The following is a 57,671-nucleotide window of genomic DNA, read 5'->3' as shown; positions in this document are numbered from 1 at the left end:
CCTCTTGCCTATCCGGTTCGGCGGCGAACGTTTTAAATATGGATTGCGTACAGTGTACCGCACCACTAACCTATCGATGAAATGGGATATTCCCATAACCTTATTCGGGTACGTCGATTTAGAGCGTTTTGTTATGAAGTACAGTTTCAGGCAACTCGAAGTTTTTTTAGCCGCCGCGCACTTCCAGAACATTACCCGTGCTGCAGAATCGCTTGCCATGTCTCAATCTGCCGCAAGCAGCGCACTTAAGGAACTGGAAAACCAATTCGATATCCAGTTATTCGATCGTGTTGGCAAACGCCTGCAACTGAATGAGCTTGGGCGGCTCTATCGCCCCAAGGTGGAAGCCGTGCTCGCACAAGCAACAGAGCTGGAACAAGCCTTTAGCAAACATACCGAAGTAGGTGCCTTAAAAGTTGGAGCCACCTTAACTATAGGTAACTATCTAGCTGTTGGCGTAATGGCCCAATACATGAATACCCCTACCCAGCCCAGAGTGTCACTAGAAGTGGCCAATACCAGCACCATCGCACGCAGGGTCAAAGATTTCGAACTCGATATCGGCCTTATTGAAGGTGAACTGCAGTCTTCGGAGCTGGACGTTTTGCCTTGGCGCGGCGACCAACTGGTGGTCTTCTGCTCACCCACACATCCGCTGGCAGCAAAGAAAGAGCTCTCGGATGCAGATCTCCGAGACGCCACCTGGGTCATGAGAGAGCAAGGTTCCGGAACTCGGCAAAGCTTCGAGCGCGGCATGCACGGCCTGCTCCCAAGCCTGAACGTACTGCTGGAACTGGAGCACACCGAAGCCATCAAGCGAGCCGTGGAAGCTGATTTGGGCATAGGCTGCTTGTCAGAAGTCGTTCTTGAGGATGCCTTCAAACGCGGCAGCCTGGTGCCACTGAAAACCCCGGAAAACCGGAATTTCAAACGGCAGTTCTACTTCATTCTGCACAAACAGAAGTACCGGAGCGCGGGTATCGACGCCTGGATTGGCCTGTGCCGCGCGCTAACCTAACACTCAGGCAATTGGCCCACTGTGGAACCTGAACTCTTTATCCGGCTCCAGAATAAGCTGTTTTTCAATCGCCAGAAACTCCGCAACTCTCTCGTCCACGGGCCCGCCGTTGGCCTTCTCGGCCAGCGCCAAGTAATCCCGATAATGGCGCGCTTCAGATTTAAGTAGGCTGCTGTAGAAATCTGCCAATTCATCATCCAGAAACGGAACCAGCGCGGCGAACCGTTCGCATGAACGGGCTTCGATGATGGCACCCACCACCATTACATCCACCAAGCGGCCCGGGTCTTCCGTGCGTACGTCTTTGCGCAGCCCTGCCGCGTAGCGCGCGGGTGTCAGGTGGCAGTAGGTCACGCCGCGCTTGTTAATGATGGCCAGAACCTGCTCAAAGTGCCGCAACTCCTCCCGGGCCAAGCGAGACATTTTGTTAAGCAGATCGGTATTCTCTACATAGCGGTACATCAGGCTGAGCGCCGTCGACGCTGCCTTTTTCTCGCAATGGGCATGATCAATAAGCATCAGATCTTGATTGGCCAGTGCGTTATCAATCCACTGCTGCGGCGTAGCACAGGGCAGAAAATCGTGGATCTCTTGCAGGGCCTGGGTCATAGAGTCTGTTTTGTGATTCATGGTGAGTAGCAACGTTAATTCAATGGACCGGCGATTATAACGCAGCTATCAGGTTTCTCCGACCACCGTCCAACTTAACTTTATAAGTGCTTTCCTATAGAATACAGCGCCAACTTAACGTCTTTCCGCCATAAAGCTCCCGCCAGGCATGCTGCCTAAGGTGCGGGACATACCAACTGATGAGGATCCAAACCGTGTTAGAAGCGTACCGTGAACACGTTGCAGAACGTGCGGCTCAGGGCATCCCCCCCAAGCCGCTGAGCGCCGAACAAACCTCTGCTTTGGTAGAATTACTGAAGAATCCGCCTGCAGGTGAAGAACGCACCTTAGTTGATTTGCTTGAGAATCGCGTTCCGCCAGGCGTTGACGAAGCCGCTTATGTAAAAGCCGCTTTTCTGACCGCCATCGTTAAAGATGAAGCAAGCTCGCCTCTGATCGACAAGCCCAAAGCGATCCAGTTGTTTGGCATGATGCAGGGTGGTTATAACATCACCACTCTGGTCGAGTTATTGGATAATGCAGAGCTGGCCGAACTGGCCGGTACCGAACTGAAGCACACTTTGCTGATGTTTGACGCGTTTAACGACGTGAAAGTGAAAATGGACGCCGGGAATGCGGTTGCCAAATCTGTCATTGAGTCTTGGGCCAACGCTGAGTGGTTTACCAAGCGTGACAAGGTTGCTGACAGCATCAAGATGACTGTCTTCAAAGTAACCGGTGAAACCAACACCGATGACTTGTCTCCTGCACCGGATGCCTGGTCACGCCCAGACATTCCACTGCACTCCCTCGCTGCCTACAAAATGGAACGCGATGGCCTGAAGCCTGAAGAGCCCGGCGTTAAGGGCCCGATGAGTCAGATCGACGAAATCAAAGCCAAGGGCCTGCCCGTTGCCTTTGTCGGTGACGTAGTCGGTACCGGTTCTTCACGTAAGTCAGCCACCAACTCTGTACTTTGGTTTTTCGGCGATGATCTTCCCGGCGTACCGAACAAGCGCGGTGGTGGTGTGTGTATCGGTAACAAGGTTGCGCCTATTTTCTTCAACACCATGGAAGATGCCGGCGCCCTCGTATTCGAAGCACCGGTAGACGACATGAACATGGGCGATGTTATCGATATCCGCCCGTATGAAGGCAAAGTTCTGAACGAAAATGGCGATGTCATCTCCGAGTTCGGCTTCAAGTCTGATGTCATTCTTGACGAAGTACAGGCCGGCGGCCGTATTCCGTTGATTATCGGTCGTGGCCTGACCACCAAGGCCCGTGAAACACTGGGGCTGGGCGTAACGGACACTTTCCGTCTACCAGCTGACCCGGAAGCGGGCACCAAGGGCTTTACTCTGGGCCAGAAAATGGTTGGTAAAGCCTGTGGTCTGGAAGAAGGCCAAGGCGTTCGTCCCGGCACCTACTGTGAGCCGAAGATGACAACCGTTGGTTCTCAGGATACTACGGGACCGATGACTCGTGATGAGCTGAAAGATCTGGCATGCCTGGGCTTCCAGGCAGACCTGGTGATGCAGTCATTCTGTCACACTGCGGCTTACCCAAAGCCGATTGACGTTGAAATGCAACACACCATGCCCGACTTCATCAAAACCCGTGGCGGTGTTTCGCTGCGTCCCGGCGACGGCATCATCCACTCTTGGCTGAACCGTATGTTGCTGCCAGATACCGTGGGTACCGGTGGTGACTCTCACACCCGTTTCCCGATGGGCATCTCGTTCCCTGCAGGTTCTGGCCTGGTTGCGTTCGCAGCTGCCACCGGCGTTATGCCGCTGGACATGCCAGAATCGGTTCTGGTGCGCTTCAAAGGCGAAATGCAGCCCGGCATCACCCTGCGTGATCTGGTTCATGCCATTCCGCTGTACGGCATCAAGAACGGCATATTGAACGTCGAGAAGAAAGGCAAGATCAACGAATTCTCCGGTCGCGTACTGGAAATTGAAGGTCTGGAACAGCTGACTGTCGAGCAAGCGTTTGAACTGTCTGATGCTTCTGCTGAGCGCTCCGCAGCGGGCTGTACCATTAACCTGTCTGAAGAGTCTGTTGCAGAGTACCTGCAATCCAACATCACCATGCTGCGCTGGATGATTGCAGAAGGTTACGGCGACCCACGCACCCTTGAGCGTCGCGCTCAGGGTATGGAAGAGTGGCTGGCAAATCCAAGCCTGATGCGTGCTGACAAAGACGCAGAGTACTCACACGTGATCGAGATCGATCTGGCTGACATCAAAGAGCCAATCGTATGCTGCCCGAACGATCCTGACGATGCCCGCTTCCTTTCTGAAGTGGCTGGCGACAAGGTAGACGAAGTATTCATCGGCTCCTGCATGACCAACATCGGTCACTTCCGCGCGGCTGGCAAGCTGCTAGAGCAGAACAAAGCACCTCTGAAAACCCGTCTATGGATGGCGCCGCCAACCAAAATGGACGAGTCGCAGCTGATGGAAGAAGGCTATTACAATATTTACGGTACCGCGGGTGTACGCACCGAAATGCCAGGCTGCTCACTTTGTATGGGGAACCAGGCACGGGTAGCTGCCAAGAGCACCGTGCTGTCCACGTCTACCCGTAACTTCCCGAACCGCCTGGGCGATGGTGCCAACGTGTATCTAACCTCTGCGGAACTGGCGTCTGTGGGCGCGATACTGGGTAGAATCCCGACGCCACAGGAGTACTTGGAGCACACCAAGAACCTGAACAGCATGTCAAAAGAGATCTACAAGTATCTCAACTTTGACCAGATGGACAACTACACCAGCAAGGCAGCTGCAGCGAATATCGCTTAAGCCCTGACCTTATCGGTTTAGCCCCATAAAAACGCCAGCCTTCGGGCAAGCCATTTACCTTAAGTGTGGCTGACTAGGTTTTGGGAAAGAAAAAACACCTAAGCTTCATGGAATTACAAGGTTTAGGTGTTTTATATTTCGGGAAAGAAATCTTTCCTGATTCACATGGAAAAATATAAATGTCATTTTTTATACGAAAAGTAATTAAAAATACTGCCTCTATTAACTTGCATTTACTGAAATTTACGTAAAAAGACAGTGAACCACTCGACTCTAAAGAACAGGGATTTTTAAAATACTTCTAAATAGAGATTAATTTCCAACTTAGATTAATTATCATAACATTTCTCCTTTTATGAGTTTATTACTGTTCACACAGATCGGATTGCTGTGGGGAGGCGTTATCAAACTCATAGAACTGTGTGGTGGACCCCTGAGTCAAGACATCAATTGACTCGGTTTAAGTTGTGCACTCGACTTCACTTGCAGCTGGACGGCGCTGCCCCGTGTTTGCCTTTGCTTTGGCTGTTGCCGTTGTGTCTGATCTGGCTTCTGCGGTGGATACATCCCCTGTGGAGCGTAGCGGAACAGGGGATGTATCCACCGCGCGCGGAAATTTATCCACGATCATTGCCCCGCCACCGATAGCGGTTCTATGCACGATGTCGGGTGTCGTTTGCCCCAAGGACTGGTGCGGGCGCTCACCGTTATAGAAGACAAAGTACTTCGTCAGTCCGACCAGTAACTCGCCCATCGTAGCGTAGCCATTGAGATACACATCCTCATGCTTGACGCTGCGCCAGAGGCGTTCGACGAAGATGTTGTCGAATGCCCGCCCACGCCCATCCATGCTGATGACAATGCCTTCACGGGTCAGCACGTCAGTGAAGACGGCGCTGGTGAACTGTGCGCCTTGATCGCTGTTGAAGATTTCCGGCCGACCGTGGTTGCGCAATGCATCTTCTAGGCAATCGACGCAGAACACCGCTTCCATGCTGTTGCTGATCCGCCAGCTGAGCACCCGGCGCGAGTACCAGTCGATAATGGCGACCAGATAAGCGAAACCATGCGCCAGGCGGATGTAGGTGATGTCCGTGCTCCAGACCTGGTTGGGTCTGACAATCGGAACGCCGCGCAGCAGGTAAGGATAGATCTTGTGTTCAGGGTGTGGACGGCTGGTATTCGGCCCCGGCGCCATGCCGGCCAAGCCCATCTCCCGCATCAGGCGTTGTACCCGCTTGCGATTGACGGTGTGACCCGCCACCTTGAGGAATACGACCATCTTGCGGCTGCCGTAGAATGGGTGTCTGGTATACTCCTCGTCAATCAGGCGACCGAATAGCAGGTCGCTTTCATCGACCGGCTTGGGCCTTTGCTGCGCATAGGCTGTGGCGCGGGATACGCCGGCCAGAATACATTGCTGGACGACGCTGACCGCAGCGCCTTGGCTGATCCAGGCTTGCCGCGTCATGACTGGCTGATCCCAGACTTTTTTTTGAGCCAATCCAATTCCACCTTCAGCTTGCCGATCTCGCTGTAGAGCCGTTCTGGCTCCCGGTGGTCAGCCAGCGGCTTGGGGCCGCGCTTGCCTTCAAACAGGGTCTTGGCTTGCTCCTGTATCGCTTTCTTCCACTGACCAACCTGGACTGGATGTACGCCGTATTCCTGGCCAATCTCGTTGATCGTCTTTACGCCTCGTACGGCTTCCAAGCCAACCTTCCCCTTGAACTCCGAGGTGTGTACCTTCCGCTTCTTCGCTTCACTCATCGCTGCTAATCCCCTTATGACAAAGTACAGCTTAAACCTTTGTCTTGAAAACGGGGTCCACTATACTGGTCTGAATGGCAGAGCCATGCGCTGGCAGGAATTTTTACCAGTCCAGGTGTCTCTGCAACTGACCAGCCGACCTTGAGAGCACCACCAAGACTTTCAATACCCGCAAGACCTGATGTGTCCACCAAAGGATTGCCTTTAAGATTCAAATCACAATTAAACTCACTAATTGAACCAATGCCTACACTTTTTAGGTTAAGTAAGCTGTTTACGTTGGTAAGACCGCCCCCATTTCCTTCGCAACTTCTGCTACGACTGGCGCCGCACCGGTACCCGTTCCGCCGCCCATGCCGGCCGTAATGAAAACCATATCTGTGTTTTTTAGTATCTCGGCAATTTTTTGACGATCCTCCATGGCTGCCTGGCGGCCAACTTCTGGGTTAGCTCCTGCGCCAAGCGGTGATTTGCAACCCAGTTGTCCACATAGCTGCGTTTAAGCAGCCTGTTTATTCCTCTCAATTTCCTGCAACTTTCCAGGGTTGAGCGATACGGCTCCGGCAGCTTCCCAGTTTCGAATGTCACCAGACCAGCGTCGGGGATTCAGTCGCTTTGCTCGCTCATAAACGGCTTCACGTTTGGCCAAAAGCTCTGTATCAACACCCCGGTGCCGTTGTGCGGGCGTAACGAAGTTGATGCCACTGTGCAGGTGCTGCTCGTTGTACGCATACTCGAACGACAACATCCATTCACGCACCGCTGACAACGACACAAAGCCCTTTACTGGCCATTTGGGACAGTACTTCACCGTCCGGAACAGCGACTCTGAGTACGGGTTATCGTTGCTGACTCTTGGACGGCTGTGAGACATCAACATCCCCAGCTCTGCCAGCCTGGCCTTGAGTGTGTAAGACGTCATTGGTGCGCCATTATCGGAGTGTAATACCGGCGGATTGTGCCAGCAGCTCTCTCGCAACAGAGCGCGTTCAACCAGTCTTCGGGCCAGTTCACCGGATTCTGCATTATGGATTTCCCAGGCCACGATCTTGCGGCTGTAGATGTCCAGTATCAGGTACAGATACCAGTGTTGACCACGTACCGCTGAAGGGCAGTAGCTAATGTCCCAGGTCCACACCTGGTCCGGGCCTGTGGCGGTGAAGCTGGTCGGCTCAGGAACGTTGCGGGCCGGTTTCATGCGGCCCCGATGATTCAGTTGTTGATGCTTTTTCAGTACTCGGTAAAACGAGGACTCCGACGCCAGATAAAGCCCTTTGTCGGCCAACCGCGGCACAATCTGGGACGGTGGCAAGCTCTGGTACTCCGGTTCATTGCAGGTGTCCAGGATAGCTGACTCTTCAGCGTGAGTGAGCTGGTGTGACTGCCACAACGCGCTCCGCTTGCGGACGTTGATCCTCCGCCACAGCGCCATTCTCTTGCCTCCAGCGTTTCAAGGTACGCTGGTTCAGTCCCATCAGGCTGGCCGCCTTGTAGCGGGCAGCGCCGCGGGCTACGGCTTCGTCGTAATCATTCAAGAGCCTTGTACGCTCGTTCAGCGGGGTCAGTTGTCCTCGCTGTCCGGATCCTCGCCGTACAAGGCTTCGAGCTTTTTTGACAGTACCAACAACGAGGTCGTTTCTGCCAAAACCCGATCTTTACGACGAACTTCCGCTTTCAGCTTCTTGATGGTTTTGCGAGAGTCTCTTTGTTGCTTTTGGGCCGCTTTTTCCAGACCCTCCTGCGTGCCAGCGCCCTGAAGGCAGGCTTCTTTCCAACGCTGCACCTGTTCTGGATACAGGCCTTTCTGGCGACAATAAGCGCTCAGTTCGGCTTCGGACATAGAAGCCGTTTCGATCACAACGGCCAGCTTGGCTTCTGGAGACCAATCGTCCCCGATACTACGGTTACCCGGCACAGGCATTCCTTGTCGTCGACACTGTTTTAGCCAACTATACAGAGTCATATTCGATATGCCTTCCTCTGTGGCGACCGACACCACACTGCTGTTCTGCGGAGGCAATAATTTTTTCAACACGGCCGCTTTACGTTCCTCGGAATAACGTGGCATAACAACTCTCATACCGCCCAATCTGATATGAATTCAGGCGAAATCGCCAACTGGGGTGAGTCAGCCGAAGGAACTGCCCCCTCAGCTGCTCTCAGAACCCGGCGTGAACCTCTCAGCTCACCGGGCTCCCATTGCTCCAACCGAAAATGCCCCACGCCCGCACCAATGTGCGAACATGCTTGGCTGTTTTCGCTTCATGCCTGCAAGCCATGAGATCGCTCTCATCTTGCGGCCACGTAAGCGTTTGTGTTTCCGCATAGCCCATCGGATGATGGCGCGATCAAGATGATCTGCTACAGGCTGAAACTCAGAACCTCTGAACCGACAATAATAATTGATCCACCCTCGTACACGTGGCGCTAGCACCTGGGCTAGCTGATCCAGTGATAGCTCACTTCGGTGGGTCAAATGCCATCGTCGTATCGACTGGCGCATGGCGGTCATCGCTTGCCGGCTGACTGCCGGAGTAAACCCCAGCAAGGGTCTGCCGTTTCGACTAACCGTGCGTCTTGGCCGGAATGTGTAGCCAAGAAAATCGAATTGAATTTGCTCATGAGTTTCTGTTCGCCTGCTGTCCTTGCAGTACACCACCCGTGTTTTCGTCGGGTGCATCTCCAAACCGCAGTCACGAAGTCGTAACGCCAACCGCTTTCGCAGATAGTGTGCTTCGTCTTCGCTGCGGCAGTGCAAGATGCCGTCGTCAGCATAACGACAGAAGGGAATGTCTTTGTGATTAACCGTTAACCAACGATCCAAGGCATAGTGCAGAAACAGGTTTGCAAGAACTGGAGACAGTGGGCCACCTTATGTATATCTACTCGTTATGCAAAGTATTGCGCTGGAGAGCAGCAGGTAGCTGTATTCTCGTCTGATTGACTTTGCATAAAACCTGACTGCTGTGGTGAGAATGGAGACTCCCATTAACGCAGGAGTCAGTAACCATGTCCGTGCTTACATTTGATGAGTTGACTCATCGTCTAGACAAAGAACTGCACCGATTGCATTACACCGAGGGTTCGATTGCCGGGTATCGCAGAGCCTGGAAGCACATAGCAAGCTTCCTCGATAACGAGTGCTTATCCGGTTTTAGCGAAGAAGCTGGGATGCGCTTCCTTGACGCTAAGTACGGTTTTTCAGAGTTGGAAAGAACGGGCGCATTGACTCAGTCACTGATCAACCAACTACGAATCGTCAGAATGCTGGGTGATTTCCAGCAACACGGCAGTATATTACGTCGTTATTTCAAGCAGAAAATACGGCTGAACGGCAAGCCTTTCCAGCAATGGTTGAAGCGCTTCGAGACTCATTGTCAGGAACGGGCGTATTCAGGTGTCACGTGCAATCATTACAGAAAAGCGACAGATAGATTTCTTGCCTTCGTTGAGTCACAACGCGTGTGGCAGGTTGAAGATATCGTTGCTAGACACGTTCCTGACTACGTCAAAACCTTACTGGGCTATAGCTACAAGAGCGTCGAGCTACAGCTGTGTGGCCTGCGCTGTTTTCTGCGTTTTCTAATTCTGCAGGATGTGCCTGCACAGCCCTTGCTTGATGCGGTACCAACGGTAAAGGCGCGGAAACAAAACAGGATCCCATCAGTCTGGACCAAAGAAAACGTCGAGAAACTGATTCAGGCCATTGATCGGGGCAACCCCGCTGGCAAGCGAGACTACGCCATCATTCTGTTAGCAGCTCGCCTGGGTATTCGCACACTTGACATCAAGCGCTTGAAACTCACGGATCTCAATTGGGCAGATAGCCGGATTGAACTGCGAGTATCAAAAACAGGGGCCTTGGTTCATTTGCCACTACTGCCAGATATTGGTTGGGCCATCATTGAGTATCTGAAAAATGGACGCCCAAAAGTCGACTCCCCTTACGTTTTTCTGCGACATCTAGCACCTCTGGAACCGTTCTCAGATGAACATCGCCTGCATCAAATCATCATTAAGTACATGAGGATTGCCAGAATCCCCATTTCGCCAAACAAGAAAAAGGGCATGCACTCCTTGCGCCATACACTGGCGAGCCGTCTGTTGGCAGAGAACACACCACTGCCAATCATCTCTGACATTCTTGGTCATGCCAGTACGGAATCCACGGCTGTTTACTTGAAGGTGGATATCCAACAGCTACGTCAGTGTGCGCTGGATTCTGCCGGGGAGATGGAATGATGAGAAAACTTCCCTTTCAGAGTTCGTTGCATGAGTTCATCAGTGGCTGCATCCTTGAGAAACGCGCTGTGGGGTACAAATACACCACCAGCGCTTGGTCTCTCTACAAATTTGATCAGTTCTGTATCAGCCAGAGTTATACAGAAACCGTGATTACTCGGGATCTGGCCCATGCCTGGATCCAGCGCAAACCCAATGAAGCGCTCGCCACCCAGCAAAACAGAGCTGGGGTCCTGAGGCAGCTAGCCCTGTATATGACACGACTCGGCCTTCCATCCTATGTGTTACCGCCAAAAATACTGCCGCGCAAGGAGCACTACCAACCCTATATATTCAGCGACGCAGAAGTCACTGCGATCTTGAGCAAAGTCGACGCCTGCCATTACTGCTCGCAAGTGCCATTGCGGCACCTCATCATGCCGCTGCTGTTCCGTCTGCTGTACGGCTGTGGTTTACGCCTTTCTGAGGCACTGAATTTGCACCGGAGTGACGTTGACCTCGACGAAGGTGTTCTGACCATCATCGATGGCAAGTTCAACAAAGACCGGTTGGTCCCCATGTCGATGAATAACCTGGATCGTTGCCGCCGCTACGCCCAGGCAGCGCACACCCTGTCGGATGATCAAGCCTACTTCTTCCCTTCGCCAACTGGCAATCCGATGACCATCGGGAACGTCTACAAGAATTACAGGCGTTTTCTTTGGCAAGCAGGTATATCGCACGGGGGCTGGGGAAAGGGTCCTCGGCTGCATGATCTCAGGCATACACACTGCGTTCACTGCCTGAGGCGATGGGTTCTCGAAGGTGCAGACCTTGCCGCGTACTTGCCGATTCTAAAGACTTACATGGGTCACTATTCGTTCCAGGATACAGCGCATTACCTACGCCTGACCGCAGAACTCTTCCCAGATATTACAGCCAAATCCGAGCGGGCTTTTGGTGACATTGTTCCAACACTGGGAGGAGATGGCAATGAAACCAACTGATTTTGCCAAGGCGCTGTCGCACTATCTGGGGATCTATCTACCTGGACAGCGAAACGTAAGCACGAATACTATCAAGTCCTATCGTGACACGTTCAAGTTGTTGTTGATCTATTGCCAGCAATCGCACCACCGATCTGCGGATAAACTGTGCTTAAAGGACATCGACAAGTCATTGGTGCTGGGCTTTCTGGACTGGCTTGAACAACAACGGCACAACGGTATCTCGACTCGTAATCAGCGACTCGCCTGCATCCATGGGTTCTATCGGTACATGCATATTGAGGATCCAGCAGGGTTACTTCAATATCAGCAGATCTTGTCAATTCCCAGCAAAAAAGCACCTGCGGCAGCGGTGTCGCACCTGTCGCCTGAGGCATTAACACTGATACTGGCTCAACCAGATCTGTCAACGTCTTCTGGACGGCGGGATCTGGCGTTACTCAGCGTTCTCTATGATACAGGAGCGCGTGTGCAAGAGCTGGTTGATATCAGGGTCCGTGATGTCAGGTTTGATCCGCCAGCCATTATTACTTTGACAGGAAAAGGGCGGAAAACACGGCAGGTGCCGTTAATGCTCAACACCGAATCTCTGCTGAAGCAGTATTTTAGCGAGGCTTTTAGCGAACTTGCGGGTGTGGCTGATCAGCCTCTATTTTCCAATCGCATGCGTACCAAGATGACACGTGCTGGAATCTCGTACATCCTCGGCAAATATGCATGCCAAGCTCGTTCAACGTCACCACTCATTCCCGAAAAGGTAACGCCGCATATTTTAAGACACACCAAGGCGATGTTGTTACTTCAATCGGGAGTGAACCTTATCTATATACGCGATCTGTTGGGACACGTTGATATCGCGACCACAGAGGTCTATGCCAGGGCTGATACCGAGATGAAGCGCAAAGCGCTTGAGGGCGCGTATCCAGACATCGTCACCAGCACTTTACCCCATTGGACAAAGGACCGTAATCTTCTCTCGTGGTTGAGCACGTTGTAGCATACGCATCACCTCGTTATGCAAAGTGTTCTCTCCAAGTCAGTACGCACTACGCGGATACAGCGATCCACTTTGCATAACGAGTAGCTATACATAAGGTGGGATATGAAAAGCTTTTCATATCCCACCTTGTGGTGTGCCAACGCTCCTTGATTCTTGCGTCCCGTCTCGACTTTGCATTGGTGCTGTAAGCCAACGTTCTACGCACAGCAACACCCACCGATCCTGACAATGATGACGAAGGGCTTTCATCAGCAAGGTATGGTCAATGTGATCAAACAGGCCACGAATATCGTACTCCAGCACCCAATCGCGCTCCCAGCAACGCTTGCGCGTCACTGCCAGTGCATCATGTGCGGACTTGCCTCGGCGGTAACCATAAGAGTCGTCATGAAAGACCGGCTCCAGAATCGGTTCGAGCGTCATTGTGACGACGGTCTGTGCAATTCGGTCACTAACCGTTGGCACGCCAAGTATTCGTTCTCCACCGGATTTCTTTGGGATCGGCACCGCTTTGACGGCGGGCGGAAAATAGCAGCCCGACGACATCCGATTCCAAATTTGGTAAAGATTCCTGCTTAAATTCCGATCGAAGTCGGAGATTGATTGCCCATCAACACCTGCTGCACCTCGGTTCGCTTTAACACGCTGATACGCATCCCATATCAGTCGTTTTGGAACTACAAACGGTTTTGCGGATGTCACGGGTTCATCCTTCCAAAGAAGTTGACCCATGGATCCGCTGAAGCAACTCGCCTCCTTCGCTCCGCATCCATTACAGATGCATCAACACTATTACGAGGCAATCCGTCCTCAACCCGTGCATCGGTACTCTGCATCTCGCTTTTCTTCACTTGACGCCCTCCCTTAACATCACGGTATTGAGTTCCCACAGTTCCGTTGAAGTGCCTGAACCGAGCTCGCGCCATCTCTATGCCGGATACCGCCCACCCAGTAAACAGGTTTCCGATGGGCTTATCCCGGGGATAGTTGTGGCCCCCGGTTTTGATATCGTCTGTCAATTTCGACACCTTAACGATGGTTCGCTTGTACTCGCCTTCTCGGCCCTTACCTGACACACCACATGGGTGAGCCTTTTCCCTCGATGCTTACGACAACGGTCTTCAGCCAATGCCGCTCGGGGTGGTTTGGAGCCAGCCCCTGCAGGCGGACTCCGGGGGTTCGGTTCCCCCATCACTTCAACAGCTTCTCATGTAGCTCGGTAAACTCCTGTAAAACCGAGCCGCATTGCTGTGGCACACACAACTAGGCTGGCAGAGGGCGCAAGCCCCTTTGTAATACTAACGCCCAGTTGAATCGTGTGATTGGCGCCCATCTGAGAAAGTGCCTGAGCATCGGTGTTTGCTCCGATAAACTCAACTCCCTCAATTTCTGATTCAACCATGTGCCTAACGGCATTTCCGCCGCCACCGCCGACGCCAATTACTTTAATGACGGCATTTTGGTGGCTATCTTCAACGATTTCGAACATTTACATTGGTTTTGGTCCCTAGGTTTAAATATTTTTGGCTATGTTAAATAACGAGCCTATAGTAATAATGTATTTGAAAAATCTTATTTCGCAACATTTCAAACAAAATAATATTGCTAATTAACAAAATATTTACTATTCTAACTTTTTTTGCATTTTAATCAGGATGGATTTTTCTATTTTATGTTTGAATTAAATATAGGTTGAGCTATAATCCACGGATCAAAAATTGAAACAATATTCGTAATATTGGAGAAGACTAATGGATGCCGGATTACATGAGTCCATGACAGATATGTCTGCAAGATTCACCATGTGCGCCATTGGGGCTGGAATTCTAGCGTTAATCTCACTTTGGATGTGGGATTCTAATATTGCAAAGGCAACATTTTGGATTAGCCTTCCTATTCTTCCGTTTTTTGATCAGAAACTCAGAAAACCTTGGGCAATTATGGTTTTTTGTGGCGCCATCGTTTTCGCTCTCGCTCTATACATGGCAGATTATAAATTTTAACGTGATCTCTGTGGGGAAATGTTTATGCGTAAAAACAACATAAATTAACATCTTGGGATAGATGGGAAAAATATAGCCCAAGAGCAAGCAACTTACCTTAAGTGTGGTTTGGTCTGCTGACAAAACCATGGGAAGCGTTTATAATACTGACTATCCAGAGTCGGCTTCGCCGCATACTCTTTGCTTTCAGATCAAATAATATAATCTGTCATATCGCCATCACTAGCTCAAAACGCAAAAAGGCGGATAGCATTTATCAGCCCACCGGTTATAAATTATTACTATTAATGACAATTTCCCCAGCTTGGTTTTGGATCAGTCCATGCAATTGCACTAGCATCAAAACTGTTTGGTTTTGACCCAATCTTACTAACACACCAGTCCGAAAGATCTTGATTGAAATTGTTTGCCTCATAAAACATTCTCCTCATATTGCTTACATTCGACGTATTCCAGTTACTGATATCCTGATTAAAATTAATCGCATTATGAAACATTGCTAACATACTGGTAACATTTTAAGTATCCCAGCTACCAATATCTTTATTAAAATTGTATGCATTCAAAAACATTTCCGTCATATCTTCTACACTTGAGGTATCCCAGTTAGAAATATCCCGGTTGAAAGAAGAAGCATTTAAAAAAATACCAGACATATCTTTTACATTCGACGTGTCCCATAACCCAATATCCTGGTTAAATGAATCTGCGATCGAGAACATACTTGAAATTGTAGTTACTGACGACGTATCCCAATGAGAAATATCTTCATTAAAAGAAGCGTAAAATAAGAATGTTTCCGATAAATCAATAACATTTGAAGTACAAGCCGTAGCCGCATAGGCTTTAGCGTCTGATTTGTTATCGACAACGATATATTCCAAACCATTTTCTTGAAGGGGTAAAAGTTTCCAGATTACTCATGCCCAAGCAAGTTACTGTCACGCCGTTTGGGTGCAGAGCGCCTTCCCCAACTGGAGCTTACCAGGGCTGTGGCGATGATTTAACGCTATTAGTCGGAACGACAAAATAGTAACCCTGGGCACTGGCTAGCGAAGTCCCTAAAATAAATAAAAGCGCTAAATAGATTAAGTTTTTCATAATTTGTCCTCGTCCTTAAATAAAATCATTATTATATCAATAACAAGATTTCTTAAAAACGCTCAGACAGGAGTGCAGAGAGAAGTATTGCTGTAAATTGGAAAACCAGCTATTTTTGGTCGCTGGTTTTTCGTTTTAACTCGGCTTGCTCAAGCTCGGCCACACTTAAGGTAAATGGCTTGGCCTCCGGGCTGGCGTTTTTTATGGGCTTTTTATAAATGGTTAATCGACTGTAGTTAATAAGCCATAAGCCGGATCAATATTGCGCCAGCCATAACAAGGGTAATCCACTTCACCCACTGGGCGCCCTTCTCGCTCAGATTCACTCTCACGGCAAAAAAAGCGCCCGTGATATTACCGAGGGCAAGAATCAACCCCATACTCCAGCGAACCTGCCCGTTAAGGGCAAAAATCAGCAACGCGGGTACTGTGTACAATAGAATAATAGACACCTTGAATACATTAACCTGGCGCAAATCGATGCGCAGCATGCGGTACAAAACCACTATAAACAGCGCGCCTACACCTACCTGAATAAAACCGCCGTATACGCCAATCAGAAACATGGCAACATATATGACCGGGCCAAGCCGTTCCGGAGTAAGCGGATTGGTATCCAGCTTAGGCTGAGGCAGCAGCATGAACACGGAAGCTCCCATCATGGCAACGATCAGCACCCACTCAAATATCGCGTCTGCCACCCAGGTTGCCATCCAGGCGCCCAGCAACGACCCTAGAACCGCCGGCATCGCAAGGTGCAGACTGACCCGAAGGTCGCCGTGACCCAGTCGTCTGAAGCCAGCAACAGCGGTTGTGCTCTGCAGAATTATCGCAACCCGGTTAGTACCGTTCGCAACCTGTGGCGGCAGCCCCAGGAACATCAGAAGAGGCAGAGTCAGCATCGACCCACCTGCAGAAAGCACATTAATGAACCCGGCAATGCCGCCCAGCGCAAGCAGAGCTAAAACCTCAATTGGAGTCATGCAGCGCCCGCAACCCCCTCTTTCTTGCCAAGCCCACCCGCTGCCAACAGCCCCGAGGCGCATTTCAGAATTCTGTCCTTACCCAAAAAGCGGCTCCTTTTTATCATTATTCTGGCTCACACTCGGAAGTGTAACCTTCTAAAGAGAGCTGCACGGCACCGGTTCTTCCAGCCGAGTATCAAGCCGGGGACACAAACAAAAAAAGGGCTCCCGTAGGACAAGCCGTTCAGCTAAAGTGGATCTGAGCGACTTGGCGTAGCCTAAAAAGGCGCTATACTACTGGATATCCAGGGCGCTGTTGTGCTTACCTGTTGGCAGGCCACTCCAAACTGGGAATCGCCCCCCGAACCCAAACAATATCTTGAAACTCCTCCCTTTCGTCCATAAAGCGGAACCACGCCAGGTAATTGTCCACGCGGGCCGTTCCGACACCGTGGAAGCGCTTAAGCCAACCCTTCCAGCGTTGGGTAAAATTGTTCAGGGTCTGGATGTGGTAAACACCCTCAACAACCCGGCTGTTATCCTTCGCAATCAATCGCTTATGCTCAATATGGTCAAACGTCTTCACCATTTCTACATAGGAAAGGTTGCCATCTGTGCACAAGACGGAGTTCTCGCGGATCACTGGGGCCAAGGCTGCGATAATTTCCTCCTTAGTGTCGTGCTCTAGAACATGGTGGGTAATGTGTCCGGAGCGATCCAGCGCCAATGCGATGGGCACCAGAGTCACCTTACCGCCCCCACGTTTACGGGCTGGCCGAGGCATCGTCTTTTTTCCCTTGAAGGACTCCGGCAGGAATGTCTCGTCGGCCTCGATGATGCCGGACAACGACGTAGCCTTATGATCTCTGGGACTGCTTAGAAAGGCATGACGCCAACGAAAGGCCGTGCGTAGGCTGACACCGGTCACCTTGGCCGCTTTGCGTAGGGATAGGCCATAGCGCATCGTTTCCACATACTCTAGCCAGAGCTCTTCTTTACGCATGCGGTACAGCGGGCTACCCACCAGCGCGTTGAAGGTCTTTGCGCAACGTTTACAGCGGTAGCGCTGGCGCTCATTCTCGGATGATCCCCAGCGAATAAACGTCTTGGACTGGCAATAAGGGCACTGGGTAACCGCCTCTTCACTGGCCGTCAGCGTCTCGTAAACAGCATCCAGTTTGACGCGTTTTTCAATATGATGCCGTAGCCTTTTCAACTGTGGGGTGGTGAAGTCAGGAACGCGGCGTAGAAGGTCGTTGAAATCATCGTGCTGCACGGTAGCCTCCAAATACATTCAGGTATGGAGTAAGTGTAGACCACCAACAGGTAAGCACAACAGCGCCATATCCAGACAGTATGGTGCCTTTTTTATGAGAAAGAAATCTTGCCAGAAGGATTGGCCCAGGGTTCCCGAAAGGTATGAGGGAATTCAAGTCAACGGATGTGGGGCTCCAAACTGTGAGAACTTTGAACTCTCGCCAGTCCCAGGTGAAAGGATATACAAAGAATCTAATAGCGAAATCGGTGACCGTCAATTACTGAATGCTCCGGAACCCTTCCGTGTTCAAGGTACAGGCTTGAATGCCGCCACTCTGGCCTGTAAGTCGTGCGAAGCCAGGAAACGATCTGGTGAGTATTCTGGTGGCATTAGCTCAGCGCTTAAAAGCAACAAAGCGGTTGCCCAAGAACTTCACCGCATCAGCAGTTATTTGATAGGGCCAGATACGAATTGCCCAAACGGGTGTATGGAAAATGGTGGTCAGGTAAAAAGAAGAGGGAAAACATCCTCGGGTTCGCAGCGATACCAATGTCTCTCGTGCCGAAAAACGTTTACTCCAAAGAAAAGAAATCGCGCCCATCGCAAGCCTGAAATCAATAAGCAGTTCTTCAAACTACTCGTTAACCGGGTTCCCCTCCGGCGCATTGCTGAAATCTTATCCATTCATCCTCAGACTCTCTATGGAAAAATAGAGTTTCTGCACCGGCAGTGTTTGGATTTCGTGAGTCGCCGGGAGGCAGAACTAAAAATCCTGGAAATACCCCGGTTATATCTGGCGACGGACCGGCAGGTTCAGATCAGTAACTGGACACAACGGAAAGATAAGCGAAATTGCGAAGTTTATGGCATCGCCACCGCCTGCCTCAGAACTGGGTATGTCTTCGCCTTCAACTTCAATTTTGATGCTAGTGTGGATCAAGAAAGCACAGAAAAGCATGCTGTTGAACTCAGTGATTACGACCGCCCCAAATACCATCGTGAATATGCACGGGTATGGCTAAAGCAGGAGTTCAATGATGCCACAAAGCGGTCATCACAACGTGCTGAGCAGCTTGCAGCCGCATCTCTGGCTGACGAGGTACGACGCAAGGCCGCATACGATAGCACTGTGAACGCGAACGGTTCCTCCGAAGATTTCGATGTCACAACCCGGCTTCCGTCACAAGGTGCCTTGATCCATAACGAATACACGATGACCGCTCATTTCTTTCTGCTAAGAAGGCTTATGGGCTCTGTTGGTCGAACCCGATTCTTTATGGATCAGGATACGGGCATGAGAGGCGCTTATATTGCAGCGTTCCGGGATAAAATTCTGGAAGGAGAATCTGACGGCTTTTTGATCAGGGCGAGTAAAGATAAAACCGTCGATGCCAAACGACGACTGATCCAGGATTCTCACGAAGTGATCAGTAATTATGCGGGCACGTCGTTCCAGAAGATGTCGGTGAAGGAAAAAGGGGAAGTGATCAATAAAATGCTGATCGAGCGCCTAGAAAAACCGCTCTCGTTTCCGCAATCTCCAGAAAAATGGATTCAACATCCTCTCGCTACAATGGCGGAGTCAGAAAAGATGATTGCGGCGATCACTGAGATTGATCGTTACACACCAGAACACCAGGCAAACCTTTATAAAAAGGCTTCTCTTCATGCTGTAGATCGTTTCTTTATGCAAATTCGACGAGCCGTGACCTGCTTTGAACGACCATTTGGTTCTGGAACCAACGGAAGGCGAATCTGGTATGGATATTCACCCTACAATCCGGATAGATACACTCAGCTTGGCGACATCTACAGAGTTTATTACAACTACTGCAAAGTGAATGAGAAAGGCAAAACCCCAGCCATGCTTTTGGGGCTGGCAAAAGGGCCGGTGGATCTGGAAAAGATCATCTACCTAGATAAATACATTAAAGCAAAATCATAAAAAAAGGGTCGGTGAAAATTCACCGACCCTTTCCGCTGCCCGACAGAACCAAACCAGATCCACTTTAGCTGAACGGCTTGCCCGTAGGAGCCCCTTTTTTACCTCAAGCGCCTTTCGCGCTGTCAGTTACTCTGCAGTCTCTGCCTGATATTCATTTGCATCGGAAGTGGCAAGACTCACCACCACGATAGCAATGAAGGAGGCAACGAAGCCTGGCATGATTTCATAGACGCCAGGGCCACCCATGAACTCACTGTTCCAGCCCAAGGATACCCATATCATCGCGGTACCTGCACCCACAATCAGACCCGCCAGTGCACCAGCGCCATTCGCGCGCGGCCACATGAGTGCGAGAATGATCAGCGGACCAAACGCAGAACCAAAGCCTGCCCACGCGTTACCAACCAGACTCAGAACATTTGAGGTAGGGTCAGAGGCAATGACAGCAGCCACTAGACCAACAAGCACGACGCATACACGGCCAACGTTTACACACTCGCGGTCACCTGCTTCTTTGCGCAGGAACAAGCGGTAAAAGTCTTCTGTCAGCGACGAAGAAGCCACCAACAGCTGGCTGGAAATGGTGCTCATTACCGCGGCCAGCAAGGCTGCATACAGGAAGCCTGTGATCAACGGATGGAACAGCAAATCTGCGAGGATAATAAAGATGGTCTCGGGATCGTCAATTTCTACGCCATTACGCACTGCGTACGCCCGGCCGAAAATACCTAGACCAATCGCGCCAATCAGAGAAATAGCCATCCACGACATGCCGATGTTACGAGCAGTCGGAACTTCTTTCACTGAACGGATTGCCATGAAGCGAACAATAATGTGCGGCTGACCAAAATAACCCAAGCCCCACGTCACTGCTGAGAGCCATCCCACGATGGTAAGCCCTTCCGTCCAGGAGAGCAGTGTGGGGTCTACCTCATTCAGCGTTGCTGTCGCCTGGGCGAAACCGCCGCCGCCTTCGCCAAAGAGCACTACAGCCGGCATAAGAACCAGCGCAACCATCATGATGCAACCCTGAACAAAGTCAGTCATGCTCACAGCCAGGAACCCGCCAACCACTGTGTAGGCCAGTACGACGCCCAGAGTTATGGTGATACCCACGCCATAGTCACCCATTCCACCGAAGTTGAAGATTCCGGAAAATGCACTTTCGAATAACTTGCCACCCGCTACCAAGCCCGAAGCCGTATAGACCGCGAAAAACACCACAATAACGACAGCAGACACGGTTCGCAGCGGCAATGCCTGGGTAGGGAACCGGTTCGCCAAGAAGGCCGGAATAGTTAGCGCGTTGCCGTAATGAACGGTTTGTGACCGCAACCTAGGCGCAACGATAACCCAGTTAACAAACGCACCCGCAAACAGACCAATGCCGATCCACGCGGAGGCAAGGCCTGATACATACATCGCTCCCGGAAGACCCAGAAGCAACCATCCGCTCATGTCGGAGGCGCCAGCAGACAAAGCCGCTACCTTTGGACTAAGCCCCCTGCCGCCAAGCATGTAATCTTCAGATGAAGAGGTAGATGTGCGCATCGCAAAAATGCCGATGCCAATCATCACCGCAAAATAAGCAAATAGACTAATCCAAACACCAATAGCCATGGAACTCCTCCGGTTTTATGAGTCGGATTATATCCGCTCTCAAAGCACAGACCTGACAAAGAATGCCAGCATACTGTGTCGTTCTTCTTGTTTACTCGAATTCCTTCCGAACTTGAGCACGGTAACGTATCGCACACTCGACCTTAACTATAGTTAAGTATCTCCAATTTGCGACCGAAACGATTACTACGTCGGTGGGGTGAAATTTAACACGACCAGCCTAGTGTGACTACGTATACCCGGCTTACAAAATCCTACGATTCTTTTACGGAATTCTACGGGAGTGCGATTTTTTCAGACCAGATCAGGCAACGTTATCACTAACTTGCAGTCTAGCAGGAGTCGTTCCTTTATGTTTGCGCAATGCATTGGTCAAAGCACTCTGGGAGGAGAAGCCAACCCGGTAGCTGATTTCCGATACCGAAAGGGACGTCGAGGCCAAAAGGGTGATGGCCTGATTGAGGCGTGTTTGTAAAAGGAACTGGTGAGGGGTCGTTCCAACCACCTCGCGGAATACTTCATGAAATCGGCTGACACTCAGGCAAGCCTCACTGGCCAGCTCCTTCACCGTAACCTTCCGATGAAGGTTGGCCCTGATATAGCGTTGCATTGCGGCCGGGCTGAGGCTGTGCCTGTTGAAGGTAGCAACCTTCCGGTCAACCATTCGATCGGCCATGCAATACAGAATACTGGCCGCCAGATGGCTATGCATTGCGTGATTATCGGGCGACCGGTCAAACTCGCCTGCGGCGAACTGAACCAACGCTTGCAAGCGGCTGTCCATGTGGATCGTACGCGGGCGTTCGAACACTCGCACCATGCGCTCGTAATCGGCGTGGGCGGGGCTCGAAATGGCAGGGCTTGAAGGGTCTACGTTGATGACCAAAACATGATTCTGATGGTCGCCACAGTAATCGTGCCGAGCCTCTGTAGGCACGAGGCACGCTTTCCACGTATCTAGATGAGAGCCGGTTCCATCAACGCTCAAGTCCGCTTCGCCGTGAACACCAACCACTATTTGATGATGCTCATGGCGATGCTGATGAGATGCGGTTGGTAGCTTGAGTAATTTGCCATCCAGCATAGACGCAACCGGCACCTTCAATTGAGAATATAACTGAATTAAAGCAGATCTGACTGGAACTTGCACATAAGTTCGCTGACGGTGGCGTTTACTTGCTCCAGCGAGGCAGCTGCATCCACGATGTTATAACGAGCGGGCTCTGCCTCAGCGCGAGCTAGATAAGTGTCGCGAATACGCTGAAAAAATGACACAGCTTCCTGCTCAAACCGATCTAACTCCCCCCGCTTTCTTGCCCGAGTCATACCGGTTTCGACGGGTGCATCCAGCAAAACCACGTGATCGGGGCGCACGTCGCCCTGCACCAGGTTTTCCAGTAACGCGATTCGCTCGCTTGGAACGCCGCGCCCTCCTCCCTGATAGGCAAAAGTCGCATCGGTAAAACGATCACAAAGCACCCACAGTCCCTTATCAAGGGCGGGAAGGATATACGTATGAAGGTGTTGCGCTCGAGCAGCAAACATTAGAAGCAGTTCGGTGAGTTCGTTTACAGGTTCATCCCGTGGCGCCAAGAGCAGTTCCCGAATCGCCTCAGCCATGGGTGTGCCGCCAGGCTCACGGGTAACCATGCAATCGATACCGAGGTTTTCTAGGGTTTCAGCAGCATTGACGATCTGGGTGGATTTACCCACACCCTCGGTGCCTTCAAAGGTGATAAACCGGCCACGGACAGTCATTCTTTATCATCCTTCCCTGCCGGCGACGAACGGTAATCCGACCGACGATTCAGCTGAAATGCGCGAACGGCCTTTTGATGTTCTGCCAGCGTATTGGAAAACTTATGGGTACCGTCACCGCGAGCCACAAAGTAGAGCGCTTTTCCGGAGCCTGGATGCAGCGAAGCATAAATGGCTTCACGGCCTGCCAAAGCAATAGGTGTAGGCGGCAACCCATCAATACGATAGGTGTTATACGGTGTGTGGGTGCGCAGATCTCGGCTGCCTATGCGGCCTTTGTACTTGTCTCCCATGCCGTAAATCACGGTAGGGTCTGTCTGCAAACGCATGGGTTTTTGCAACCGGCGCACAAACACGCCCGCCACCTGTTCCCGCTCATGCGGCGCGCCGGTTTCCCGCTCAACGATGGATGCCATAATCAGCGCCTCGTAGGCGCTGTCGTATGGCAGGCCTTCTTCCCGGCTCTCCCACTCTTCGGCGAGAACACTCTCCATACGCTCGAACGAGCGTCGAAGCAGGTCGAGATCCGACTCGCTGCCCGTAAACAGGTAGGTGTCCGGGAAAAAACGCCCTTCCGGATGCTCCCCTTCTGCACCAACCGCCTCCATAATTTGCGCATCCGACCAGTCCGAAGTGAGCTTTTCAAGGCGCTCTGTTGACGCAAGCGCTGCGCGCAAGTCGCTGAACATCCAGCCTTCAATAAACTGCACAGCCCAGTGTTTGATGTCACCATCAACCATCTTTTCAAGCATGGCTTCAACGGTCATCCCGTCGGTGAATTCATACTCTCCAGCTTTGATTCTGGCCTGGCCGGGAAACAAACGGCCGTAAACCCGCACCCACAGGCTTTGTTCAACCAGCCCACGAGCCTCCAACTGCCTGGCAACACCACCGAATGCGGTTCCCACAGACACATCAAATAGTACAGGCTCGGTCATAACCACCGGTTTTGACAGTGAGCCCAGCCCCTGCCAAACCCATAAGCCTGTGCCCGCACCAACCAGTACGGCGGCACACATAACCGCAACTATAAGTTTCTTAAACAAACGAATTATTCCAGTAGATCGAGAGGATTGAAGATTGTCGCAAGTCCACCATCCACTGGCAAATTCTCGCCGGCGAGACAACGCACAGGAACCACGCCAATAACGCTGTTCAGAAGATAAAGCCCTAGGCAGTGCGAGCCCATTACATCCGCAATACTCACAGCACGCTCTACAACCATTTCTCCTCTAGCCCTGAGCCTTTCCAGCATCCACTGGCGCAGTATGCCAGCCACAGCAAGGCTTTTAGCGGGCGGCGTCACCCACCCTTCGGGTGCCTTAATAAGTAGGTTTGTACGAGTCCCCTCAACCAGATTGCCGGCACTGTCTGACATAATGACTTCAAACAGGTCGCCCTCAATCTCTCTGGCGGCCATAACCTGTTCCAGCCGATTGAGTGATTTGATGCCAGCAAGCAGGGGATTCACCGTGAGCGGGACTCGGGAGAAATCTGCGGCAACACCAGTGACAATCGGTATTGCCGGCATGGCACCGGCAGACACCATCAGGTTTGGGCAACTTCGGGGGCCTGGCTGGTAACCACGCCCCCCCTTTCCACGGGTGAGTGTTAGTTTAAGCACCCAGCCGCCATCTGCCTGCGGATTTGCATAACGGTCTGCGTAACGGCTAACCGCTGCGGCGCAGGCTTTGCGAAGATCGGTAAAAGCAATAGGAATACCCAGCCTGCCAGCATCACGAACCATCCGGTCGAGGTGGCGAGCCAAAAACACGCCCCGATCGCCACGCATACTTATGGTCTCAAACAGGCCGTCACCGTATGCTGCGCCCCGGTCACCGGCCGGCAGGCCACCTTCATCAGCCCAACAAAGGTTGAACATATTGCCTCAGCCTTCGTAACGACGGATAATTAGCGTGCCATTGGTACCGCCAAAGCCAAATGAGTTCGACAAGGCTACGCGTACATCGGACTTGCGACAGGTATTGGGAACGAGATCCAGATCGCAGCCCACATCGGGATTATCAAGATTAATAGTTGGCGGCAGCACGCCGTCACGTATGGCAAGCAGTGAAAAAATCGCCTCAACGGCGCCGGCTGCGCCCAACTGGTGGCCGGTCATGGATTTGGTGCTACTCATGGCCAGCCGGCTCGCGTGGTCACCAAAGACACGTTTAACCGCCGCAATTTCCGTAACATCGCCTACTTGCGTTGAGGTTCCATGAGCATTGATGTAATCAACGTCTTCCGGTTTTAGCCCGGCGTCTCTCAATGCATTATTCATGGAGAGCGCGGCGCCTTTTCCATCTTCGGGTGGCGAAGTAATATGATGGGCGTCATCACTCATGCCAAAGCCGGCCAGCTCACCGTAAATGGTTGCACCGCGGTTTTTGGCATGCTCCAACTCTTCCAACACGACCACCCCGGCACCGTCACTGAGCACAAAACCATCTCTGTCTTTGTCCCAGGGACGGCTGGCTTTCTCCGGTTCATCATTGCGGGTCGAAAGGGCTCGGGCAGAAGAAAACGCGGCTATACCTGTGCGTGTTGTTGCCATTTCAGAGCCACCGGCAAGCATTACGTCGGCGTCTCCGTACGCAATGGTGCGGGCAGCGTATCCAATATTATGCGTACCTGTGGTGCAGGCTGTGACTATCGCGATATTCGGCCCTTGATAACCGAACCGAATAGCGGCATTGCCGGAAATCATGTTGATCACCGACGCTGGAACAAAGAACGGCGACACTTTGCGCGGGCCGGATCTTTCCATCGTGAGCACGCTCTTTTCGATGTACTCCAGCCCACCAATCCCAGACCCTATAGCGATGCCGGCGCGCTCGCGATCCAGTTCTTCGTATTCCGCAAGGCCACTGTGGTCTACTGCCTGTTGAGCTGCAATCAGGCCATAATGGATAAACGCATCCAGCTTTCTGGCCTCTTTAACAGAAAGGTAAGGCTCCAGATCTAGATCTTTGATCGCACCACCAATGCGGGTGTTGTATTCGGAGGCATCAAAGCGATCGATCATACCGATTCCGCTTCGGCCGGCCAGGATACCCTCCCAGGAAGACGCGACATCGTTTCCCAACGGAGACAACATTCCCATACCAGTGATAACAACCCGTCGTTTACTCATAACCCCGCTCACCTGATCTTTTTTCATCTGTAGGTTGTGTTAAATGAACCCACAACAGGGGCCATTCACAGGCAATAAAAAAGCCGTCCCTCATTGAATGATAAGGACGGCTTTTTGCCTGGCTAACTTAACTGCAGAGTATCAGGTATGCGCGACGATGTAGTCGATCGCGTCCTGAACACTGGCCAGCTTTTCGGCCTCTTCATCCGGAATTTCAGTTTCAAACTCCTCTTCCAGTGCCATGACCAGCTCAACGGTGTCCAGTGAGTCAGCGCCAAGATCCTCTACAAAAGAAGATGAGTTTTGAACTTCGGACTCTTTAACGCCCAACTGCTCACAAACGATCTTCTTAACGCGCTCTTCAACTGTACTCATAATGTCCTCACTTTGTGTATCAACCAAGCAACTCAAGTGCTGCCAGTTTAGTGTAAACCCCACCTGCAAACAAGCAGGGATCCGGTTAAACATGTTGTGCGACAAGGGGTTGCGCACGAGCTCCGGAACCGGAGCTTATCCCATGTACATACCGCCGTTCACATGAATGGTTTCTCCAGTCACATATGCGGCAACATCCGATGCCAGAAAAGCAACCAGAGCGGCTACTTCTTCCGGCTGCCCCAGACGACCCGCGGGTATAATTTCCAGCATAGCCTCGCGTTGCTTGTCGTCCAGTTTTTTTGTCATATCTGTGTCGATAAATCCGGGCGCAACACAATTCGCTGTGATGCCACGATTCGACATTTCCTTCGCTAGGCTGCGAGTAAAACCCTCTACGCCCGCCTTTGCGGCACAATAATTAGCCTGCCCCGCATTACCCATACTGGCTACCACGGAGCTTACGTTGATAACGCGCCCCCACCGTGCTTTTGCCATACCTCGTAAAACAGCTTTACTGGTACGGTACACGCTTGAGAGGTTGGTTTCGAGCACCGACGCCCAGTCGTCATCTTTTAGCCGCATCAGCAGATTATCACGGGTTATACCTGCGTTGTTGACCAAAATCAGAGGCGCACCGGATTTTCCGGTCATCTCTTTTAAGCCCGCATCGATGCTTTCAGCATCCGCAACGTTCATCACAATGCCGTAGCCGTTTACGCCAGCAGCCTGAAGGTTATCCGTAATGGTTGCGGCCCCCTCTGCGGTGGTGGCAGTACCCACTACCTCTGCACCCTGCTTTGCTAGCGCTAGAGCAATTGCTTTTCCAATTCCCCGGGTAGCACCGGTTACCAGCGCTGTTTTGCCTTCCAGAGACATGCACAACTCCCTTTCATCAAGACGTCTTCAAGACGATTCAAATGCCGCTAGTGCAGCGATCAATGCCTGCGAGTCTTCCGTCCCATGAACGGCAAGTCCTCGGTCAATTCGCTTGGCCAGTCCTGCAAGCACTTTGCCAGTGCCACATTCCAAGGCTACGTTGACATCACTCTTAACCAGAGTGCGAACCGAATCCGCCCATAGTACAGGCGAATAAAGCTGCTTGAGAAGATTGGCTTTCAGTGTAGCCGAATCTGACTCTGCTGCAGCGTTAACATTCTGTATAACCGGGATGAGTGCGTCGCTAAAGCGAACCTCATCCAAAGCTCGAGCCAGCTCCTCAGCAGCGCCTTTCATCAGGGCGCAGTGGGAAGGGACGCTGACCGGCAGGGACATAGCTTTACGAGCGCCCTTCGCCTTACACGCCTCTATTGCCCGATCAACGGCGGCAAGCGATCCCGCAATGACGACCTGGCCTGGCGCATTGAAGTTCACTGCAGACACAACATCGCCATAGGCGGCCTCTTCACAGGCCGCAATAACATCAGCATCTTCCAAGCCCAGAATAGCAGCCATTTTACCTTCACCGGCGGGAACAGCTTCCTGCATCAGTTCGCCGCGCAGGCGTACCAGTTTGACGGCTTCCACAAAATCAAGGCTTTCTGCGGCCACCAGCGCACTGTACTCACCCAGGCTATGGCCTGCCAGAAAGTCGGGTTTTGATCCGCCGGATACAAACCACTGCCGCCAAAGCGCGATGCTTGCGGTCAGCATTGCCGGCTGGGTGACCATGGTCTGATTAAGCTCTTCTGCCGGGCCTTTCTGGCAAAGGTGCCAGAGGTCGTAGCCAAGCACATTGGAGGCTTCAGCAAACGTTTTGTTGATCATGGGCCAAGACTCGGCAGCAACGGAAAGCATGCCAACCGACTGCGAGCCTTGTCCGGGAAATATAAAGGCTGATTTCATAAGCTGGATCTTATCGTCATTGGAAGTTTCAGGAGATTAGCCAATAGTACAAGTTGGATGGATTTTGCGCGAGTAAGCCGTATAAGCGAAACCGGCTTTAGGCTCAGGCGCTCAAAGCATCAGATCATCAAGACGTTCGTTGATGCGCTGCGGCACTTCCAGTTCAACCTCAAGGACAGCCTGACGAATAGCTGCCAGCATCGCGCGCTCATTGGCGTTACCGTGGCTTTTTATGACCACTCCCTGGAGACCAAGAAGGCTGGCACCATTATGACGAGACGGATCCACCAAGCGAAGAAGTCGCCCGATAATAGGGCGGGCAAGAAGGCCCACAAAGCGACCATAAAGCGTGCGAGAGAACGCCTGCTCCATTAGTTCTATCAGCAGTCCGGCCACACCTTCGCCGGTTTTTAGCGCAATGTTACCTACAAAGCCATCGCACACCACTACATCGGCCACGTCCCGAAAGAGATCGCTGCCTTCCACATAACCTATGTAGTTAATAGAATCGCACTGGGCGAGCATATGGGAAGCTAAGCGAACCTGCTCGTTGCCTTTTATCTCTTCCTCGCCGACATTCAGCAGAGCAACCCGCGGCTCGCCTTGCTCACAGATAGCCGAGGCCATGAGCGAGCCCATCAGGGCATACTGATAAAGATTTTCCGCGCTGGAGTCTACGTTGGCACCAAGATCCAGAACATGGCACCGCCCGCGAAGGGAAGGAATCAGCTTGGTAATTGCGGGGCGCTCTATACCCGGGTACATACGGATAATGGAGCGACCAAACGCCATCAAAGCGCCGGTATTACCCGCGCTGACACACCCCTGAGCTTCGCCGTCACGCACCAGCGCCAGAGCGATAGCCATCGAGGAGTTTTTCTTGTGACGCAGCGCATGAGAGGGGCGTTCATTCATGCGGACAACATCTGCAGCCTCCGCAATGTGTATTCGCGGATGCCCATCACACAAAAAAGCCTCAAGCTCACTCCGGATTCCCACCAGAATGAAGCTCAAGGCTTTGTTTTCACGCACCGCTACCAGGGCTGCGGCAACCACCACTGCCGGGCCCCGATCGCCACTCATGGCGTCAATCGCTATGGTGATCGGTTTCACCGTTCGCCCATTCGATTGAGGTTGGTGCAGCTATACAACGATATTACTCGTCGCTGGATTCAATAACCTGCTTGCCACGATAGAACCCGTCCGGAGACACGTGATGGCGACGATGAATTTCGCCAGTGGTTGAATCCGTGCTCAGAGCTGCAGGGCTCAAAGCATCGTGGGCACGGCGCATGCCACGCTTGGAACGGGTCTTACGGTTCTTCTGTACAGCCATGGTTCTACTCCTGACCTGTTAACGTAAACTTTGCTTGAATATGGTTACGACTAACGTGTTCGCTTGATTGCGCCGGCTTCCATAGGATGCCCACGCCCGAATTAATGCTTTGTGTTCTTGAGCCCCGCCAGCACGCTGAACGGGTTATCGCCTGATTTCTTTTCCGGCTCTGCAGAAGAACCGTCTGGCTCATAGGCTTCCAGAACTTCACTAGCCGGGCATTCGCCCCGATCGTGAAGCGGATACGGAGCCAAAACCAACAGCAACTCGTCCTCCGCCATCGACCAGAGATCCGCACTAAAATCATCGGTCTGAAACGGTTCAAGATCTTTTGGCAACTGCTGCGCCTGTTCGTCGCTGGTCACTAGTCCCAGTGTGAACTGAGAAACCAGCACAGACCTCATAGATCCCATGCAACGCTGACACTCCAAATTTACCGGAGCCTCCAACTCGCCAGAGACGATGCGGCGACGCTGGCCGTCCATATAAAAGGACAGCTTTACGCGGCATGCAGCGTCATCATCAAATCCCAAAACAGCTTCACGAAAACGAGACAAAGCACTAAGAGGAATTTCTCCCTCCAGCACACTGATGCGCTCCGCCAACTTGTAGGGGTCGACTATTTTCGGTAACTCAACACTAGACGCATATGACATAGGCGCGCAATTCTAGGGACGAAGCTTGCTTCTGTCAAAGACTTCGTCAGGTTTTGGCCGGGGGTTCCGGTTTCTGTAGGTGTATTCTACGATACGTGCACAGAAATGGCGAAAACTCTCAAAGGATCACAGCTCATGCTCCAAACACGCCTGCTATTGGCTTCATCATCTCCGTATCGCCGGGAGCTTCTGACGAGGCTTGGGCTGCCATTCACCTGCGCCAGCCCGGACATTGATGAATCGCCCGCCCTAGGAGAGTCTCCAGAGGCTCTGGCCGTGCGCTTGGCGGAAACCAAAGCCCAAGCTCTAGCAGCTACTCACCAGGGGCATTGGATTATTGGCTCCGATCAAGTGGCCGCGTTATCTGATGGCACTCTGCTGAGTAAGCCTGGAACTTACTCGAAAGCTTGCCAACAACTGGAACGAAGCAGCGGCCAGAGCGTTAGCTTTCTGACCGGACTCGCTCTCCTTGATGCCTATTCGGGAAAACTGCAATCCTGCTGCGAGCACTTTACCGTTCACTTCCGGGAGCTCACGGCCCGCGAAATCGAGGCCTACCTTCACAAAGAAGAACCCTATAACTGCGCCGGCAGCTTCAAAATGGAAGGCCTAGGCATCACGCTGTTTCGAGAGCTGCAGGGCCGAGACCCGAACAGCCTCATCGGCCTACCCCTAATCGCTCTCAACAACATGCTGATAGCCTGGGGCAGAAACCCTCTCTTAGAACCTTAACGGTGTTTGCAGGCGCCGTTTTCTACCGCAACTCTCTACCGCAACTGCAGACGCGACTCAACCAGTTGACTGGCAACACCCTGACCAAAAGACAGGCCAAGCTGATCAACAAAATCGAGCAACGGGCCTTTGCGCTGGCTGTAATCAACCAGATCCTCTTGGCCGATAATCTGCTTGGCAACATGAGAGGTACTACCAAGTCCATCAATAAGACCCAACTCCAGAGCCTGCTCGCCGCTCCACACCAGCCCGCTGAATAGACGCTCATCATCTACAAGGCGATCACCACGACCTTTCTTTACGGCCTCTATAAACTGCTGATGAGTATTTTCGAGCACGCTTTGCCAGAATTCGACCTCCCGCTCCTGCTCGGGCGAGAACGGGTCCAAGAAGGCCTTGTTTTCGCCTGCCGTGTATAGCCGGCGCTCGACGCCCAACTTATCCATAGCACCGGTAAACCCAAAACCACCAGCAACAACCCCGATAGACCCCACAAGGCTGGCGCGATTTGCATAAATTTCATCCGCAGCCGCGGCAATATAGTAGGCGCCGGACGCGCCAATATCGGAGATCACCGCATAAACCTTCTTTTCCGGATACTCTTCCCTTAAGCGCGCAATCTCATCGTAAACATAGCCAGATTGAACCGGGCTCCCACCTGGGCTGTTAATGCGCAGGATTACCGCCACGGCGTTCTCCTGCTCGAACGCAGAGCGCAAGGAGCCGGCAATGTTATCCGCACTGGCTAGCTCATCTGCAGCAATTACACCGTTTATCTCAACCAAGGCCGTGTGCTTGCCGGTCGTTGCCTCAAAACTACCGCCAAATGGCGACCACACAATGGCCAGCAAAGAAAACAGATACACAAATGTAAGGAGTTTAAAGAAAATCCCCCAGCGTCGGCTACGGCGCTGCTCAGACTGCAGAGACATAACCAGTTTTTGTATCAGCTTCCAGTCGCGGCCCGATTCAGGCGGAACCCGCGGCTGGTTTCGCCCTGAGCTATGCTCTGCAGGCTTGTCTCCCCACTCTGGAGTCTTATCGGAATCCCAGTCACTCATGCACTTTTCCTGTTAGAAATGAAATCACTAAAGTCTACTTACAACCCGAGCACGCTGCGAAGATCCGGCACAGAATTTACGATGGCGTGTGGAGCGTACGCCCCAAGCACATCACGCTTGTGCACCCCCCACTCCACACCAATTGAGGGCATGCCAATACGCTGGGCCATTTCCAGATCATAGCGAGTATCGCCGATCATAACGGCCTCAGAAGGCTCAATTCCGTAAAAAAGAAGGATTTCTTCAAGCATACGCGGATCCGGCTTGGACCGGGTTTCGTCAGCGCAGCGGGTAATATCAAAATGCGCACCAAGGCCGCTAGAAACAAGTGCTGGCTCAAGGCCTTTGCGGTTTTTACCGGTTGCCACAGAGCACCCACGACCAGAACCTTGGAGGTCCGTCACAACATCCGCCATACCTTCAAAAAGAGTCTGTGGCGTTGTTACTTTACGGAAGAAATAATTGGCGTAGCCCTCCCTCATGGTCGTCATTTCATCATGACCGATGCCCGGGTAAAGCCTTTCTAGAGCCTCAACCATTCCCAGACCAATAATGTCACGATAGGCCTCCCTCTCAAGCGCTGGGTATCCTAAGTCGGTGGCAGCCTGGTGCAGGCTGTCTGCAATATGGTCTACAGAATCCACCAGAGTTCCATCCCAATCAAAAATAACAACTTTGACGTCCATCAACTTGCTCCTGCTGCACGTACTTCGAGCCTGCTCAGCACGTGACCAAATACATCGTCATAAGGAGCCTCAAACCGAACCGCCTCCCCGGTAACCGGCAAGGCAATCTCAAGAGCCCTGGCGTGCAGCATTAAGCGCTGACCGCCAACCGCCCGGAAGGCTTTGAGGCTTACATCATCCATATACTTGTCATCCCCCGCTATCGGATGACCGGCACAAACACAGTGCACGCGAATTTGATGGGTTCGACCGGTAACTGGCGAAGCCTCTACCAAGCTGTAACCTTTATAACGCCCAAGGCAGCGAAACGTTGTCAACGAAGCCTTGCCTGCCTCATCCACCCGAACCCTGCGCTCTCCGTTAGCCATTTCATAGCGCAGCAACGGCTCGTCAACTCGGCCAAGCCTATCTGGCCAGTCTCCAGCCACCAAGGCGTGGTACTGCTTACGAATGCGCCTTTGCCGGAGCTCATCTTGCAGGTAACGCAGTGCCGACCGCTTCTTGGCAATCATGACCAGCCCGGATGTATCTCTGTCCAAGCGATGCACCAACTCAAGAAAGCGTGCTTCCGGGCGAGCCGAACGCAGCACCTCAATCAAGCCAAAGCTCAAACCGCTGCCGCCATGTACCGCAATACCCGATGGCTTGTTAACGACTAGCATCTGGTCATTTTCAAATACAACGGCCGCTTCCACCACACCTTGAATACGGCTACCCGGGGCCGTCTGAGGCGCCTTTTCCTTGCGGATAACGGGTGGAATGCGCACTAGGTCGCCTGTCGTTATCCGTGTGTCGGGCTTCACCCTACCCTTATTAACCCGAACCTCACCTTTGCGAACCATGCGGTAAATAATGCTTCGGGGCACACCACGAAGCTGCGCCAATAGAAAGTTATCCAGCCTCTGCCCATGGTTATCCTCATCAACCGTTACCCACAGAACGCCTTGCAACACGCCTTTCGGGGCGCTTTCTACCGCCTCGCGCTGAACTGCGTCTTGCCCAGCATTAGCCTGACGGGTACCCACCCCGCGCGCCGGGCGAGGCGCCGGTTTTCTAACCCGTGCTTTAGCGGGCTTTCCGGTAGCAGTTTTGCGGGACATAAAGTTCCTTCAATAGGTGGTATAACTGGCGATACGAGCAGGATTGAACGGTTACCCGAATGCTGTTATATTCCGGCGTGATCTGTCGTTTGTTTACGGCCTGACCAACTCTAGTCAGAAGCCGGAGCGGCAGAAGAGTATACCGACACTATCCAAGAGTTTGAACGCCGAGCGCCCAATCACTATCGGGCACGGCGCAAGAAATGCTTCCGGAGTGTCAGAGCAGACCCGTAAAAAGAAACGGCGAGCTGACACCGGAAAAACTAAAACCGCGCGGAAAACCGCCGGGGCGATATCGCGAAGAATCACTGCCACGCAAGGCCGGGCCGTCCAGCATACGAATACGACGTGAGACCCAGGTACTTATGTGAACTTGAAAACGGATTATATGCGCCAACAGACACGAACCCTACACGACACCTCCCTGCCAGCAGGCAGGCAGGATATCGGCAGCGGTCTCAGATCAACAGGATCATACCCCGGAAGGGAGTGATCCGTCTGTTCGCCGCTCATCCCTTGATTTAACAGGGGCAGCGGCACGCATATCCTGCTTCGCAGATGCGACGCCCTAAGGTTTTCTGTCAAAATTTAACGACAGGAAAACTCACTTTCCATGAAAAGAATGTTAATCAATGCAACTCACCCAGAAGAGTTGCGCGTCGCCTTAGTTGACGGCCAGCGTCTGTTTGACCTAGATATCGAATCCAGCTCCCGCGAGCAGAAAAAAGCTAACATCTACAAAGGGCGCATTACCCGTGTAGAGCCAAGCTTGGAAGCCGCATTTGTTGATTTCGGCGCCGATCGCCACGGATTCCTTCCTCTAAAAGAAATTTCCAGAGATTACTTCAAAAAGTCACCGGGCCAGATCGAAGGCAAAGTGAACATCAAGGAAGTTGTTTCCGAAGGTCAGGAAGTTATTGTTCAGGTCGACAAGGAAGAGCGCGGCAACAAAGGCGCCGCACTCACAACGTTTGTGTCCCTTGCTGGTCGCTACCTTGTCCTAATGCCCAATAACCCCCGTGCAGGTGGTATCTCGCGCCGCATAGAGGGCGAAGAGCGGGCGCAACTGAAAGAAGCCATGAACAGCGTACAGGTGCCCAAGCCCATGGGCATTATCGTGCGTACGGCCGGTATTGGCCGCACCACTGAAGAGCTTCAGTGGGATCTCGACTACCTGGTGCAGTTCTGGGAAGCCATTACCCAGGCCGCCGGCGAGCGCAAGGCTCCTTTCCTTATCCATCAGGAAAGCAACGTTATCATTCGTGCTGTTCGCGACTACCTGCGCCAGGATATCGGCGAGGTACTGATCGACTCAGAGAGCGTTTACGAGGACGTACTTAACTTCGTTCGCGCTGTAATGCCAACGTTTGAAAACAAGATCAAGCTGTACAAGGACGAAATCCCCCTGTTCAGCCGATACCAAATTGAAGGCCAGATCGAGACCGCGTTCCAGCGTGAAGTAAAGCTCCCCTCTGGCGGCTCTATTGTTATCGACCCCACCGAGGCGCTGGTGTCTATCGACATCAACTCATCCCGCGCCACCAAGGGCCACGATATTGAAGAAACCGCATTCCAGACCAACTTGGAAGCGGCAGAAGAAATTGCACGCCAGCTTCGCCTGCGAGACATGGGCGGCCTGATCGTGATCGATTTTATCGACATGACACCGGCCAGGCACCAGCGTGAAGTAGAGCAAAAGATGCGCGAAGCGCTGGAAATCGACCGGGCTCGGGTTCAGGTAGGCAAAATCTCGCGGTTTGGCCTGCTGGAAATGTCTCGTCAACGGCTACGCCCTTCCCTGGGTGAAACTCGTAGCGAAGTTTGCCCACGCTGTGAAGGCCAGGGAACCATTCGTGGTATCGAATCTCTGGCGCTGAGCATCATGCGCCTGATCTACGAAGAGTCGTCCAAAGAAAAGACCGACGAAGTTCGGGCTATCGTGCCCGTATCCGTGGCCACATTCCTGCTGAACGAAAAGCGCAAGCAGCTGGCCGATATCGAAGCCAACCAAGAAGTGAATATTGTTGTCGTGCCTGTTCCCCATATGGAAACACCGCACTTCGAAATCCTGCGCATGCGTGATGACGAAACCACGCCCGAGCACATCTCGAGCAATCAGGTCGCGCAGGAATACAGCGAGCGCGAAGAAGAAGTGCTTGAAGTGCCAGCCGCTGAAAAGCCAGTTCGCGAGCAGGCAGCCGTAAAAGCTGTACGCACAAGCGCACCGACTCCAACCCCTAAAGTTGCAGAAGCCCCAGAAGCTGCAGATCATGACGACGGCTTGATGCGTCGGATTGGTCGCAAGATTGCGGTATTCTTTAGTGGCGAAGAAGACCAGCAAACCGAAACCCGCGACAACGCAAAGGCAACCGCTAGCCGCGAAGATCAGCGGAATCAGGTGCGCCAAGATCGTCGTAAATCCCGCGTTGCGCAGGACGGTCAAAGCTCCGGCAACACTAATAACCGGAACGGTAACGAGCGCCGCCCAAGTAACAGCCCGCAAAACCGCAACGACGATAGCCGTTCGCGGGGCCGCAATCGCAATGACGATCAAAATCGCCCCAACCAGAACCGTCAGGCTGCAAGCAAAGCCTCTGACAACAAAGCTTCTGAAAGCAAAGGCCCTGAGAGCAAAGTCGCAGACAACCGCGGCGGCGATGGCCGTCGGGATGCTCGCAAAGATGGCCAGACTCGCGGCCAGGGTCGTAACCGGCCACAGCGTGATGCCAAGAGCAATGGCGATCAGAAAGACACTACCCAGGCTCCGCAGGAAGCCCCGAAAGCGGCAACCACCGACAAGCAGAGCGCCGACAAGCAAAGCACTGATAAGCAAAGCACTGATAAGCAAAGCACTGACGATAGTCGTCGCAAGCCGCGTCGTCCTCGCAACCGCGACGGTTCATCTTCCGAAACTCCCGCTTCCACGCCAGCAGCTCGTAAGAGTGCCCGCAACGAGAAGCACCAAAAGGACACTCAGCCGGAAGCAAGCAGCGACAACACCGACGTAAAAGCAACATCTGCGGCAACCAACAAGAGTGCAGACCAGGCTACGACCAAAGCGCCAGCGGCTCAGCCAAGCGAACAGAAGCAACCAGAGCAGACGGTAGCCCCCGAAGCCAAGGCTGCCCAAAAGCCGGATGCAGCTCCCGAGGTTAAAAAGCCTTCTTCAGCATCAAAGGACAAAGAAGCTTTAGCTCCAAAAGAGAACGAAGCTTTCGCTGATAAGCAGCCAACAGCTGACAAGGCTGAGGCTACTTCGGAGCCAAAGCCGCAAGAGCAAAAAGCTCCCCAGGCTCAGAAGCCCGAAGCCCCGGTTGCAGAAGCGGCAGAGACGCCAGTAGCCAAGCCAAAAGCGGCAGCGCCTGAAGCTATAGCAGAGGCCGACGAGGCAGATAAGAAGCCCTCGGCTACCGACAGTGAAAAGCCGTCTGAAAGCCCGGTGGCAAGCTCAACTGAAGAAGAGAACGAAGCAGCTCCGGTAAAGAAGCAGAGATCGGCACCCGTTAGAAGCCGCAGCAAGGCTCCAGCGGCAGACAAGCCTGCAGAGAAAGCACCTGCTGATAAGCCCGAAGCGGCGCAGGATAATGCTGCTCCCGAGGCTGCAGACTGGCCTGCCGATGAACCGAGTGTTCCGGTAGCGCCTGGCCGTGCCTATAACGACCCCCGCGAAGTGCGCAAGCGCCAACGGGCGGCGGAAGAAGCCAAAAATTCGGGGAGCAACTGATTCATGCTGTCCAATTCCGACATTGAAGCGCTGGAAGACATACTGTTCGCCGAACCTTGGGGTGATGAGGCCCTAGACTTTTTCGGCTTCCATGGCGCTGTCTGCGCCTGCGTTGTCGGACCGACCACACTGAGTGTGGAGGCTGTCTTCCGCCTTGTTACAAGTACCGAGGAGACACCCAGCGATGGTATTCCAGACATCTTCCGCCAGTGCGTCACGCGCCTGGCGGGTGACATGACTCGAGCCCTCGATATGGGCGAAGACTTGGAACTACCGGAACCTGAAGACGGTGACCCGATGAACGCACTGGAAAACTGGTGCGCGGGCTTTGTCGACACGTTCATGGAGAATGAAGACGAGTGGTTGGATGCGGTCAGCGAGGAACATACAGCAGACCTGATGGTCCCCATGCTGACATTGTCGGGATTGTTCGACGATGAAGACTTCCAGAACGTTCGCAACAGCGAAAAACTGTCACGTCAGATGGCGGATGCCATCCCCGACTCCCTGACAGACCTGTACCTGCTGTTTCACGCACCGGCTTAAACCGGCGCGTCGGCTCCAGGACCTTGCTTGAAATGATGCCAGACCGGCTCCAGCCCGTCTGGCATTTTCATTATCCGGCCAAGCTCACACCAGGGTGCGCCGGGAAAGTGAAAATCACTGCCCTGGGATGCCAACAATTTCTCCCGTGCACATAACTCGGTGAGAAACCCCAGATCTCCGCTGGACTGCCCAGATGTGGACACCTCAATGGAACGGCCGCCAGCCCGACGAAAATCAGCGGTCAGATCCCGAAGTTTTGTTGCCGTAAGCTGATATTTTCTGGGATGAGCCAGCACAGCCAGCCCGCCCGCCGAATTAATCCACTGCACCACTTCCTCAAGCTCCGGCCAAAACGCTTTTACATCGCCCACCTTCCCGGCACCCAGATAACGCTTGAACGCCTGTGCGGCATTCTTCACGATACCTACCTCAACCATCACCCGCGCAAAGTGCGGCCGCCCAGGAACATCTCCACCGGCCTCAGTGGTCGCACGCTCAAGCAGGTCTGGAATGGCAAGCTTGCTCAGGCGATCGTCGATCATGGCGGCTCTAGCCCAGCGGTTACGATGCTGCTGCTCCAGCACAGCACGAAAGCCACTGTCGTCGATATCAAAATCCAGACCCACAATATGTATGGTGCGGCTTCGCCACAAACAGGAAAGCTCAATGCCAGGAATCAGCACGACGCCGTTGGCTTCTGCAGCGATTTGCGCTTCCGCTAGGCCCTTAACGGTATCGTGATCCGTGAGGGCTAGATGCGTGACCTTTTTCTCTGCTGCACGAACCAACAGCTCCGTGGGCGTGAGAGCCCCGTCTGACGCGGTGCTATGACAGTGCAGATCAATGCACAAAACAGGATCTTGCGGTATAGTCACAAAAATTCCCTAGTATAATAAATGGCGGAATGAATGGTGGAGTGAATGGCGGAAAACACAGTGTACCAGCCAATCCACTCCATGCATTATTTACAAGGCACGCCACGGAACCGGAGATCTTTATGTATTACGCCATTATCAGTGAAGATGTCGATAACAGCCTACCCTTGCGTCAAACCGCAAGGGCCGCTCATTTAGAGCGATTACAGAAGCTGAAAGCGGAAGGCAGGCTTTTGGTGGCAGGGCCACACCCTGCGATAGACACGCCAGATCCCGGGAATGCCGGCTTTTCTGGCAGCCTTGTGGTGGCAGAGTTTGATTCCTTGGTCGCAGCTCAAACCTGGGCAGACAGCGACCCCTATATGGACGCCGGTGTTTACCGTAAAGTAACCGTTAAGCCGTTTAAGGTGGTTTTACCCTGAAGCTGCCGACAGCGCTCCATGAGCTTATTGTAATGACAGCCTGCTTGAACGGCTGTATATCTGTGACAAAATTGCGGCTTTGATAATAACGTGCTTTTTAACCGAATCTTTTGGGAACCTTACCAGTGACGCTTTTTCGCCTTGCCATCAGTGCGCTCTTTATATTGTCTTCCATCGCCGCAGCTCAGGCGAAAACCGTCTGGGTTGACGATCAACTCTATCTTCCTGTCCGCTCAGGCGCAGGTTCTCAATACAGGATCATCGAGAATGCGGTTCCCAGCGGCACGGCCATGGAAGTTATTGAAACGTCAGATACTGGCTACACTCGTGTACGCACCGCAAAAGGCAATGACGGGTGGGTTTCCAGCCAATACCTCAGCGACTCGCCCATTGCGGCAGACCAACTCAAAACGGTAAGCCGACAGCTTGAGCAGGCAAAAACTGAGCTATCCTCTCTAAGAGAGCAACTAAAAGATGTCTCCAGCGAACGGGATAATCTGAGCGATGTGGAGTCGTCACTATCAACCCGCTCCGATGAGTTGCAGCAAGAACTCATGCGCATCAAGAACATTGCCTCGAACTCAATCAATCTAGAGCGCCGGAATGGTGAACTACTAGGAGAGAATCAGACGCTACGCAACGACTTGGAAGTATTAACCGCCGAGAATGAGCGGTTGGAAGCCAGCAAGGAATCGGATGTCATGCTGGTAGGTGGTGCCCTCGTACTTGGGGGCGTGCTACTGGCACTGTTGATTCCGATGCTCAAACCCACAAGAAAAACCGATAACTGGGCATGAACCTTATGAAGGACTATTCGGAGAAGCGCGATTTTCATCGCATGCAGGTTGAATCAGTCATTGAGATCACAGACAGCAAAGGCGTCACCTTTGCCGGTACGTGCAGGAACCTCAGCGCCACAGGAATGCAGATTTTTGTAGAAAAGCCTGTAGCGGTTGGGGAAGAACTGACCACGGTACTGCATCCGAACAATGATCAGTTCCCTCCTCTGGAGACTATTTGCGAGATCATCCGGTGCGAGTCGGAGGGTGACGGCTTTTTGCTCGGAGCCAACATCAGCGAAGTCACCCGCTAGTCTCCTGCTCCTGTGCTAGTTAACCAGGGGCTTCTCTGACACAACAATGCCGTTGTTATCAGCGTACACGTAGTGGCCGGGCTGAAAGGTCACGCCGTGAAAGGTCACTGGCACATCCAGATCTCCAAGGCCGCGCTTTTCGCTTTTCCGAGGATAAGTGGCTAAAGCCTGAACCCCGAGATCTGTGTTACCGATCTCGTCAACATCCCGTACACAACCATAAATAATCAACCCTGCCCAGCCGTTACTGGCGGCCTTCTCCGCCAGCATATCGCCCAGCAACGCGTGGCGCATTGAGCCGCCACCATCTACAACCATGACTCGACCTTTGCCGGGCAAGCCCACCTGCTCCTTAACCACGGAATTATCTTCAAAGCATTTTACGGTGACAATCTCGCCACCGAAGGCTTTAATTCCACCATAGTTATTAAAGCCGGGTGCGACCACTTTTACTTCTGGAAACTCATCACACAGATCTGGGGTAATAATTGTTGCCACGTTATTGCTCTCCTTACGCGCAGAAATGGTTTCAGTCGACTTTCTCATCCGCTAGGAAAATCCAGGTATCCAGTACCGAGTCTGGATTAAGAGACACGGAATCAATACCTTGATCCATCAGCCATTTTGCAAAATCCGGATAATCAGACGGCCCCTGGCCGCAGATACCTATGTACTTACCTGCCTTTCTACACGCCTGAATGGCGCTGGAAAGGAGTGCTTTAACGGCATCGTTACGCTCATCAAACAGGTGCGCGATAATGCCCGAATCGCGATCCAAGCCTAGAGTGAGCTGAGTAAGATCGTTAGAGCCAATTGAGAAGCCGTCAAAGTGCTCAAGGAACTGCTCTGCCAGTATGGCGTTGGCGGGCAACTCACACATCATAATCAAGCGCAGGCCATTTTCACCCCGTTTCAGGCCGTTTTCCGCCAGCAGGCTAACCACCTGCTCTGCTTCACCCACGGTACGCACGAATGGCACCATAACTTCTACGTTGGTAAAGCCCATTTCATTGCGCACTCTTTTGAGCGCGCGGCATTCCAGCTCAAAACAGTCGCGGAAGGTTTCCGAGATATAACGTGATGCGCCCCGGAAACCCAACATCGGGTTTTCTTCGTCTGGCTCATATAGAGTGCCACCAATCAGGTTGGCGTACTCGTTGGATTTGAAATCAGACAAACGTACAATCACCTTCTTGGGTGAGAACGCTGCTGCCAGGGTAGAAATCCCCTCTACCAGCTTGTCGACATAGAAATCCACCGGCGAGCTGTAACCGGAAATACGCTTTTCCACCGTCTGCTTAATATCACTTGGCAGTCCGTCAAAGTTGAGAAGTGCTTTCGGGTGCACACCAATCATACGATTAATGATGAACTCAAGGCGTGCCAAACCCACACCTTCGTTAGGTAGTGATTGGAAATCAAAGGCACGATCGGGGTTGCCTACGTTCATCATGATCTTGAACGGAATGTTAGGCATCGAATCTACGGTGTTTTCACGCAGCTCAAAGTCCAAAGCCCCCTCATAAACCAAGCCGGTGTCGCCTTCCGCACAGGATACGGTCACTTCCTGGCCATTATTAAGGGTCTCAGTGGCATCCCCACAACCTACAACAGCAGGAATACCCAGCTCGCGGGCAATGATAGCTGCGTGACAGGTACGGCCACCACGGTCGGTAATAATCGCGGAAGCACGCTTCATAACGGGCTCCCAATCTGGGTCTGTCATGTCCGTAACCAGAACATCGCCTTCCTGCACTCGGTCCATTTCCTTGATGCTGGTAATGATCTTGACCGGGCCGGCACCAATTTTGTGGCCAATACTGCGGCCTTCAACCAGCACCTTGCCAGTTTCGTTCAGCAGGTAACGCTCCATCACATTAGCAGACGCCCGGCTTTTGACCGTTTCAGGGCGCGCCTGAACGATATAGATTTTGCCGTCATCGCCATCTTTCGCCCATTCAATGTCCATGGGACGCTGATAGTGCTTCTCGATGATCATGGCCTGCTTGGCTAGCTCTTCGACTTCTGCATCGGTAATACAGAACCGGCCGCGCTCTTTGGGATCCACTTTAATGGTCTCGACAAGCTGGCCACTGCTAGGATCTGAGTGGTAAACCATTTTGATGGCTTTGCTGCCGAGATTGCGGCGCAACACAGCTGGCCGGCCGGCATCAAGCGTGGGCTTGTGAACGTAGAATTCATCCGGGTTAACCGCGCCTTGCACCACCGTCTCACCAAGACCATACGAGCCGGTGATAAACACAACGTCTCGGAAACCAGATTCAGTATCCAGCGTAAACATAACGCCACTTGAGGCTGTCTCACTGCGCACCATCTTCTGGATGCCGGCAGACAAAGCCACAAGCTTGTGATCAAAGCCGTGGTGAACTCGGTAGGAAATAGCACGGTCGTTAAAAAGAGAAGCGAACACTTCTTTTACCGACGTACGTACTTGCTCAAGCCCAACCACGTTCAAAAAAGTTTCCTGCTGCCCAGCAAAGGACGCGTCTGGCAAGTCTTCCGCCGTTGCAGAAGAACGCACGGCAACTGCCATCTTGTCATTGCCATTCAACATGGTGCTGTAGGCTTCTTTCAGAGCACATTCCAGCGCATCCGGAAAGGGTGTATCAATAACCCACTGGCGAATTTCCGCCCCTACACGCGCAAGCTCGTTCACATCGTTAATGTCGAGGCTGTCGAGGACGTTGTCGATCTTATCCTTCAGGCCGTCTTTGGCAAGAAACTCGCGGTATGCATGCGAGGTTGTGGCGAAACCTCCAGGAACGGTCACACCGGCATTGGCGAGATTACTGATCATTTCCCCGAGGGAGGCGTTTTTACCGCCTACCCGGTCAACATCGGACATTCCTAGGTGATCAAACCAGATTATGTAATCTTCCAAAGTGTGTCTCCCTCGAATCTATATAACAAAGAATAAAACCGGGCCAGCGGTATCAAACGTAAAAAGCGGATAACAGCCACTGCGGAGTCTCGAACTTGGCGTGTATGATACTGTAACCTTCGGATTTTACCTAGGGAGCCGGAACAACATCATGAAACGTACAGCCTTCTTTATTTCCGATGGCACTGGCCTAACCGCCGAGGCTCTCGGGCATAGCCTATTGGCCCAATTCGAAAAAATTGAATTTGAGCGTATAACCGTACCCTATATCGACGACGTTGAAAAAGCCCGGGACATGGTTAAACGCATAAACAAAGCCACCGAAATCGATGGCGCACGACCGTTGATTTTCGACACCATTGTGGACAGCAGCATTCGTGACATTATCTCGGACGCCAAAGGTTTTATGGTGGATATTTTCGGGACATTCCTGAACCCACTGGAAATGGAATTGCAGTCGTCTTCATCCTATTCCGTTGGGAAATCCCACGCGATCAACAACGGAGGCGTTTATGAGCGTCGCATTCACGCTGTAAACTTTGCACTGGATAACGATGATGGTGCGCGCACGCGGCATTATGATGAGGCAGATCTGATTCTTGTGGGCGCGTCCCGCAGCGGCAAAACCCCCACTTGCCTGTATCTCGCGCTTCAGTACGGCGTTAAAGCCGCCAACTACCCGATCACCGAAGAGGATCTTTCAGACCAGCAGCTGCCCAAGGCACTCCGGCCGCACAAAGAAAAGATCTATGGCCTAACGATTGAGCCTGAGAGACTGGCCACCATCCGCAATGAGCGGCGCCCCAACTCCCGCTACTCGTCCATAAAGCAGTGCATGCTCGAAATCGAAGAGATTGAGTTGATGTACCGAAGGGAGCGCATTCCGTTCCTGAACACGACAGCCTACTCTGTTGAAGAAATATCGACGCGTATCATGGTCGCCACCGGCTTGAAGCGAAACCGCTAAAAGCTCTAATGCAGAACACACAGACAGGCCGCTACCGGCCTGCCTGCTTTTTTACCTACAGCTCCTGAATGCTCAGGCCAAGCCCTTCAACAAGGCTGCGGTTGTCGGGGCCTGTCACAACAGCCGTGCTCGCTTTTTCCGGCACCAGCCAAGTTGTTGCAACCCGCTTGAGATCATCAAGCGTTACCGACAGCACCCGCTTCCGGAAGCGTGACCGCTGCTCTGGGCTCCGCCCAAACAGCTTATTATGGAAGGCATGGCGCGCGGCACCAGCGGGCGAGTGCGGCCGATCCAGCTGACCAATCACGCCAAGAATAGACTCTTCCAACTCCTGATATTCATGCTCAGTTTCCTGAAGCCATACCAGAGCGTTATCGAAATCCTCAAGGGTTTCAGCCAAGCGCGGATCCCGATATGAGAAAAAGCGGAAGTTGCCATTCACGCTATCCTGGGAAGCTCCGCCGCCATAGGCGCCACCTTTTTCCCGAATGGCTCTGTGCAAATAGCCATTGCGCAAAAAGCCACCAAGCACGGTTAGCGCAGCCGAATCCGGATGGTCAATCGGCACGGTGCTGTATGCCCGAGCGCAGAAGTTAACCTGCGTAGACGTCAACCAAGCTTCGCGGGTTACAAAGCTCACCGGCTCCATGCTCCAGCGCGATGATTCAACGCCCTTATCATTTAGCCAGCATGATTTAAGATCGTCGATCAAAGCGGGAAGATGCTCTTCCTCACCAATAATTAGGAACTCTCGCGCTTGTTTGCGAATCCTGTCGTGCAGGCTCGCGAGCTGCTGGCAGAACTCATCAAGCGCAGCGGGATCCTTCAAGGACTGATCCAATTCTTTGGTGCCGCGAATCCCGGCGAGACCACCAAGGCGAAACGACAGCCAAGCACCGGGGCTCACGCCCTGGGCCGCCGCACCCATGGCCAGCGCATGACCACTGCCGGTTACCGCTTGTTCCCGGCGAGCGCGAATCTGGGCGATAAGCTCCCGAATACGGTCTTTTTCATCAAACCGAGCACTGGTATAAACGTCCCGGAGCAGCTTGGTCAGCACGGTCCGGTTACGGGCCAGCGCCTTGCCACTGAAAATCATATAGCCAGAGAGATCCTGAACGTCATCAATGCGACCTTTGGCGGTGAAAGAGGCACCAATGCCACCAGACTCAGCCGACATCCTATCCTGCATCTGCAGGTAGTCCAGATCACCACAACCCACCTCAGAAATCAGGGCGCTGTAATACGGCAGCAGCAATAACTCCTCTTCGGTCAGGTTCGGCAGAGGGAGTACCACCTGCTCGTAAACCAGTCCGTTGGTGCCCCGCGAAAACACGGTTGCAGAAATATCGCCATCAAAGCTGGCTTCCGGCTCCGGCATTTGCAGCGGCACATCGGTAAGGTCCACTTTCGGCAGAATGGAATCATCATCTTTGCGCATCTGGCGATCTTCCAGAGCTTGCGCGCGATCGACGATCTGTGTGACTTCCTCGCTGGTAAGCTCTGCTTTGCGCTTTGCGAGAGCTTCGCGAATGGCTTGCTGGCGACGCGCATCCAGCTTGTCATCTGGGCGCAAAGTGAGCGTTACCCGGTGCGGGTTATCCAGCAGCTTGCGACGAATAAGGCCCGGAATGAACTGCGGATCATGAATTTTCTCACGCAGAGTTGCCAGAACCGGCTCAAGATCAAGGAGCTCAACCGGATCGCCACCGTGAACCATGGGGGCAATCGCACTCATGATCAGCTGAAGGCCATAAGGAAAGCTGTCTCCGGCAATTTCACGCTGGTGCAGTTCCAGTTGATGAAGGATCGCTTCCAGCCGCTCCTCGCTAACGCCCTCTTCGACCACTTTTTGAAGCGTGCTCTCGAGCAGAGCTTCCAAATCTTTCTGCTTCTCCGGCTCACTGCCTTCAATGCCGCAGACAAAGGTCATTTCCCGGTTGGAATCTTCCAGGCCGCACATGGGTGAAGGCGCCTGGCCTATATCGGTTGTTTCCAGCGCTCGCATCAGCGGCGAGGCGCTGTTTTCTAGCAATACGGCGGACAACAATTGTCCTTCAAGGTTTTCTTGCAGGTCAAAGCTGTGGCCTAGCAACCAACCCACAACAATATGGGTCTTATTGGCTGTGTCTTCGCCCTCAGTCACACCATAGCCCTGCTCCACTCGCACCGGCGCGTACATGCGCTTTTCATCGCGCACTGGCAGTTCAATGTCCAGCTTGTCGAAGCGCTTGAGCGCAAGTTCTTCAAACCGCTCGTGGTGCTCGTGGGCTGGAATGTTGCCGTAGGTGGCAAAAATCGCATTGCTTGGGTGGTAGTGGTGCCGATAAAAACCGATCAAATCATCGTAACTCAGATCAACGATATGATCTGGCTCGCCACCGCTGTTGTAGTGATAGGTGGTGGTCGGGAACAGATGGCTGCTCAGGTTTTGCCACAGTTGCGAGGTAGCCGAGCTCATGGCGCCTTTCATCTCGTTGTACACAATGCCCCGGTACACAAGATCCGTGCTTGGATCGTCTGGCTTTTCAAATTCTAAACGGTGACCTTCTTGAGCGAAGTCCAGCGGATCCAGTTTGGAGAAAAACACCGAATCCATATAAACAGACAGTAGATTATCGAAATCTTTGCGATTCATACTTGCGAAGGGATAAGCCGTCCAATCGCTGCTGGTGAACGCGTTCATAAACGTATTCAAAGAACGGCGAATCATCATAAAAAACGGATCGCGAACAGGGTAACGTTCACTGCCGCACAGCGCCGTGTGCTCAAGGACATGGGCAACGCCCGTCGAATCCATCGGGAAGGTTTTGAGCGCCACAAAAAAGACGTTTTCGTCGTTATCCGCCGCAAGATGGAGGTGGCGGGCACCGGTTTTTCTATGGCGATACTCTTCAACATCAAGGTTGAGCGTATCGATCCGGTGACTGCGAAGCTTCTCAAAAGCCGGATGAGTTGCGTTATCGATCACTGCAGCCATTCATACTATCCTGTCGTTAAACAATTGGAGAATGACAGGGTAACACGTAGTATCGATTATCATGTATGCGTCCCCCAGCGATAAGGTAGTAACCAGATCCATGAGCACATCTCCAAGCCCAGCACGAGCTGCGCAAGCTCCCGAAGTAGCCGCATACTGGGCAGAGCGCCGCCGATACCTTGAGCGTATCCGGAAATCCCCGGAAGTGAGGCAGCGTTTCTGGCGCGAGGTTCTTATCTATCTGGCGCGTCGCTTGCTCTGGTCGTTCGGTTTCTTCCCGGTATTCATGGCCTTCTGGGTACCCTTCGTACTATCCAGCTTCAACCCGGTTGTTATGGCGTCGAACCTGATCCCCCTGCTGCAAGATTTCGTGAGCTCCAATCCCGAAGTTCAGGCCACAACGCTCAGCACGTTGGCCATTGCCTGGGTCTCCATTGGCTTTTTCTTTCTGATTTTTGATTTTGTTCTCACCCCGTTTAGGTCGCCTTATACATACGAGGCCGATGTGTACATGCGGGCATGGGAGCAGCTCAATCATGATCAACTTCCGGCCAAAGTGTGATTTGGCCAGCATTCTCGCCAAGTTCAGACACTTTCTGTTACATATCTCGGCTTTCGCTGGGTAAGATGAAACCGCTACCGAATTTGTAGAATGCTGGATTAAGAGGTTCCGCCATGGTCGATTTCAGACCACTTCTATTTTTGAATGCTCTGGCCCTTATGCTTTTGGTTACGGCCGGCTTTGCTTCGGTTCGTGATGAACTGGCAACCGCAGACGCTGCTCAGCAACCGGTGCAGGACAACCGACTGCCGAAACCCACCAACAAACCGGCGGCGCTCGAAGCCCCACAAACTATTGTCAAAGCCCCGGCGCCTGTTTCTGCGCCAGAAACACCGGCCGAACCTAAAGCCGTACCTGCGCGACCGGTGGTGAACACCGAGCCTTTCCGTATGCCCGAGCTCCCGAAGGAGCCCTTGCTTGTTGCCTCTGCCGAGCCGCCGGCCGCTATGGCCAACTATACTGCTGATAAGGTCGAACCCGCTCCCGAGCAAGAGCCAACTCCAACAACAGGCGCTCTTACCTTGCGCTCAAACGTGGCGGGCGATCACGTTGAAATCAATGGCAAAACCTATGGTGCTACACGTCTAGATCTAGAGCTGGCCCCGGGAAAATATGACATTACAATAAGCAAAGCCGGCTTCAAATCTTGGCAGCAAAGCGTCGCTCTCGATGCCGGTAACGAACTGACACTGGTGGGCAAATTAGAAGCCTACACCACCGTTAACTACCAGAACGGGGTTTGGATTGGTGGCGTAAAAACCGGTGACGGAACCTACGAAGACAGCGATGGCCTCAAGTACGAAGGTCATTTTATAGACGGCGCTTTTCACGGTTTAGGAACAGCTTGGTACTCCGATGGCAGCCGCTATGAAGGCGACTGGGAGAATGGCAAGCGCATCGGCGAAGGCGTGTGGCGCGAAGCAGATGGCTCCCGCTATACCGGCCAGTTCAGGGATAACGCGTTTCACGGCCAGGGCACGCTCACACTTAGCAAGGGTGACATCCTGACCGGAGAATGGTCTCAGGGACGGCTGAACGGCCACGGATCTCTAACAACCGCCGACGGCATGCTATACGTGGGTGGCTTTCGTAACAGCGACTTCCACGGGCGCGGCACCCTCACTTATCCGGATGGCCGCCACTATGAAGGCGATTTTTCCAGCGGCACTTTCCATGGCAACGGCTCGGAAGTTTTCGCCAACGGCAAGAAATACGAAGGCGAATACATTGAAGGCAAGTTCCACGGAAATGGCTTGCTGCGCAACCCGAATGGCAGCTCCATCGAGGCGACTTTCCGCCACGGCGAACCCTATGGGCAGGTACGCCTGACCACAGCGTCCGGTGAAGTATTCACTGCCCGCACCACAGAGCCCGGCGTGTGTTATCGGGACAAGAGCTACAGGGCAACACAGTGTCCGAAACTGGAAGGCTGGTAGCTCCAATGGTAACACCAGCCCGATAACCAACGAGATTGAAGTAACAGCTTGAGGTAGTGAGATGGCGATCAAGAACGCTCTTTTGGTGGACGACTCCAAGGTGGCCAGATTTGCTCTAAGCAAATTGCTGGAACATCTTGATATGCAGGTCAACATGGCTGGCTCTGCCGAAGAAGCCCTGGAGTTTCTCAGTACCAATGAGCATCCGGATGTTATTTTTATGGACCACCTGATGCCCGGGATGAATGGCGTAGAAGCCACCAAGGCCATCAAGAGCAACCCTGGTACCGCCGGTATACCCATCATTATGTGTACTTCCCAGAAGTCGTCTTCGTTCACAAAAGAAGCGAAAAACTTTGGCGTGTATAACATTCTGACCAAGCCAACACAGCCTGACGGCCTGGGCCTGGTGCTGCAGCAACTGGCAATCGATGTCAGCGAAGGAGCCTTACCAACAGGCCCCATGGCTGATCAGGAGCCAGAAGCAGACAACTACTTCACGGGAATTCCAGATGACGCCTCGCTGGAAATGTCGTCACAACAGGCTGAACATGAGCGCGCCCTGAATGGCAGCAGCTCACCCCGCACTTCGCCCAGCACCGTGCCGCTCACAAGCGATCTGATCGAGCAAATTTCCCGCTCCGCAGTCAAAACTCACATCAACAACCGCCTTCACGAACTGCTCAGTTCTTTGTTTGACGAACAGTTCGACCACCTGAAGCGGGCATTGGACGAGTCTCGCGGCAAGCAAGAAAGCATGATTGAAGAGCGCCTGAACGCAATGAGCGGGATGGTAGAGCAGCGCACCAAGCACCTGCGGGACGAAGTAGCAGCCGAGGTAAATCTCAACCTCGGCCGGGAGCTAGCAGACCTGAAAAAAGAGCTGTCACGCAACTCCGGATTCACCAGCAACCACATGGCTGAGCTAAAGGATCACATTACCAGCGTGCAGACCATCGACACCGAGTTTTGGCAAACACTGCAATCTGAAGCCATACAGCAAGCCCACGAAATCTCCCGTGAGACAGCTGAAGACATTGCCCAACGCACGATTGACCTGTTTGTAACCCAGCAGCGTTCTGCATCATCCAGAATCTACACCGTCGGGCTGGCCGTTAGCCTTGGGGTGTTCAGCCTGGGAATTGCCTGGCTTGCGGGCCTGTTCGGCTAACCGCCTCGCGAATCCGTGCCCAGTCTTCCGGCGTGTCTATGTCGTCATGGACACCCGGAATATCCAGCCGAGTGGCATTGGCTAACGCCAGTAAACGGCCTGCACCCCGATCCCCCTCCAGTGCCAGCACTTCAGGCCACAACCAGCGGGGCAGATAGGCTGGCACACCGGGGCGCCGACCGTAATCCGCCGCTGCAGGCTGCCTGGGGAAACACCGTGCAGCCGCGCTAAATGCCTTAAGGGCTTGCCTGTCCAGCAGGGGCTGATCTGCCACCAATACAAATACACCTTTCACACGCGGCCCTAAGCTGCGAATACCCGCTGCCAAAGACGTCGCCATACCCTGATCCCAGTCGGCCACAGGTATCCAACGAGACGGCTGCGCGCGGCAACGAAAGCGAACCAGCGGATACCAAGCGCCACACACCACAAGAACATCCCGGCTGAGCAATCTGCCCTGGCCAATGGCACAGTCTAGCAATGTATGCCGCTGCCTACTCTTTTCACCCGTTTCAGCCCGTTCACTCAACGTAAGTAGCGCCTTGGCGCGTCCAAAACGACGGGAAGCACCCGCCGCGAGAATGAGTGTCGGAAATTCCTGATCGATGTCATTGCTAGAGGCAGTTATGATGTCGCTCCTGATTAAAAGATGAAAATGGAAATTTTTGCTAGAATCCGCATCTCATTCAACCATACCCGCCCGGAAATTTGATGAACCATCTGTTTGTAGACAACCTCACCGTTATTGATTTCGCTTACCTGGACCCCGCCCGTGGGTTGGTTGGGGAAAGCTGGATTGCCGACGTTGTGCTTGGAGGCGAGCTTGATGACCAAGGCATGGTATTCGATTTCAGCAATGTGAAGCGCACGATCAAGCGCATTATAGACGAGCGCGTAGACCATCGGCTGGTGATACCCCGGGGCTACAGCGGTCTCTCCTGCAACCAGGACACGCCTGGCACCTTCACCTGGGCCCTTACCGACGGCAGCCACATTGTGCACCGCTCACCGGACGAGGCGATTGTATGGCTTTCTGCAGAGCGGGTTGCGTCACCCGACGTTGCTGCGCTGCTTGAGCGTGAACTGTTGGCGGTACTGCCAGCGAACGTCACCTCGGTGGAGATCAATCTCCGAGAAGACGTGATTGAAGGCGCCTACTATCACTATGTTCACGGCCTGAAAAAGCATTTGGGCAACTGTCAGCGCATTGCCCACGGCCACCGCTCACCCATTCGCATCGACCGTAACGGCCACCGGGATCAAGAGCTGGAACATTCCTGGGCCAAGCTCTGGCAGGACATTTACGTAGGCTCCGAAGAAGATGTAGTCAATCGCCACGTAGAAGAGAATGGCGTGCGCTACATAACCTTTGCGTATGAGGCCAACCAAGGGGAGTTTGCGCTGACCCTGCCCGAGGCGCGGGTTTACATGATGGGCACGGATACCACCGTTGAACTGATCGCGGCACACATCGCCGACCAGCTCAAACTTCAGTTTCCATTAGATACAATCTTGGTGAAAGCTTACGAGGGCGTGGGCAAGGGCGCTATTGCCTCGCGCTAACGCTTTTGTTTTTTTTACTTGCGCACAAAAAAACCGCCCGAAGGCGGTTTTTTTGATGGCTATCCGGCGGACTAAACCGTTTAGCCGTATTGGCGTCCCCTAGGGGGTTCGAACCCCTGTTGCCGCCGTGAAAGGGCGGAGTCCTAGGCCACTAGACGAAGGGGACTAGAAATTGGTGGAGCCAGACGGGATCGAACCGTCGACCTCAACACTGCCAGTGTTGCGCTCTCCCAGCTGAGCTATGGCCCCCAACGGCGCGTATATTAAGGAACCACCCCATGGGCGTCAACCTTTAGCCCTACTTTTTTCCAGTTTTACGAACTTCCTTGCCCAGAACGTTCATTTCTTCACCAAATTGGCTGCTAAGCACCCAGCGCCGCGTACTCTTTTTCCACCTTCTTAGTTTCTTTCTTAGAGAAGCCACCAAGCAGCTCCAAAGCCTTGCGCAAACGGGCACGGGTCATGTCTGGGCCAAGCACATCCATGGAGTCCATAACAGACCAAGAGTTCGGCGTACCCGCAATGGCTACGAAAACAGAGAACATGAAGTCGCCCATTTTCAGATCCATGGCCTTAGCCAAGAATTTAATATCGGCGAAGATAGTATCCTTGCTCCAATGACGCTGGGCTTCCAGCTTCCACAAGGTGAACTGAAGCACTCGCTTAATCTGACTCTCTTCCAGCTTGTTGTGCGCAAAGTCTTCCGGCTTCAGGTCTAGCATGCCTGAGAACATGAACTGCGCCATGGGCGCTACATCGGAGAACACTTCTGCCCTACCCTTAATATGCGGCACCAGCGCCTTGAGCGCATCTTCGTTAAACCACCACTGACGCATGCGTTCGACAAACTGGTCTTCTGTAAGTTCGTCCCGCAGCCACTGGCCGTTTAGCCAGCGCAGCTTCTCCACATCAAAAACCGGGCCGCCAAGAGAGACACGTTGAATGTCGAAGTTTGCGATCATTTCATCCAGAGTGAACTTTTCGCGTTCATCCGGCATAGACCAGCCCATACGGCCCAAGTAGTTAGTTACTGCTTCAGGCAGGAAGCCCATGCGCTCATAAAAATTAATGCTGGTCGGGTTCTTGCGTTTGGAAAGCTTGCTCTTATCCGGGTTACGCAGCAGTGGCAGGTGGCAGAGTGCCGGCATGTCCCAGCCAAAATACTCGTACAACAACTTGTGTTTGGGCGCAGAATTAATCCATTCTTCGCCACGCAGCACGTGGGTAATTTCCATCAGGTGGTCGTCAACCACGTTAGCCAAGTGGTAAGTCGGCATGCCATCGGATTTCAGTAGGATTTGGCAATCCACCTGCGCCCAATCGATTTCAATAATGCCCCGAAGCATGTCATCAATTTCGCAGGTGCCTTCATCTGGCACCTTCATACGAATTACGTAGGACTCACCCGCATCCAAGCGGCGTTTAACCTCTTCCTGAGAAATCTCAAGATTTCCTTTGATGCCAGGGTTCAGGCCGTGTGCCTTACGATCCTCACGAATAACATCCAATTCTTCCGGCGTGCGGAAACAATAGAACGCGTGGCCCGCAGTAACCAAGTCTTCCGCGTACTGGCCGTAAGAATGCTTGCGCTCAGACTGGCGATACGGCCCGTGGGGCCCACCTACATCGGGGCCTTCATCCCAATTGAGCCCAAGCCAACGCAACGCCTTGAGGATCTCCTGTTCCGATTCTGGCGTACTGCGCACTTGATCCGTGTCTTCTATACGCAGAATAAACTGTCCACCATGCTGCCGGGCAAAACACAGGTTGAACAGGGCCACGTAGGCGGTACCAACGTGTGGATCACCGGTGGGTGATGGAGCAATTCGGGTACGTACAGTCATGAAACCTTCCTGAAAATCAGTGGCCGTGTGTTAAGCCTAGTATTATACCGGCCCGGGCATTATTTCGCATGAGCACCAAGCGTATCATTGCACCACCCATCGGAGGCGCATCCTATTTTGCAGCTCTTCTCTCATTGATGTAATATTATAACATTGCAGCCAACCTAGGACTCAAACCACCATGCGCATCGCCAAAACAGCCATCTCTTTAGTCCTGAGTGCCAGCGCCCTGCTCTATGGCAACAGTGCTCTTGCAGAGACCTACATACTGGCCTCCCTCAAACCGCTGGAGCTTCTGGTGCGCGCAGTGGCCACCGAAGACATGCACACAAGTACCTTAGTACCTGCAGGCTCCAGTCCCCATAACTATTCTATGGCGCCTTCGAAGCGCCGGGCACTGGAAAACGCCGATGTCATTTTCTGGGTAGGCCCTGAAATGGAGACATTTCTGAACCGTCTCTTAACCGGCGATGAATTTGGTGGGCGCTCAGTTGCACTGATGGCGCCAGACGCCGACGCAGCTAGTTCGGAAAGAGAAAACCAAGACCACAGCCAACACAACGACAAACATGGCGACGGGCATGATCACGGAGATGGAGAAGACCCGCACATCTGGGTAGATCCGCAAATGGCCGTTACCATGGCAGAAAACATTCGGGATACTCTGGCAGGACTAGATGGGACAGACAAGCCAGCTTTGGATCGCAACCTGGAGAGATTCCGGGCAGCCGTTACGCAGAAAGAAGAACAGATAAGAGAGCAGTTAGCGCCCTTGCAGGATGTCAGCCTGTTTGCCTATCATAGCGCCTTCACCCGGTTCGCAGAACACTACAACCTGAAGGTTGAGGGCGTGCTGACACTCAACCCGGAGCTATCGCCGGGGGCCCGGCATATCGCAGACGTTCAGAACAGCCTGCGCAGCGCGAATCACCCCTGCCTGCTGACGGAGCCGCAATTCAACCGGCAGTGGTGGCGCTCTATCACCCAGGGGCTGGATGTAAAATTCAGCACCTGGGATCCGCTGGCCACAGATATTGATGCAACCGCGAACGGTTATGCAGAATTTCAGCAAAGCATCGCCGACGCCGTTCTCAAATGCTTACCAGAGAATGCTGAGCATTAATGGAATGGTCACCATGGCGAGGAGCGTCTGGCCACTGATTATGCCCGCCATCAGCGGTGCATCCCCGCCTAGCTGCCGGGCCAGAATATAAGCCGACGTTGCCGTTGGAAGGGTGGCCAGAAGCACCGCCACCTGAACCAACGTGCCTTCAAGTCCCAATAAAAGAGCAAGGCCTGCCGCCATCAGCGGAAACAGCAACAGTTTCAATACGGACGACACCACAAACGGCATCGAACCGCCTCTCAGGGCTTTGAGTTCAAGCCCCGCACCAACCGTCATCAGCCCCATAGGCAACGCCAGATTGCTCAGGGGTTCAAGTGTGCCGGCAAGGAGCGGGTGAAAGCCAATCTCGAAAAAGCTCCAGGTCACGCCGAGGATCGACCCGATAATCAGAGGGTTTGAAGCAATCGCGCGTAGTACCGGCCCCACCCGCACCGGGCCCTGAGTGGCTATCAGTGAGAACATCAGGATGCACAGCAGGTTTAGCAGGGGCACCATGATGGCAACAGCGACCGCAGTGAGTGACAGACCTTCATCGCCAAGTAGCATTCCGCCTGCAGCCAGGCCCACGTAGGAATTAAACCGAATAGCGCCTTGGTATACCGAGGAAAATACCGGCCCGTTCCAGCGCCAGAAAAACTGCACGGCAGCTAACACCAACGTCATCGCCAGCAGCATAGAGCCAATAAGCAAGGCCGTGTCGCCATAAGCGGAAGCCGGCAGGCGGGCCTCGCCAAGCTTGAATACCAACATGGCGGGAAAGAGTACGTAGTAGGTAAAACGCTCCGCCTGAGGCCAAAACTCAATCGACGGAAATGCCCAGCGCCTGAACAGGTGCCCTAGCACAATCAGCGCAAAAACAGGCACCAGAGCCTGAACCATAACCGGCATACCAAACACTCCAGCATCAATAATTCATAATACACGGCGAGCCATACATGCCAGAATAATTCCCACTAAACCGCCATATTCCGTTTAAACGTTATAGCCAGCTTCAGGGAGAGCCCATGCAGTCCGATTCAGAGCCTAAATCAGAGCCCAAGCCAGAGCAAGGCAGTGCCACCCGCATTATTCACAACCGCCGCCACAAGGATAGCCTTGGCAGCCCCTATTCGCCGGTTTACAACACCACCACTTACCGCTTCCCAGATACGGCCTCCCTACAGGATGTTATTGAAGGCCGTACGCCAGGCAATCTATACACCCGTTGGGGCAGCAACCCCACCATTCGGGAGCTTGAGCAGGGGCTGGCTGGTCTTGAAGAGGCAGAAGATGCGTTGGCATTTGCCTCTGGCATGGCTGCTATTTCGGCATCCTTGTTTGCCCATGGTCGCAACGGCATTGTCTGCGTTGGGGACCTGTACGGGGGAACTCAAGAACTGCTCACCAAGCATTTCCAGCCTCTGGGTATCCCCGTCACCTTCCTGTTGCAACATGAACCCGAACAACTGGCCGACGCCCTGAACAAGCCCGGCATGCTGGTGTACTGCGAAACCCCGGCCAACCCAACGTTGGGTATACTGGATATTCAGGAGCTGGCGGAACAGGCCCATGCCAAGGGCGCCCTTCTTGCCGTAGACAACACCTTTGCCTCGCCGGTGAATCAGCGCCCGCTGGCACTGGGTGCCGACCTCAGCATTCACAGTGCAACCAAGTTCCTGGGCGGCCACAGCGACCTCACCGCTGGCGCTGTGATGGCCTCGGCAGAGCGTATTAAACCCATCGCCCAATGGCGGAAAAACCTTGGCCAGATTCTGGCGCCAGAAACCGCCGCCCTACTCTCCCGCAGCCTCAGAACCTTGCCGGTACGGGTACGACAGCACAACGAAAATGCCATGAAGGTTGCTTGTGCGATGGCAGACCACCCGGCGATCAAGCGAGTGCTGTATCCGGGTTTACCGAGTTTCCCCGGCCACGCAATGGCCGCCCAGCAAATGGAGGGGTTTGGCGGTGTACTGACTCTGGAGGTTAAGGGGGGCAGGGAGCAGGCTGCAAAAGTAGCCGACAACCTGCAGGTTTTCCTGCTGGCCACCAGCCTGGGCGGCGTAGAAAGCCTGGTTTCCCAGCCCTGCGCCACAAGTCATCAGGGTATAAGCCGCGAGGAGCGAGAGCGCCGGGGGATAACCGATAGCATGCTGCGGCTGTCTGTTGGGCTAGAAGATGCCGGCGACCTGATCGCAGATCTGCATCAGGCACTGGGCCAGTTATAGGTCGCCGTTGCCAAGATCGCCGTTGTCGAGAAAGTCGCGAAGGGCCGCAGCATTGTTATGCTCTGTGTCCTTTGCGGCGAACACCAGCGTTATGCGCTTGTGCTCTTTGACAATCGACTGCAATTTTTCAAGATCTTCAGCAGCGCCCGATGTCTTTAGCTCCTTCAGGTATCTCTGCCGAAACTCATTCCACTTTTCAGGATCGTGACCGAACCACTTTCGCAGCTCGGTAGACGGGGCCAAT

At 53.0% G+C, this 57,671-nt stretch carries 50 protein-coding genes, 2 tRNA genes and 5 pseudogenes (1 of these 57 running past the window's edge); 20 read left to right on the top strand and 37 right to left on the bottom strand.

Going from position 1 to position 57,671, the window contains the following annotated elements; genetic code table 11:
* The first annotated feature begins 133 nt into the window (after positions 1-133).
* Entirely contained in the window at positions 134-1,018 is an 885-nt protein-coding gene (locus CPH80_RS02560) for a LysR substrate-binding domain-containing protein (protein ID WP_096281335.1), read from the top strand.
* 3 nt (positions 1,019-1,021) lie between these two features.
* Here the strand turns inward: CPH80_RS02560 and CPH80_RS02555 are convergent, their stop codons facing one another.
* A complete protein-coding gene (locus CPH80_RS02555) occupies positions 1,022-1,627 on the bottom strand; it encodes a tRNA-(ms[2]io[6]A)-hydroxylase (RefSeq protein WP_096275474.1) in 606 nt (201 codons plus the stop codon).
* A 215-nt stretch (positions 1,628-1,842) separates the two neighbouring features.
* Here CPH80_RS02555 and acnB point away from each other — a divergent pair, with 215 nt between their 5' ends.
* Positions 1,843-4,437, top strand: coding sequence for a bifunctional aconitate hydratase 2/2-methylisocitrate dehydratase (gene acnB / locus CPH80_RS02550; RefSeq protein WP_096281333.1), 2,595 nt, complete (start codon positions 1,843-1,845; stop codon positions 4,435-4,437).
* Between the two features lie 613 nt (positions 4,438-5,050).
* Here acnB and CPH80_RS02545 read toward each other — a convergent pair.
* From CPH80_RS02545 to CPH80_RS22235, 4 genes and pseudogenes are all read right to left on the bottom strand, one after another.
* A pseudogene (locus CPH80_RS02545) lies at positions 5,051-6,204 on the bottom strand (IS3 family transposase); the annotation flags it as partial.
* A gap of 292 nt (positions 6,205-6,496) precedes the next feature.
* Positions 6,497-6,682 (bottom strand): annotated as a pseudogene (locus CPH80_RS02540) (cell division protein FtsZ); the annotation flags it as partial.
* A 21-nt stretch (positions 6,683-6,703) separates the two neighbouring features.
* Positions 6,704-8,272 (bottom strand): annotated as a pseudogene (locus CPH80_RS02535) (IS3 family transposase).
* A 117-nt stretch (positions 8,273-8,389) separates the two neighbouring features.
* Positions 8,390-9,067: a group II intron maturase-specific domain-containing protein gene (locus tag CPH80_RS22235; protein WP_096275473.1), complete on the bottom strand. Its 678-nt coding sequence runs from the start codon at positions 9,065-9,067 to the stop codon at positions 8,390-8,392.
* Between the two features lie 146 nt (positions 9,068-9,213).
* On the opposite strand from CPH80_RS22235, the gene CPH80_RS02525 reads away from it, so the two are divergent.
* Genes CPH80_RS02525 through CPH80_RS02515 form a run of 3 tightly spaced genes read left to right on the top strand, consistent with a single transcriptional unit; the run spans position 9,214 to position 12,429 of the window.
* Positions 9,214-10,446 carry a site-specific integrase gene (locus tag CPH80_RS02525; protein WP_096275472.1) on the top strand — a complete coding sequence of 411 codons (1,233 nt, stop codon included), beginning with the start codon at positions 9,214-9,216 and terminating at the stop codon, positions 10,444-10,446.
* Positions 10,443-11,432 carry a tyrosine-type recombinase/integrase gene (locus CPH80_RS02520; protein WP_197703603.1) on the top strand — a complete coding sequence of 330 codons (990 nt, stop codon included), beginning with the start codon at positions 10,443-10,445 and terminating at the stop codon, positions 11,430-11,432. The genes CPH80_RS02525 and CPH80_RS02520 overlap by 4 nt, the downstream gene beginning before the upstream one ends.
* The gene (locus CPH80_RS02515; protein ID WP_096275471.1) at positions 11,419-12,429 is read left to right on the top strand and encodes a tyrosine-type recombinase/integrase; all 1,011 of its coding nucleotides are present in this window, start codon (positions 11,419-11,421) and stop codon (positions 12,427-12,429) included. The genes CPH80_RS02520 and CPH80_RS02515 overlap by 14 nt, the downstream gene beginning before the upstream one ends.
* 120 nt (positions 12,430-12,549) lie before the next feature.
* On the opposite strand, the pseudogene CPH80_RS02510 reads toward CPH80_RS02515, so the two are convergent.
* From CPH80_RS02510 to CPH80_RS02500, 3 genes and pseudogenes are all read right to left on the bottom strand, one after another.
* Positions 12,550-13,164: pseudogene (locus CPH80_RS02510) on the bottom strand (reverse transcriptase domain-containing protein); the annotation flags it as partial.
* Positions 13,131-13,451, bottom strand: coding sequence for a hypothetical protein (locus tag CPH80_RS02505; protein WP_157746842.1), 321 nt, complete (start codon positions 13,449-13,451; stop codon positions 13,131-13,133). The pseudogene CPH80_RS02510 and the gene CPH80_RS02505, both read right to left, overlap by 34 nt.
* A gap of 248 nt (positions 13,452-13,699) precedes the next feature.
* Positions 13,700-13,921 (bottom strand): annotated as a pseudogene (locus CPH80_RS02500) (cell division protein FtsZ); the annotation flags it as partial.
* Between the two features lie 262 nt (positions 13,922-14,183).
* Between CPH80_RS02500 and CPH80_RS02495 the strand changes: the two are divergent.
* Positions 14,184-14,435, top strand: a complete 252-nt coding sequence (locus CPH80_RS02495) for a hypothetical protein (RefSeq protein ID WP_096275468.1) — start codon at positions 14,184-14,186, stop codon at positions 14,433-14,435.
* A 284-nt stretch (positions 14,436-14,719) separates the two neighbouring features.
* Here CPH80_RS02495 and CPH80_RS23255 read toward each other — a convergent pair whose 3' ends face one another.
* The 4 genes from CPH80_RS23255 to CPH80_RS02480 form a co-directional block, all read right to left on the bottom strand.
* Complete coding sequence (locus CPH80_RS23255; protein WP_197703602.1) at positions 14,720-14,941, bottom strand: BspA family leucine-rich repeat surface protein; 222 nt, start codon at positions 14,939-14,941, stop codon at positions 14,720-14,722.
* Between the two features lie 12 nt (positions 14,942-14,953).
* On the bottom strand, positions 14,954-15,319 hold the full coding sequence (locus tag CPH80_RS21930; RefSeq protein ID WP_197703601.1) for a BspA family leucine-rich repeat surface protein: 366 nt from the start codon (positions 15,317-15,319) through the stop codon (positions 14,954-14,956).
* A gap of 453 nt (positions 15,320-15,772) precedes the next feature.
* The gene (locus CPH80_RS02485; protein WP_096275467.1) at positions 15,773-16,519 is read right to left on the bottom strand and encodes a sulfite exporter TauE/SafE family protein; all 747 of its coding nucleotides are present in this window, start codon (positions 16,517-16,519) and stop codon (positions 15,773-15,775) included.
* Between the two features lie 304 nt (positions 16,520-16,823).
* Complete coding sequence (locus CPH80_RS02480; RefSeq protein WP_096275466.1) at positions 16,824-17,795, bottom strand: IS1595 family transposase; 972 nt, start codon at positions 17,793-17,795, stop codon at positions 16,824-16,826.
* Between the two features lie 76 nt (positions 17,796-17,871).
* Between CPH80_RS02480 and CPH80_RS02475 the strand changes: the two genes are divergently transcribed.
* Entirely contained in the window at positions 17,872-19,704 is a 1,833-nt protein-coding gene (locus tag CPH80_RS02475; RefSeq protein ID WP_157746841.1) for a hypothetical protein, read from the top strand.
* Positions 19,705-19,830: 126 nt separating this feature from the next.
* Here CPH80_RS02475 and putP read toward each other — a convergent pair whose 3' ends face one another.
* The 12 genes from putP to CPH80_RS02415 form a co-directional block, all read right to left on the bottom strand.
* Complete coding sequence (gene putP, locus CPH80_RS02470; RefSeq protein ID WP_096275464.1) at positions 19,831-21,324, bottom strand: sodium/proline symporter PutP; 1,494 nt, start codon at positions 21,322-21,324, stop codon at positions 19,831-19,833.
* A gap of 304 nt (positions 21,325-21,628) precedes the next feature.
* A complete protein-coding gene (locus tag CPH80_RS02465; RefSeq protein WP_096275463.1) occupies positions 21,629-22,408 on the bottom strand; it encodes a helix-turn-helix domain-containing protein in 780 nt (259 codons plus the stop codon).
* Between the two features lie 38 nt (positions 22,409-22,446).
* Positions 22,447-23,082 (bottom strand): dTMP kinase, encoded by a 636-nt coding sequence (tmk, locus tag CPH80_RS02460; protein WP_096275462.1) that lies wholly within the window; start codon positions 23,080-23,082, stop codon positions 22,447-22,449.
* Positions 23,079-24,128 carry an endolytic transglycosylase MltG gene (mltG, locus tag CPH80_RS02455; protein WP_166671479.1) on the bottom strand — a complete coding sequence of 350 codons (1,050 nt, stop codon included), beginning with the start codon at positions 24,126-24,128 and terminating at the stop codon, positions 23,079-23,081. The genes tmk and mltG overlap by 4 nt, the downstream gene beginning before the upstream one ends.
* A gap of 5 nt (positions 24,129-24,133) precedes the next feature.
* A complete protein-coding gene (locus CPH80_RS02450) occupies positions 24,134-24,964 on the bottom strand; it encodes an aminotransferase class IV (protein WP_096275461.1) in 831 nt (276 codons plus the stop codon).
* Between the two features lie 6 nt (positions 24,965-24,970).
* A complete protein-coding gene (gene fabF, locus CPH80_RS02445) occupies positions 24,971-26,218 on the bottom strand; it encodes a beta-ketoacyl-ACP synthase II (RefSeq protein ID WP_096275460.1) in 1,248 nt (415 codons plus the stop codon).
* 141 nt (positions 26,219-26,359) lie between these two features.
* On the bottom strand, positions 26,360-26,593 hold the full coding sequence (gene acpP / locus CPH80_RS02440) for an acyl carrier protein (protein WP_012136033.1): 234 nt from the start codon (positions 26,591-26,593) through the stop codon (positions 26,360-26,362).
* 135 nt (positions 26,594-26,728) lie between these two features.
* Positions 26,729-27,472 carry a 3-oxoacyl-ACP reductase FabG gene (gene fabG, locus CPH80_RS02435; RefSeq protein WP_096275459.1) on the bottom strand — a complete coding sequence of 248 codons (744 nt, stop codon included), beginning with the start codon at positions 27,470-27,472 and terminating at the stop codon, positions 26,729-26,731.
* A gap of 27 nt (positions 27,473-27,499) precedes the next feature.
* A complete protein-coding gene (fabD, locus tag CPH80_RS02430; RefSeq protein ID WP_096275458.1) occupies positions 27,500-28,438 on the bottom strand; it encodes an ACP S-malonyltransferase in 939 nt (312 codons plus the stop codon).
* A gap of 111 nt (positions 28,439-28,549) precedes the next feature.
* Entirely contained in the window at positions 28,550-29,551 is a 1,002-nt protein-coding gene (gene plsX, locus CPH80_RS02425; RefSeq protein WP_096275457.1) for a phosphate acyltransferase PlsX, read from the bottom strand.
* 43 nt (positions 29,552-29,594) lie between these two features.
* Positions 29,595-29,774, bottom strand: a complete 180-nt coding sequence (gene rpmF, locus CPH80_RS02420; protein WP_096275456.1) for a 50S ribosomal protein L32 — start codon at positions 29,772-29,774, stop codon at positions 29,595-29,597.
* 101 nt (positions 29,775-29,875) lie between these two features.
* Positions 29,876-30,430, bottom strand: coding sequence for a YceD family protein (locus CPH80_RS02415; RefSeq protein WP_096275455.1), 555 nt, complete (start codon positions 30,428-30,430; stop codon positions 29,876-29,878).
* A 135-nt stretch (positions 30,431-30,565) separates the two neighbouring features.
* On the opposite strand from CPH80_RS02415, the gene CPH80_RS02410 reads away from it, so the two are divergent.
* Positions 30,566-31,162, top strand: a complete 597-nt coding sequence (locus tag CPH80_RS02410) for a Maf family protein (protein WP_096275454.1) — start codon at positions 30,566-30,568, stop codon at positions 31,160-31,162.
* Positions 31,163-31,197: 35 nt separating this feature from the next.
* Here the strand turns inward: CPH80_RS02410 and CPH80_RS02405 are convergent, their stop codons facing one another.
* From CPH80_RS02405 to rluC, 3 genes are read right to left on the bottom strand one after another with little or no spacing between them, the layout of a single operon-like run.
* On the bottom strand, positions 31,198-32,223 hold the full coding sequence (locus CPH80_RS02405; RefSeq protein ID WP_096275453.1) for a S49 family peptidase: 1,026 nt from the start codon (positions 32,221-32,223) through the stop codon (positions 31,198-31,200).
* 38 nt (positions 32,224-32,261) lie between these two features.
* Positions 32,262-32,909: an HAD family hydrolase gene (locus CPH80_RS02400; protein WP_096275452.1), complete on the bottom strand. Its 648-nt coding sequence runs from the start codon at positions 32,907-32,909 to the stop codon at positions 32,262-32,264.
* Positions 32,909-34,009: a 23S rRNA pseudouridine(955/2504/2580) synthase RluC gene (gene rluC, locus CPH80_RS02395; protein ID WP_096275451.1), complete on the bottom strand. Its 1,101-nt coding sequence runs from the start codon at positions 34,007-34,009 to the stop codon at positions 32,909-32,911. Before rluC ends, CPH80_RS02400 begins: the two co-directional genes overlap by 1 nt.
* A gap of 613 nt (positions 34,010-34,622) precedes the next feature.
* Here rluC and rne point away from each other — a divergent pair.
* Positions 34,623-37,733, top strand: a complete 3,111-nt coding sequence (gene rne, locus CPH80_RS02390) for a ribonuclease E (RefSeq protein WP_096275450.1) — start codon at positions 34,623-34,625, stop codon at positions 37,731-37,733.
* A gap of 3 nt (positions 37,734-37,736) precedes the next feature.
* On the top strand, positions 37,737-38,279 hold the full coding sequence (locus CPH80_RS02385; protein ID WP_096275449.1) for a YecA family protein: 543 nt from the start codon (positions 37,737-37,739) through the stop codon (positions 38,277-38,279).
* Here the strand turns inward: CPH80_RS02385 and CPH80_RS02380 are convergent.
* Positions 38,276-39,154, bottom strand: coding sequence for a PHP domain-containing protein (locus CPH80_RS02380; protein ID WP_096275448.1), 879 nt, complete (start codon positions 39,152-39,154; stop codon positions 38,276-38,278). The two genes, CPH80_RS02385 and CPH80_RS02380, sit on opposite strands and share 4 nt — an antisense overlap.
* Before the next feature lie 122 nt (positions 39,155-39,276).
* On the opposite strand from CPH80_RS02380, the gene CPH80_RS02375 reads away from it, so the two are divergent.
* The 3 genes from CPH80_RS02375 to CPH80_RS02365 all read left to right on the top strand — a co-directional run bounded on the left by CPH80_RS02375 (position 39,277) and on the right by CPH80_RS02365 (position 40,669).
* Positions 39,277-39,576, top strand: a complete 300-nt coding sequence (locus CPH80_RS02375; RefSeq protein WP_096275447.1) for a YciI family protein — start codon at positions 39,277-39,279, stop codon at positions 39,574-39,576.
* Between the two features lie 125 nt (positions 39,577-39,701).
* Positions 39,702-40,373 carry a TIGR04211 family SH3 domain-containing protein gene (locus CPH80_RS02370; RefSeq protein WP_096275446.1) on the top strand — a complete coding sequence of 224 codons (672 nt, stop codon included), beginning with the start codon at positions 39,702-39,704 and terminating at the stop codon, positions 40,371-40,373.
* Between the two features lie 5 nt (positions 40,374-40,378).
* On the top strand, positions 40,379-40,669 hold the full coding sequence (locus tag CPH80_RS02365; protein WP_096281327.1) for a PilZ domain-containing protein: 291 nt from the start codon (positions 40,379-40,381) through the stop codon (positions 40,667-40,669).
* Between the two features lie 15 nt (positions 40,670-40,684).
* Here CPH80_RS02365 and rraA read toward each other — a convergent pair whose 3' ends face one another.
* Positions 40,685-41,167: a ribonuclease E activity regulator RraA gene (gene rraA, locus CPH80_RS02360; protein ID WP_096281325.1), complete on the bottom strand. Its 483-nt coding sequence runs from the start codon at positions 41,165-41,167 to the stop codon at positions 40,685-40,687.
* Between the two features lie 31 nt (positions 41,168-41,198).
* A complete protein-coding gene (gene ppsA / locus CPH80_RS02355; protein ID WP_413772283.1) occupies positions 41,199-43,535 on the bottom strand; it encodes a phosphoenolpyruvate synthase in 2,337 nt (778 codons plus the stop codon).
* A gap of 187 nt (positions 43,536-43,722) precedes the next feature.
* Between ppsA and CPH80_RS02350 the strand changes: the two genes are divergently transcribed.
* Positions 43,723-44,538, top strand: a complete 816-nt coding sequence (locus tag CPH80_RS02350; RefSeq protein ID WP_096275444.1) for a pyruvate, water dikinase regulatory protein — start codon at positions 43,723-43,725, stop codon at positions 44,536-44,538.
* 55 nt (positions 44,539-44,593) lie between these two features.
* Here CPH80_RS02350 and CPH80_RS02345 read toward each other — a convergent pair whose 3' ends face one another.
* On the bottom strand, positions 44,594-47,518 hold the full coding sequence (locus tag CPH80_RS02345; protein WP_096275443.1) for an insulinase family protein: 2,925 nt from the start codon (positions 47,516-47,518) through the stop codon (positions 44,594-44,596).
* Positions 47,519-47,618: 100 nt separating this feature from the next.
* Here CPH80_RS02345 and CPH80_RS02340 point away from each other — a divergent pair, with 100 nt between their 5' ends.
* The 3 genes from CPH80_RS02340 (at position 47,619) to CPH80_RS02330 (ending at position 50,687) form a co-directional block, all read left to right on the top strand.
* Entirely contained in the window at positions 47,619-48,080 is a 462-nt protein-coding gene (locus CPH80_RS02340; RefSeq protein ID WP_096275442.1) for a hypothetical protein, read from the top strand.
* Between the two features lie 113 nt (positions 48,081-48,193).
* Positions 48,194-49,516 (top strand): PEGA domain-containing protein, encoded by a 1,323-nt coding sequence (locus CPH80_RS02335; protein ID WP_096275441.1) that lies wholly within the window; start codon positions 48,194-48,196, stop codon positions 49,514-49,516.
* Positions 49,517-49,577: 61 nt separating this feature from the next.
* Positions 49,578-50,687: a response regulator gene (locus CPH80_RS02330; protein WP_096275440.1), complete on the top strand. Its 1,110-nt coding sequence runs from the start codon at positions 49,578-49,580 to the stop codon at positions 50,685-50,687.
* On the opposite strand, the gene CPH80_RS02325 is transcribed toward CPH80_RS02330, so the two are convergent.
* On the bottom strand, positions 50,647-51,294 hold the full coding sequence (locus CPH80_RS02325; protein ID WP_264754858.1) for an NTP transferase domain-containing protein: 648 nt from the start codon (positions 51,292-51,294) through the stop codon (positions 50,647-50,649). The genes CPH80_RS02330 and CPH80_RS02325 overlap by 41 nt on opposite strands.
* Before the next feature lie 104 nt (positions 51,295-51,398).
* Here CPH80_RS02325 and CPH80_RS02320 point away from each other — a divergent pair, with 104 nt between their 5' ends.
* Positions 51,399-52,250: a 6-carboxytetrahydropterin synthase gene (locus tag CPH80_RS02320; protein ID WP_096275438.1), complete on the top strand. Its 852-nt coding sequence runs from the start codon at positions 51,399-51,401 to the stop codon at positions 52,248-52,250.
* A 90-nt stretch (positions 52,251-52,340) separates the two neighbouring features.
* Here CPH80_RS02320 and CPH80_RS02315 read toward each other — a convergent pair.
* From CPH80_RS02315 to gltX, 3 genes are all read right to left on the bottom strand, one after another.
* Positions 52,341-52,416: transfer RNA gene (locus CPH80_RS02315), tRNA-Glu, on the bottom strand.
* Between the two features lie 7 nt (positions 52,417-52,423).
* Positions 52,424-52,499: transfer RNA gene (locus tag CPH80_RS02310), tRNA-Ala, on the bottom strand.
* A 113-nt stretch (positions 52,500-52,612) separates the two neighbouring features.
* On the bottom strand, positions 52,613-54,094 hold the full coding sequence (gene gltX, locus CPH80_RS02305; RefSeq protein ID WP_096275437.1) for a glutamate--tRNA ligase: 1,482 nt from the start codon (positions 54,092-54,094) through the stop codon (positions 52,613-52,615).
* 181 nt (positions 54,095-54,275) lie between these two features.
* Here gltX and CPH80_RS02300 point away from each other — a divergent pair, with 181 nt between their 5' ends.
* A complete protein-coding gene (locus tag CPH80_RS02300) occupies positions 54,276-55,217 on the top strand; it encodes a zinc ABC transporter substrate-binding protein (RefSeq protein ID WP_096275436.1) in 942 nt (313 codons plus the stop codon).
* On the opposite strand, the gene CPH80_RS02295 is transcribed toward CPH80_RS02300, so the two are convergent.
* Complete coding sequence (locus tag CPH80_RS02295; RefSeq protein ID WP_096275435.1) at positions 55,194-56,108, bottom strand: AEC family transporter; 915 nt, start codon at positions 56,106-56,108, stop codon at positions 55,194-55,196. The genes CPH80_RS02300 and CPH80_RS02295 overlap by 24 nt on opposite strands.
* Before the next feature lie 116 nt (positions 56,109-56,224).
* Here CPH80_RS02295 and CPH80_RS02290 point away from each other — a divergent pair, with 116 nt between their 5' ends.
* Complete coding sequence (locus tag CPH80_RS02290; RefSeq protein ID WP_096275434.1) at positions 56,225-57,427, top strand: trans-sulfuration enzyme family protein; 1,203 nt, start codon at positions 56,225-56,227, stop codon at positions 57,425-57,427.
* Here the strand turns inward: CPH80_RS02290 and CPH80_RS02285 are convergent.
* Positions 57,422-57,671, bottom strand: the 3' portion of a protein-coding gene (locus CPH80_RS02285) for a DUF488 domain-containing protein (protein ID WP_413772257.1). It continues 131 nt past the right edge of the window; 250 of the gene's 381 nt are visible here — the last part of the coding sequence; the start codon falls outside the window, past its right edge; its stop codon occupies positions 57,422-57,424. The two genes, CPH80_RS02290 and CPH80_RS02285, sit on opposite strands and share 6 nt — an antisense overlap.

Origin of the sequence: Marinobacter sp. LV10R510-11A (genome assembly GCF_900215155.1) — a bacterium.
Classification (GTDB): domain Bacteria; phylum Pseudomonadota; class Gammaproteobacteria; order Pseudomonadales; family Oleiphilaceae; genus Marinobacter.
Note: the sequence above shows the minus strand (reverse complement) of the source record. Positions and strands in the feature narration are given on the sequence as shown.

Excerpts from the sequence above, each read along its gene's own strand:
- CPH80_RS02560 (WP_096281335.1), top strand. The coding sequence starts at position 134 with ATGAAGTACAGTTTCAGGCAACTCGAAGTTTTTTTAGCCGCCGCGCAC.
- CPH80_RS02365 (WP_096281327.1), top strand. The coding sequence starts at position 40,379 with ATGAAGGACTATTCGGAGAAGCGCGATTTTCATCGCATGCAGGTTGAA.
- CPH80_RS02340 (WP_096275442.1), top strand. The coding sequence starts at position 47,619 with ATGAGCACATCTCCAAGCCCAGCACGAGCTGCGCAAGCTCCCGAAGTA.
- CPH80_RS02465 (WP_096275463.1), bottom strand. The coding sequence starts at position 22,408 with ATGCTGGATGGCAAATTACTCAAGCTACCAACCGCATCTCATCAGCAT.
- CPH80_RS02330 (WP_096275440.1), top strand. The coding sequence starts at position 49,578 with ATGGCGATCAAGAACGCTCTTTTGGTGGACGACTCCAAGGTGGCCAGA.
- rpmF (WP_096275456.1), bottom strand. The coding sequence starts at position 29,774 with ATGGCTGTACAGAAGAACCGTAAGACCCGTTCCAAGCGTGGCATGCGC.
- CPH80_RS02495 (WP_096275468.1), top strand. The coding sequence starts at position 14,184 with ATGGATGCCGGATTACATGAGTCCATGACAGATATGTCTGCAAGATTC.
- CPH80_RS02345 (WP_096275443.1), bottom strand. The coding sequence starts at position 47,518 with ATGGCTGCAGTGATCGATAACGCAACTCATCCGGCTTTTGAGAAGCTT.
- CPH80_RS02515 (WP_096275471.1), top strand. The coding sequence starts at position 11,419 with ATGAAACCAACTGATTTTGCCAAGGCGCTGTCGCACTATCTGGGGATC.
- CPH80_RS02295 (WP_096275435.1), bottom strand. The coding sequence starts at position 56,108 with ATGCCGGTTATGGTTCAGGCTCTGGTGCCTGTTTTTGCGCTGATTGTG.
- CPH80_RS02525 (WP_096275472.1), top strand. The coding sequence starts at position 9,214 with ATGTCCGTGCTTACATTTGATGAGTTGACTCATCGTCTAGACAAAGAA.
- CPH80_RS02335 (WP_096275441.1), top strand. The coding sequence starts at position 48,194 with ATGGTCGATTTCAGACCACTTCTATTTTTGAATGCTCTGGCCCTTATG.
- CPH80_RS02555 (WP_096275474.1), bottom strand. The coding sequence starts at position 1,627 with ATGACCCAGGCCCTGCAAGAGATCCACGATTTTCTGCCCTGTGCTACG.
- rne (WP_096275450.1), top strand. The coding sequence starts at position 34,623 with ATGAAAAGAATGTTAATCAATGCAACTCACCCAGAAGAGTTGCGCGTC.
- CPH80_RS02480 (WP_096275466.1), bottom strand. The coding sequence starts at position 17,795 with ATGTATTTGGAGGCTACCGTGCAGCACGATGATTTCAACGACCTTCTA.
- CPH80_RS02320 (WP_096275438.1), top strand. The coding sequence starts at position 51,399 with ATGAACCATCTGTTTGTAGACAACCTCACCGTTATTGATTTCGCTTAC.
- CPH80_RS02450 (WP_096275461.1), bottom strand. The coding sequence starts at position 24,964 with ATGTTCAACCTTTGTTGGGCTGATGAAGGTGGCCTGCCGGCCGGTGAC.
- CPH80_RS02300 (WP_096275436.1), top strand. The coding sequence starts at position 54,276 with ATGCGCATCGCCAAAACAGCCATCTCTTTAGTCCTGAGTGCCAGCGCC.
- tmk (WP_096275462.1), bottom strand. The coding sequence starts at position 23,082 with ATGACTGTCCGTGGCCGGTTTATCACCTTTGAAGGCACCGAGGGTGTG.
- fabF (WP_096275460.1), bottom strand. The coding sequence starts at position 26,218 with ATGAGTAAACGACGGGTTGTTATCACTGGTATGGGAATGTTGTCTCCG.
- CPH80_RS02415 (WP_096275455.1), bottom strand. The coding sequence starts at position 30,430 with ATGTCATATGCGTCTAGTGTTGAGTTACCGAAAATAGTCGACCCCTAC.
- CPH80_RS02350 (WP_096275444.1), top strand. The coding sequence starts at position 43,723 with ATGAAACGTACAGCCTTCTTTATTTCCGATGGCACTGGCCTAACCGCC.
- fabG (WP_096275459.1), bottom strand. The coding sequence starts at position 27,472 with ATGTCTCTGGAAGGCAAAACAGCGCTGGTAACCGGTGCTACCCGGGGA.
- CPH80_RS02400 (WP_096275452.1), bottom strand. The coding sequence starts at position 32,909 with ATGGACGTCAAAGTTGTTATTTTTGATTGGGATGGAACTCTGGTGGAT.
- putP (WP_096275464.1), bottom strand. The coding sequence starts at position 21,324 with ATGGCTATTGGTGTTTGGATTAGTCTATTTGCTTATTTTGCGGTGATG.
- gltX (WP_096275437.1), bottom strand. The coding sequence starts at position 54,094 with ATGACTGTACGTACCCGAATTGCTCCATCACCCACCGGTGATCCACAC.
- ppsA (WP_413772283.1), bottom strand. The coding sequence starts at position 43,535 with ATGTCCGATGTTGACCGGGTAGGCGGTAAAAACGCCTCCCTCGGGGAA.
- CPH80_RS02385 (WP_096275449.1), top strand. The coding sequence starts at position 37,737 with ATGCTGTCCAATTCCGACATTGAAGCGCTGGAAGACATACTGTTCGCC.
- fabD (WP_096275458.1), bottom strand. The coding sequence starts at position 28,438 with ATGAAATCAGCCTTTATATTTCCCGGACAAGGCTCGCAGTCGGTTGGC.
- acpP (WP_012136033.1), bottom strand. The coding sequence starts at position 26,593 with ATGAGTACAGTTGAAGAGCGCGTTAAGAAGATCGTTTGTGAGCAGTTG.
- CPH80_RS02520 (WP_197703603.1), top strand. The coding sequence starts at position 10,443 with ATGATGAGAAAACTTCCCTTTCAGAGTTCGTTGCATGAGTTCATCAGT.
- CPH80_RS02475 (WP_157746841.1), top strand. The coding sequence starts at position 17,872 with ATGAGAAAGAAATCTTGCCAGAAGGATTGGCCCAGGGTTCCCGAAAGG.
- rluC (WP_096275451.1), bottom strand. The coding sequence starts at position 34,009 with ATGTCCCGCAAAACTGCTACCGGAAAGCCCGCTAAAGCACGGGTTAGA.
- CPH80_RS02290 (WP_096275434.1), top strand. The coding sequence starts at position 56,225 with ATGCAGTCCGATTCAGAGCCTAAATCAGAGCCCAAGCCAGAGCAAGGC.
- CPH80_RS02375 (WP_096275447.1), top strand. The coding sequence starts at position 39,277 with ATGTATTACGCCATTATCAGTGAAGATGTCGATAACAGCCTACCCTTG.
- CPH80_RS02485 (WP_096275467.1), bottom strand. The coding sequence starts at position 16,519 with ATGACTCCAATTGAGGTTTTAGCTCTGCTTGCGCTGGGCGGCATTGCC.
- CPH80_RS23255 (WP_197703602.1), bottom strand. The coding sequence starts at position 14,941 with ATGTTAGCAATGTTTCATAATGCGATTAATTTTAATCAGGATATCAGT.
- CPH80_RS02410 (WP_096275454.1), top strand. The coding sequence starts at position 30,566 with ATGCTCCAAACACGCCTGCTATTGGCTTCATCATCTCCGTATCGCCGG.
- CPH80_RS02405 (WP_096275453.1), bottom strand. The coding sequence starts at position 32,223 with ATGAGTGACTGGGATTCCGATAAGACTCCAGAGTGGGGAGACAAGCCT.